Here is a 55,801-nt window from a genome sequence, read left to right as displayed (position 1 = left end):
AGGCAATTATCCGGCTGCTGGAGGAGCGCGGCGTGGAATACACCACCTGGGAAGGCTGGAAGCAGCTTGATGCCCACGAGAAGTCCATGGGTGCAGGTTATGTCCACGGTGATCCCGGAATCGGCGACCTGGTCCGCGAGCGGGTCAAGGTTGTGGACCGCGATGAGATGACCCGCATTTCCCGAGGCGGGGACAGCTAGGGCCAAAGCAGTACCCAACCGAAGCCAGGCACCGGACAGTGTGCCTGGCTTCGGTGCTTTTTTGGAGTTCTACGCATGTCACGGGCGCCCGCCCAAGAGTTTCCGGGCAGTCAGGGCAGTGCTCTGGAACTGCGGGGTGTGCCGTGTCACTATGGACGGGCAGCCGCTGGCTGCCCGGAACGGTGATGCGGATCCGCACCTGCTCCGGCCAGAACGGTCTCCTTATCAACGAGGATAGGTTGGACGGTGCAGCAGTCTTCCAGTGCTCTGCGGGGCAGGGTTGTCCGTACCCAGGACACACTCCAGCGTGACGCCTGGCGCGCACACGAGAACCTGCGCTCCCGGGGCGAAGTCCTTGACGTACTGCGCCCCGGGGTGCGCGAATCCTGGCAGCGTTCCCTGCGGCACCACCCCGATCCCGACGCCGCGAGGTCCGCGCTGGTCCTTGAAGGCGCGGAACTGGAAGCGTACCGCCGGTCCCATCCGCTGGCCTCGATCATGCCGGTTATCCAGCGCCTGCTCGTTGAACCGGGCAGGGACACCGGGCTGCTGGTGGCAGTAGGGGACCAGCTGGGGAGGCTGCTGTGGGTGGACGGCGACCCGGAGCTCCTTCGCCGGGCGGAGGACATGATGTTCATGCCCGGGGCGGACTGGTCTGAGCACACGGTGGGAACCAGTGCGCCCGGCACGGCACTGGCCACCGGCCGCAGCGTGCAGATAGCCGGCGCGGAGCACTTCAGTCCACAGGTCCATCCCTGGTCCTGCACGGCCGTGCCGGTGCAGGATCCCGAGTCCGGCAGCGTGCTGGGCGTCGTGGACATCACGGGCAAGGAAGAAGCCGTTGCGGTCCACACCCTGGCGCTGGTCCAGGCTGCCGTTGCCGCAGCCACCGCCCAGCTGCGGGTTGAACGCCTGCAGTCCGGCGGAACCCGCCGCGGTAACGGCGGGACTGCCCGGTCCACGCTGTACCAGGACAGTCTCCAGGTCCTGGGAACAGATACAGCAGGCCTCTGCGTGGACGGGAAGCGGGTGCAGCTCAGCCAGCGCCATTCGGAACTAATGACGCTCCTGGCCGTGCACCCGCGCGGGCTGAGCGCCGAGGAACTGGCCGTGCTGGCCTACCCTGAGGCAGCCTCGGTTGGCAGCGTCCGCGCGGAGATGCTCAGGCTGCGCAAGCTTCTCTCCCGCTCAGTCTCGGCGCGCATTGTTCCCGGCTCCCGGCCCTACCGCCTGCCGGCGGAGCTGGGACTGGATGCGGGCCAGGTCCGTGCCTGCCTCTCCCGCGGGGCGCACCGGCTGGCACTGAACATCTACAAGGGTCCTGTGCTGCCGCACTCCCAGGCCCCGGGGATCGTGGAGCTGCGCCGGGGCCTGAGTGCCGAGCTGCGCGAAGCTGTTCTGGCTGAGGCCGGAATCGAGACGGTGCTGCAGTACCTCAAGCTTCAGGAGGCAGCGAACGACGCCGAGGCGTGGCACCTTGCGCTTCAGCTGCTGCCCCCTCGGTCCCCGCGCCGGGCGGGGATAGTGGCAGGACTGCAGCGGATTGAACGGGATCTGGCCTAGGGACGGTTCTTCCCGTCCCGCTCAGGCGCCCGCACTCCGGCCGGCTCGCCGGCCTGCGGACCGATCACCGGTTTGATCCGCAGGCTGGTCAGAAAGCCAATGAGCAGCGCTCCCGCGGCGATCCAGCCTGCAAGGGAGGCGCCGCTGGTCATGGCGTCCTTGGCGGCGTCGGCTATGAACGCGGTCTGGGGATTCGCGGCCAGTGCGGTGATGCTGCCGCCGGAGGTGGCATTGACCGAGTCCACGGCACCTGAAAGCTGGGGTGCCGCAGCAACCGCGTCAGCAACCGCGTTCTCCGTTCCGGTGCGCAGGGTGGTGAAGAAGGCCGTTCCCAGGACGGCGATGCCCAGGGCGGAGCCGGTCTGCCGGGCGGTGCTCTGCGTTGCCGAACCCTGGCCGCTTTTCTCGAGGGGAACTTCGGCCAGGATCACGGAGGTCAGCTGGGCCGTGGCCAGCCCCACCCCGATGCCGTAGAAGAGCAGGATGGGAGAAGTGAGCAACGCGGTGCTGTCCGGGCGGATCAGCAGGGCAAGCGCGGAGATGCTGAGGATTTCAAGCACCAGGCCCATTCGCACCACCACCACGGGGCTGTACTTCCGCGCCAGTGAGGCAACACCGCCGGAGGCGAGGAAGGAGCCGACGGCCAGGGGCAGCAGGGCGAGTCCGGCTTCGAAAGCTGTGTAGCCCAGCACATTCTGGAACCACAGCGGCAGGGAGAGGATCAGGCCGAACTCGCCGAAGCTCACAATCAGGGCCGTCACGTTGCCGTTGGCGAAGGACGGGATGCGGAAAAGGGAGAGGTCAAGGATGACGCCCTTGCCCGCTGCGGTCCGCGAGCGCTCCAGCAGTACGAAGCCGAAGAGCGCCACGGCTGCCAGTCCGAAGGCCAGTGGAACGGGGGAAAGGGTTCCCACCTGGAACGGTGCGTTCTCGGTGGCATCCCACCAGCCGTAGCTCCGTCCTTCGATCAGGCCGAAGACGAGCGCGCCAAAGCCCAGGATGGACAGCCCGGCGCCGCCCAGGTCAAGACGCTGGACGGCACTGGTGACCGCTTCTGATGATTCGGCCACGAACAGCAGCAGCCCTGCAATGACCAGCACTCCTACCGGGATGTTGATGCCGAAGGCCCAGCGCCAGCTGGCATTCTCGGTCAGCCAGCCACCGAGCAGAGGACCGATGGCGGCCATGCCGCCGATCGTGGAACCCCAGACAGCGAACGCAATGCCGCGGTCCCGTCCCTGGAAGTTGGCGTTCAACAGCGCGAGGGTGGTGGGCAGGATCATTGAACCGCCCAGGCCCTGGACAGCGCGGCCCAGGATCAGGACGCCGCCTGATTCGGCCACGGCGCACAGCACCGAGGCCGCCATGAAGAGCGCGACGCCGATCAGCATGATCCGCCGCCGGCCAACCCGGTCCGCAATGCGGCCCCACGTCAGGAGCAGGGCGGCGAAGAGCAGCGTATAGATTTCCTGCACCCACTGGATCTCGGTGCTGGAGATTCCCAGGTCCCCGACGATCGAGGGAACGGACACGGACACGATGGTCGCGTCCATGATGATCATTGCCACGCCAAGGCTGATGGCCAGAAGGCCCCACCAGCGGTAGCGGATGTACCGGCTGGGCCGCGGTTCGGCGCCGGCGCCCGGAAGGTCGGAAGTCATTAGGGTTCCTTATATCTCGATCGCTAAGAAATTGCCCTAGGTAACCATAAACCCCGCCTGCTGCGGGCCGCCAGAAGGTGCGCGGAGTGTCCTGCTACCCGGATGCTACGTCCGGCTGCGTACCGTTCACCACACCGAAGGGCACGACACTGAGGTCGTGTGCCGACGCTCGATAATGAGGAGCAGACAAGTCATGACCGTTTACGCGCAGCCCGGACAGGGCGAGGCACTTGTTTCATTCAAGCCCCGCTATGAAAACTGGATCGGCGGAGAATGGGTCGCCCCCGTGAAGGGCGGCTACTTTGAGAACGTTTCACCGGTAACGGGCAAGGTCTTCTGCGAAGTGGCCCGGGGCACCTCCGAGGACATCGACCTGGCCCTGGACGCAGCACACAAGGCAGCGCCTTCCTGGGGAAAGACGTCCGTGGCGGAGCGGGCCAACATCCTGAACCGCATCGCGGACCGGATCGAGGACAACCTTGAGATGCTGGCCGTCGCAGAGACGTGGGACAACGGCAAGCCGGTCCGGGAGACCCTTGCCGCGGATCTGCCGCTGGCCGTGGACCACTTCCGGTACTTCGCGGGGGCCATCCGAGCGCAGGAAGGCACCCTCTCGCAGATCGATGACAACACCACGGCTTACCACTTCCACGAGCCATTGGGCGTGGTGGGCCAGATCATCCCCTGGAACTTCCCCATCCTGATGGCCACCTGGAAGCTGGCCCCCGCGCTCGCCGCCGGCAACGCCGTCGTGCTCAAGCCTGCTGAGCAGACCCCGGCCTCAATCCTGGTACTGGCAGAACTGATCGCGGACCTGCTCCCGGCAGGCGTGCTGAACATCGTCAACGGCTTTGGGGTGGAGGCAGGCAAGCCGCTGGCTTCCTCCAAGCGGATCCGCAAGATTGCCTTCACCGGTGAAACCACCACCGGCCGGCTGATCATGCAGTACGCCAGCCAGAACCTGATCCCGGTCACGCTGGAGCTGGGCGGCAAGAGCCCGAACATCTTCTTCGACGATGTTGCTGCAAGGGATGATGCGTTCTATGACAAGGCCCTTGAGGGCTTCAACATGTTCGCCCTGAACCAGGGCGAAGTCTGCACCTGTCCTTCACGTGCACTGATCCAGACCTCCATCTACGATTCCTTCATGTCCGATGCCCTGGCGCGCACGGCCGCCATGGTGCAGGGAAATCCGCTGGACACCAACACCATGGTGGGAGCGCAGGCTTCCAATGACCAGCTGGAGAAGGTCCTCTCCTACATGGACATTGCCGGGCAGGAAGGCGCCAGGGTCCTTGCCGGAGGCAAGCGCAACGTGCTCGGCGGCGATCTGGCCGGCGGCTTCTACGTCGAGCCCACCGTTTTTGAGGGCACGAACAACATGCGCATCTTCCAGGAGGAGATTTTCGGGCCGGTGGTTTCTGTGACGCGGTTCTCTGACTACGGTGAGGCCATGGCGATTGCCAATGACACCCTCTATGGCCTGGGTGCAGGCGTCTGGTCCCGGGACGGCAACACGGCATACCGTGCGGGCCGCGACATCCAGGCCGGCCGCGTCTGGGTGAACAACTACCACGCCTACCCCGCGCACGCGGCGTTCGGCGGGTACAAGTCCTCCGGCATTGGACGCGAAAACCACGCCATGATGCTGGACCACTACCAGCAGACCAAGAACCTGCTGGTCAGCTACGCCGAGTCCAAGCAGGGCTTCTTCTAGGACGCCGGTTCCGCCCTGCCAGTCCCCAAGCAGTCCCCAAGCAGTGCACCCCCTTACTCAGGAGATCGACATGGAACGCATGCAGGCCGCAGTCGTAAACACCCTTGCCGAACCGCTCACGGTAGGCGAGACAGATGTTCCGAGCCCGGGACCGGGCCAGGTCCTGGTGAAACTGATATCAACCGGGGTCTGCCACACGGACCTGCACGCGGCCCAGGGGGACTGGCCCGTGAAGCCCGCTCCGCCCTTCATTCCCGGGCATGAAGGGGTGGGGCGCGTGGTATCGCTCGGTGAAGGCGTCACTGAGCTGAAGGAGGGGGACATGGTGGGCAACGCCTGGCTGTGGTCCGCCTGCGGCGTCTGTGAATACTGCCGCACCGGCTGGGAGACGCTGTGCCTGCAGCAGAAGAACGGCGGTTACACCGTCGACGGGTCCTTCGGGGAATACATGCTGGTGGATGAGAAGTTCGCGGCGCACATCCCCGAGGGTGCGGACCCGGTGGAAGTGGCGCCGGTGCTGTGCGCCGGCGTCACCGTCTACAAGGGACTGAAGATGACCGAGGCGCGGCCTGGCCAGTGGGCCGTGATCTCGGGAATTGGAGGACTGGGGCACGTTGCCGTGCAGTATGCCAAAGCGATGGGCCTGCGGGTCGCAGCCGTGGACATCGCTGAGGACAAGCTGGCCCTGGCGCGTGAATTCGGCGCCGAGGTAACCGTCAACGCACTGAATGAGGACCCGGCCGAAGCCATCCAGACCCAGACCGGAGGGGCGCACGGCGTACTGGTCACCGCAGTGCACCCCTCGGCCTTCGGCCAGGCCATCGGGATGGCACGCCGCGGCGGAACGATCGTCTTCAACGGCCTGCCGCCCGGGGACTTCCCTGCGCCCATCTTCGACATCGTGCTCAAGGGCCTGACCATCCGGGGCTCCATCGTGGGCACCCGCCAGGACATGGTGGAGGCGCTCGACTTCTACGACCGGGGCCTGATCCACCCGAAGATCGCCACCCGCCCGCTGGAAGACATCAATGACATCTTTGATGAACTGTCCGCCGGGAGGGTGGACGGCCGGGTGGTGGTCAAGTACTGATGCACCAGAGAGCCGATGACATCCTGGATGCTGCGCCCTCCGTGCCCGGGGAAACTTTTTCCCGGGTGGGCCTGACGCCCGCAGCACAGGAGCTGCTCCGGAGCCTGAAGCAGCAGCACGGGCCGCTGATGTTCCACCAGTCGGGCGGCTGCTGTGACGGTTCCTCTCCCATGTGCTATCCGGAAGGGGACTTCATTACCTCCGAGGCGGACGTGCTGCTCGGCGTCTTTGACCTGGACGGCGGGGACATCGGGTTCTGGATGTCCGCCGAGCAGTTCGAGTACTGGAGGCACACACACCTGACGGTCGACGTCGTCACGGGCCGGGGGAGTGGATTCTCGCTTGAGGCTCCGGAAGGCAAGCGGTTCCTGATCCGCTCACGGCTGCTGGATGTGCCCCGCTAGGTGTCAGGTAGTAAGGTTGCTGTTTAATTCCTCCGTGGCCGCCGGCTGCGGAGGATTGGACCGTACATCATGATGCCTCGAGCGGGGCGGGAATGAGGAACACCATGGTTAAGAAGATGACTTTTCTGGCCGGGATCGGCGTCGGCTACCTGATCGGTTCCAAGGCCGGCCGGGAGAAAATCATGTCCCTGTGGAATGACCCGAAGGTTCAGGACACGGTCAGCCAGGGCACGGAGTGGGCCAAGCAGAAGGCACCGGGAGTCCAGGACAAGGTGGCCGGTGCGGCCAAGGACGCTGCTTCCTCCGCCAAGGATGCGGCGGCGCACGCCAAGGACAGTGTCTCCGGCAGCTCCAAGGATTCGTCCTCAGTGGCGGGAACCGCCAATCCGGCGGACAAGTCCCACACCTCCGGCGGGGGATCAACCATGGACCCGGCGCGCCCGCAGCCCGAAACCCGCTAGCCAAGGCGGGGGCTGCGGCCCCGAAGCTGCAGTACGATGCCCGTCCCGGGAAACCGGGGCGGGCATTTTCTGCGCCTCGCCGCACCCTCCCGGAAAGAGTTTGCCTCGCGTGCAAAGTTGCACCTAGTGTAGCGATGTGACTGAGCAGCAGATTTCCCGCCGGGAGCGGAACAAGACGGCGACCCGCCGGGCTATCGCCGATGCCACTCTGGGACTTGTCCGCAGCAAAGGCGCCGGTCAGTTCACCATTGACGACATTGCCGATGCCGCCGGCATCTCCCGCCGGACCTTCTTCAACTATTTCCCCAGTGCCACGGCAGCGCTCAACGTCGCCATGGAGGACTTCCTGGACGGAGTGCTGGGCCACTTCCAGGCACGCCCGCAGGACGAGGACATTGTTGACTCAATGCTCCATGCACTCTCCCAGCCTGCCGATCCGGCGAACCTTGCCGTGATGGCCGAGCTGCACGGCCTGGCAGAACAGCACCCGGACATGGTGCGGGTCCGCCTGGAAGCCTGGGACCACGCCGAGCACCGGATCGTGGACTCCCTGCGGACCCGCCTCGGACAGGAGACGGACCCGTTTTACACCAGCACCCTGGTTGCAGCAGTGCTGGCCTGCGGGCGCAGCGCTTTTACCCAGTGGCAGCAACGCACGCAGGGCGAGATCACTCCGCAGACCCTCACGCTGCTCGAAGAACTCTTCTCTGAAGCCATCGGGTTCCTCCGCGACGGCTTCAGCCGCTAGATCTCTCAACCCGGCCCGCCCACAGAAAGAAGTCAATGGCATCCCTGCTTTACCGGCTCGGTAAATTCAGTTTCCGGCACCGCTGGTGGTTCCTCAGCTCCTGGCTCGTGCTGCTCCTCGGAATCGGCGGGGCGTTCGCCGCCTTCAGCGCGCCTACGACCAACAACTTCACCATCCCCGGGTCCGAGAGCCAGCGGGTCCTCGATGAGCTGCGCGAACGGGTGCCGGATGTCTCCGGCGGATCAGGCCGGATCGTCTTTGAAACCGAATCCGGCGAGGCCTTCACCGAGGCGGAGCGCCGGGCCGTCGCGGACGCTGTGGAAGAGCTGAACAGCCTGGACTTCCTCAAGGCTGTCAGCGATCCCTTCGAGATGCAGGCCCAGCTCGACGGCAGCTCTGAGCAGCTCTCCGCCGGGCAGGCAGAGCTGGACACCGCGCGGGCCCAGCTGGAGGCCGGCAAGCCACAGCTCGACGCCGCCGCGGCGCAGCTCGCCGCCGGCCGGGACCAGCTCTCCATGGCACGAATGCAGGCCGACCAGCTCGAAGCTGCCGGGCAGGTGCAACAGGCAGAAGCCGTCCGCGCGCAGCTCCGGGCGCAGGAAGAACAGCTTGCCGCCGGCGAAGCCCAGCTGGCCGAGCAGCAGGAGGCTTACGACGACGGCGTGGCCCGGCTGGCGGGCGGAGAACAGGAGCTGCTGGACGCGCAGCGCATAGCCGAAGCCACGGACGGACTGCGCTTTGTCTCCGAGGACGGGGTCACCGCCTTCTCGGAGGTCCAGTTCCAGGAGCAGTCCTTCGCCGTTACTCCCGAGCAGCGCGAGCAAGTGCAGGACACGGCCAGCCGGATCACGGATTCCGGCGTCCAGGTGTTCTTCAGCAAGGAAATCGTGGAGGACGTTTCATCCCTCTTCGGACCCTCTGAAGGGATCGGCGTGGCCGTCGCCGCCGTCGTGCTCATCCTGATGCTGGGCACCCTGGTGGCTGCCGGACTGCCGCTGCTGATGGCGCTGGTGGGCGTCATTGCCGGAGTCGGCACCACCATGGCCCTCACCGGCGTCGTGGAAATGACCTCCATTTCTCCCATGCTGGCGTTGATGCTGGGCCTCGCCGTGGGCATCGACTACTCACTGTTCATCATCAACCGGCACCGCACGCAGCTGCTGCACGGCATGGAGCTGGAGGAATCAGCCGGCGTGGCCACCGGCACCAGCGGCAACGCCGTGCTGTTCGCCGGCCTGACCGTGGTGATTGCTCTGGCTGCGCTCGCCGTTCCCGGACTGCCGTTCCTCAGCGTGATGGGCCTGGCTGCAGCCGGCACCGTGGCCATGGCCATCCTGGTGGCACTGACCCTGACACCTGCCTTCCTGGGCTTCATCGGCAACCGCATCCTCTCCAGGAAAGCCTGGAGCCGGGCCGGCATCACGCCGCCTGCCCCGCACGCAGCCCTGGCCCCGGATGACCAGGCCGCAGCCGTCGAACACAAGGAAAACGGCAGCCCGCGCCGCTGGGGCCGGCTGGTCACCAGGCACCCGGTAATCACCGTGATCCTCAGCGTCCTGCTGCTGGGCACCATGGCCATTCCGGCCGGCTCGCTGCGCGTGGGACTGCCCGACGGCGGTTCGGAGCCGGTGGATTCCACCGCCTACCAGGCCTACCAGCGGCTGGGGGACAGCTTCGGTGAGGGGATCAACGGACCGGTGATCGTGGTGGGTTACCTGCCCGACGGACTTCCGGACGGCGAAGCATCCGACCTCACCTATGAGGTTGCCGGCAAGCTGCGCGCGCTGGAGCACGTCACCACTGTGGTCCCCACTTCCACCAGCGACGACGGAACCATGGTGGTCTTCCAGGTCATCCCCGAGGGCGGTCCCGCAGCGGAAGGTACCGAGGACCTGGTGCACACCATCCGCGATGATGCCGGCCAGATTCGGGACGAGACCGGCGTCGAAATTGCCATTACCGGACAGACCGGCATCAACATCGATGTTTCCGACAAGCTGATGGACGCCATGCCCGTCTACCTGCTGATCGTCGTCGGACTGTCCCTGGTCCTGCTCCTGCTGGTCTTCCGCTCCGTCCTGGTGCCGCTGATCGCCACCGGAGGTTTCCTGCTCTCCCTGGCCGCCAGCTTCGGCGCCGTCGTAGCGATCTACCAGTGGGGCTGGCTGGGCAGCATCTTTGACGTACACAACCCCGGCGCCGTGCTGAGTTTTCTGCCCATCATCCTGATCGGTGTGCTCTTCGGCCTCGCCATGGACTACCAGATGTTCCTGGTCTCGGGCATGCGCGAAGCGTACGTCCACGGCGAAGATCCGCGCCGGGCTGTCCGGACCGGCTTCGACCATGCCTCCCGGGTGGTGACCGCGGCGGCGATCATCATGGTCTCCGTGTTTGCCGGATTCATCTTCGCCCACCTGACGATGGTCCGTCCGATTGGTTTTGCGCTGGCCGTCGGCGTCCTGCTGGACGCCTTCGTGATCCGTATGACCCTGGTTCCGGCGGTGCTGCATCTGCTGGGCAAATCCGCCTGGTGGATCCCGAAGTGGCTGGACCGGATCCTTCCGGATGTTGACGTGGAAGGTGCCCGTCTTCTGACGGTAACGCAGGCCCCGGGCGGCGCCGGAGCGGAGCAGGAACTGGCTCCGGCCGGACGCTGAGCCGAAATATGTCACACTTGTTGCGCTTCTGACCTGCCCGGCAGACAGTACCGGTTACCATCGGGGTGCACTGCCCCGTCCCACAGCCCCCCACAGCATTGGAGAGTGAGCCTGAACATGGCTACTGATTACGACGCACCGCGCAAGGCCGAAGAGGATGCCGGAACCGCTTCCATCGAAGAGCTTCAGGCCCGGCGGAGCGACAAGCAGTCAGCCGTAGTGGATGTGGACGAGTCGGAGGCTGCGGAAGCATTCGAACTGCCGGGTGCGGACCTGTCAAGCGAGGAGCTGCTGGTCCGCGTGGTGCCGGCCCAGGAGGACGAATTCACCTGCGGTTCGTGCTTCCTGGTCCGCCACCGCTCACAGTTCGCCGTGGAGAGAGACGGCACCAAGTACTGCAGGGACTGCGAAGGATAAACGTCCTCCAAGGCCGGTTCAGGACCGGGCACAGCCGCCGCATCCGGATTCGGGTGCGGCGGTTGTGGTTCAGGCCGCCGGTGTGCTTGTGTACCTTGCATGGCCAGGCCGTGTCCGTCGCCCCCCGCAGCGCCAGGCAGAAGTGCGGATCATGTAGAGTTGACGGTTCGTAGGGGAGTATCCACCCACGCTGAACCTCGTCAACACGTAGGGCACCGACGCCCGGCCGGGGCCAGCGGGCAGCCTCAGGCTGCCGGAGAGACTTGCGGTCCTTCGGCGTACCCTACGAAAGCAGAGACTCAATGACTGTTTCCCCCCTGATCTGGGGCGTGACGATCGTCGTCATCCTCGGCCTGCTGGCCTTCGACTACTTCTTCCACATCCGCAAGGCCCACATTCCCACCCTGAAGGAAGCGGCCGTCTGGTCCTCCATCTACGTGGGCCTGGCCATTATCTTCGGCATCCTGGTCCTCGGCTTCGGCGGCGTGACCATGGGCGGCGAGTACTTCGCCGGATACATCACGGAGAAGGCGCTCTCGGTGGACAACCTGTTTGTCTTCCTGATCATCATGGCCTCCTTCCGGGTGCCCCGTGAGGACCAGCAGAAGGTGCTGCTCTTCGGCATTGTCTTCGCGCTGATTGCGCGCACCGGCTTTATCTTCCTGGGCGCGGCGCTGATCAACTCCTTCTCCTGGATCTTCTACCTCTTCGGCCTGATCCTGCTGGTCACCGCCGGCAACCTGCTCAAGCCCGAGGACAGCGAGAAGGACGAAGCGAACAACTTCATCATCCGGATCGCCAAGCGCGTGCTGCCCACCACGGACCACTACGACGGCGACAAGCTGATGACCGTGGAGAACGGCAAGAAGGTCCTTACCCCGATGCTGCTGGTCATGGTGGCAATCGGCGGAACCGACATCCTGTTTGCGCTGGATTCGATTCCCGCCATCTTCGGCCTGACGCAGAACACCTTTATCGTCTTCACCGCCACGGCGTTCTCCCTGATGGGCCTGCGCCAGCTCTACTTCCTGATTGACGGCCTGCTGGACCGACTGATCTACCTCTCCTACGGGCTGGCTGCCATCCTCGCCTTCATTGGCGTAAAGCTTGTGCTGCATGCCCTGCATGAGAACACCCTGCCGTTCATCAACAACGGTGAGCATGTGGAAGTCGTCGAGGTCAGCACCGGCCTGTCCCTGAGCGTGATCATCGGCGTCCTGCTCGTCACCGTTATCGCATCGCTGGTCAGCCCGGCAGGCAAGGCCCAGACCGCCGTAAACAATGCCCGCCGCCACGCCAACGATTACCTGGATCTCTCATACACCTCGGACGAGTCCGAGCGGGAGCGTATCTACCGGGCACTTTGTGCCGAAGAGAAGCAGATCCTGCAGATGGACAAGAAGTACCGGGACAAGGTCAAGGACATCGAGGACATCCGGGCCGAAGTGGCCCGTGCCCACGAGGAACACTCGCGCTACTCCAGCAGGTAGCGGATAAAGGAAGGGCCCCCGCGCAGCACCGCTGCTGCGGGGGCCCTTCCTTTCGTTGGGTGGGGTTCCTCCGTGCGTCAGCCCTGGACCCGCCGCTGGAACACGGCACCGGCTGCACCGTGCGGTGCCGGGGGCGGGTTCCGCCGCAGCAGGCGGGCCAGCAGAATGCCGGAGAGCAGCGAGCCGAGTCCGCCGGCAGCCAGGTCCCCGATCGTGTCCCGGTAGCCGACGTTAATGGTGGCATCCACGTAGTTGTGTCCCCACCACTCGCCGAATTCCCACAGCACACTCAGGGCAAGTCCCAGCGACGTCACGACGGCGGGAACCGCCACACCCGGCACCGGCTGGCCGGAGGCCTGCCAGGCGGTCACCGCACCATAGGCGACGAGCAGATACCAGGCCATGACAGCGATGGTGCCGGTGGCAGCGAAGTGGACTGCAAGGTCCCACCAGGAGATCTGTGCGTACAGATCCATCACGCTGCTCCAGGCAGCCAGCAGCAGGGTCAGCCCGTACAGCGAGGAGAACACCGGCGCTGCAGGCAGGCACCGGGACACCAGAAGCCCCAGCAGTACCAGGGCAAACAGCGCGGCCTCCACCGGGCCGTACCAGAGCAGCGCCAGCAGCAGGCTTGCTGCACCAAGTATGCGGACACCGTCCGAAGCCGCCTCGGCAGCAGAGGCCGGACGGCGCAGGAGGGCATCGATCATGCTCCAACGGTAGCGGAGCAGGAGTCGGGCCGCCCAGACTCCGCGGCGGGCGGGCACCGCCGCATTGCACGTAGGATCGCTGCATGCCTGCCCCCGTTTTGCCTACCGTCAGCGTAGTCGTTCCATGCCTCAACGACGCCGAAGCGCTCCGCTCCTGCCTGGCCTCGCTCGCGTCCCAGAGCGTGCGGCCGGCCGAAATCGTGGTGGTGGACAACAACAGCACGGATGAGAGCGCCGAGGTAGCCCGCCGGTTCGGTGCCCGTTTGGTCTTCGAACCCCGGCCGGGCATCCCTGCAGCCGCTGCTGCCGGGTATGACGCCGCCACCTCGGAAATCATCGCCAGGTGTGACGCCGACTGCATCCTGCCCTCTGGATGGGTTAAGCAGTTAGCTGAACATTTCGCGGCTGACCAGCAGCTGGCCGCGGTCAGCGGACCGGGCCGGTTCTACGGGTTCGCCCCGTGGACCGGACGGTTCCTCTCCGGGCTCTACCTGGGTTCCTACTACCGGGCGATGACGCTTGCGCTGGCCCACCGGCCCCTGTTCGGGTCCAACATGGCGCTGCGCGCGGACACCTGGCGCCGGGTGGGTCCGGCCGTCCACCGGGAGGATCCGGAACAGCACGACGACGTCTGCCTGAGTGCACACCTGGGCCAGGACTACCGCTGCGCCTGGGACCGGAGCCTGGTGGTCGGCATGGCGCCCCGGGCGGTTATCGGGTTGCCCAACCTGGTGCGCCGGTTCCGCAGGGCCTTCCACACCCTGGCGGTGCACTGGCAGGCGGCGCCGCCGTGGGAACGATGGATCAGGCGTTTGCGGGGTAGAGCAGGGGAAGCTGCAGCACCAGCCAGGGACTGAACGCCCAAGGTGTCAAGCGCACGGATTCAACCAGTCTTGCCGGGTCGGCCCAGGTCCAGTCCATGACTTCATCCGCAGCCGGCGCCGGGTCAGCCTCTGCCACGGCGGTGTAAACGGGGCAGATCTCGTTTTCCACAATGCCCGAGGCATCAACGGCACGGTAGCGGAACTCGGGAAGCGCGACGGCAATGCTGTGCAGCTTCAGGCCCAGCTCGCGCTTGGCGCGGCGCACCACGGCGTCCTCGGTGGCCTCACCGGGTCCGGGGTGGCCGCAAAACGAATTGGTCCAGACTCCCGGCCAGGTCAGCTTGGACAATGCCCGGCGCGTCACCAGGATGCGTCCGTCCGGATGGTAAACGTGCGTTGAAAAGGCCAAATGCAGCGGAGTCTCGCGGGTATGCACGGTCATTTTGTCCGCGGTACCTATCATTTGGCCCACTTGATCGACCAGAATGACTTCTTCCCGGCGTTGCGGCATTTCTTCCCCTTACGATGAACGTGTTTACTTTATGCATGGAGACAGAACACTTGCCTGACGAGAGAATTGGCCATCAGCAGGTGGACCGTGTCCTGGACGGGTTCTTCACCGCGGCCAAGGAACGCGCCGAGCGGATCAGTCCCAGCTACCTTAGCCTCTGGGAGACGCTCGAAAAATCCACGATCGGCGGCAAGCGGCTGCGCCCGCAGATCGTGATGACGGCCTACGCACACTTGGGCGGAACCGATCTGGAAGCCGCAGCCCGGGTGGGCGCGGCATTCGAACTGCTGCACACCGCCCTGATCGTCCACGATGACGTGATTGACCTCGACTTCGTCCGCCGCGGGCAGGACAACGTCTCCGGGGTCTACCGCAGGATGGCGGAGACCGCCGGTGAACCTGCCGAGGTGGCCCTGCACCGCGGCCTGTCAGTCGGCATTATCGCCGGCGACCTCGCCCTGACCGGCGCCTTCCGGATGCTGGACTCAGTCTCCACTGATCCGCTGACCCGGGAGATCCTTGCGGGGATCCTCGACGAAGCCGTGTTCGCCTCTGCCGGCGGAGAACTGATCGACGTCGATTTCTCCTTCGCGGCCGGCTCGCCGCCGCTGGCCGAGATCCTGGACATGGAACGCCTGAAGACTGCTGTCTACTCCTTCGAGGCCCCGCTTCGCGCCGGGGCCGTCCTTGCCGGAGCCGGCACCGAGGTGGCCTCCGCCCTTGGCCGGTTCGGCCGCGACATCGGCATCGCCTACCAGCTGGTGGATGACCTGCTGGGTGTTTTCGGCAACGAGAGCGCCACGGGCAAGTCCAGCATGGGCGACCTCCGCGAAGGCAAGCGCACGGTGTTGATCGCCTACGCCGCGCAGACCCGCGGCTGGGCGGAACTTTCCGGCATCATCGGCCGCCCCGACATGGGCCCTGAGGACGCGGACCGTGCCCGCAGCATCCTGGTGGACTGCGGTGCCCGGCAGTACGCCCAGGACCTTGCCGCAGACTATGCAGCCAGTGCCCGCAGCCACCTCGAATGCGCCGAGGTGCCGGCGGGGCTGGCAGCGGTGCTGGACGACGTCGTGTCTTCCTCCGTGAACCGGGGCCGGTAGCCGTGGGACAGGTCACGGGGCTTCCGCTCTACAACCGGGCTGCCGTTGACACGGCAGCCGTCATGATCCGCGCCTACTCGACGTCCTTCGGGCTGGCTTCACGGCTGCTGGCTCCCCGCACCCGGCGCCAGATCGAAACCATTTACGCCCTGGTCCGCTTGGCGGACGAGATCGTGGACGGTGTGGCTGCGGCAGCGGAGGTTCCTCCCGCAGAGATTCGGCGGATGCTTGATGGATTGGAGGCAGAGACAGCCAGCGCCCTGCGCACCGGCTACAGCGTGAACCTGGTGGTGCACGCCTTTGCGCTGACCGCGCGCCGGACAGGGATCGGCACGGACCTTACCGCTCCGTTCTTCCGCTCCATGCGGGCAGACCTGACCCGGGCCGAACACACCCAGGCGAGCTTCGAGGACTACGTCTACGGATCCGCCGAAGTGATCGGCCTGATGTGCCTCCAGTGTTTCCTTGACGGCCGCCCGGTTCCCGCTGACCAGGAAGTGCGGCTGCGCGAAGGTGCCCAGCGGCTTGGCTCCGCCTTCCAGAAAGTGAACTTCCTCCGGGACCTGGCGGAGGACTTTGAGGCCCTGGGCCGCAGCTACTTCCCGGGCGTCACTGTGGACGCCTTCACCGAGGAAGACAAGCACCGGCTGCTGGATGACATCGAAGCGGACCTCGTCGTCTCGGGCGCGGCCATCGCCGAGCTGCCCCGGGACTGCCGGCCCGCCGTCGCACTGGCCCAGGAACTGTTCGCGGAGCTTGCCCGAAGGCTCCGCCGGACCCCCGCATCCCGGCTGCGCACCACCCGGATTCGCGTGCCGAACCCCGTCAAGCTGCGGATCGCCGCGGACGTGGTCTACCGGCACCGGCTGCGCCGCAGCTCCATACCGGCTCTCTCCACCCCCGACGCCGAAAGGGCGCCATGACCTCCGGAATCTCCAGCCCCAGCCCGCGTACCGCCGTCGTTATCGGCGGAGGAATCACCGGCCTCGCCACTGCAGCCCTGCTGGCCCGGGAGGGCCTGGAAGTGACGGTGCTGGAAAAGAACAGCACTCCCGGCGGGCGCACCGGCAGCTGGGAAACGGACGGCTTCCGCTTCGACACCGGCCCGTCCTGGTACCTGATGCCGGAGGTATTCGACCATTTCTTCCGCATGCTGGGCACCAGCGCGGACGAACAGCTGGAACTGGTGCAGCTTGACCCCGGATACCGGGTGTACTTCGAGGATGACGCTGACCCGGTGGATGTGCAGGCCACCCGTGCGAAGAACGTTGCGTTATTCGAGTCGCTGGAGCCCGGAGCCGGTGCCCGGCTGGAGAGTTACCTGGATTCCGCGGCCGAGGTCTACGACATGGCCAAGAAGCGTTTCCTGTACAGCACCTTCGCCTCCTTCCTGCCGCTGCTGCGCCCGGATGTACTCTCCCGCGGGCCGCGGCTGGCAAAGCTGCTGCTGCAGCCGCTGAGCTCCTTCGTGGCGAAACGGTTCACCGACCCTCGGATCCGGCAGATCCTGGGGTACCCGGCGGTGTTCCTGGGCTCATCCCCGTTCACGACGCCGAGCATGTACCACCTGATGAGCCGGCTGGACCTGTCCGACGGCGTGCTCTATCCGCGCGGCGGGTTCCACCGGCTGATCACGGTGATCGCGTCCCTGGCCGAGTCCGAAGGCGTGAAAATCCAGCTGGACGCCAACGTCACCGCCATCCGTACCGAGCCGCAGCGCAAGGGCAAGGCCCGGGCTACCGGAGTCGAATACCGCGACGCCGCCGGCATGCCTGCAGTGCTCGACGCGGACCTGGTGGTTTCCGCCGCGGACCTGCACCACACTGAAACCCGGCTGCTGCCCGCGCAGCTGCAGACCTACCCGCCGAAGTACTGGGAATCCCGGATCCCCGGACCCGGAGGCATCCTCCTGCATCTGGGCGTCCGCGGCGAACTGCCGGAGCTGGCGCACCACACCCTGCTCTTCACCAGGGACTGGGAAGCGAACTTCGAGAAGATCTTTGGCAGGCACACTTCCGTGCCGGACCCGGCATCCCTGTACATCTGCAGGCCGTCGGCCACGGACGAGGACGCAGCCCCGGAGGGACACGAGAACCTGTTCGTGCTGGTTCCCGTCCCGTCGGACCCGGCGCTGGGCGTCGGAGGCGTGAACGGGGCCGGTGATTCGCGGCTTGAAACGATGGCGGACACCGTCATTGACCAGATTGCCGGCTGGGCCGGCATTCCGGACCTCGCCGAGCGGATCACCGTGCGCCGCACGGTGGGACCTGGAGACTTCAGCGCGGACTTCAACTCCTGGAAGGGAACGCTGCTGGGCCCGGCACACGTGCTGAAGCAGAGTGCTTTCCTGCGCGGGACCAACGCCAGCCGCAAGGTTGACGGCCTGCTGTACGCCGGCGGGTCAACACTGCCCGGAATTGGGCTGCCGATGTGCCTGATCAGCGCTGAACTCGTGCTCAAGCGGCTGCGCGGGGACACCAGCACCGGGGCGCTGCCCGAACCGCCCCGGACAGCCGGAAAAACCCGCTGATGGGGGCCTTGTACCTGCTGTTCCTGGTGGCGTCGATTGGCTGCATGGTGCTGCTGGACCACCGTTTTCAGCTGTTCTTCTTTTCCGGGGCACCCCGGCGTGCCGCCGTCGTCCTAGCCGCAGGCCTGGTGTTCTTCCTGGTCTGGGACCTGTTCGGCATTGGCCTGGACATCTTCTACCGCGGAGAAACCCAATTCATGCTCGGCGTCGAGCTGGCACCCCACCTGCCCCTGGAAGAAGCCTTCTTCCTGGCCTTCCTCTGCTACCTGACCATGGTGCTGTTCGGTTTGCTGAAAATAGCTGCGGCCCGCTTCGGCAGGCACCGCACTGAGGCGGAGGCGCAGCGGTGACGTACTGGGTGCTTAACCTCTGCTTCCTGGTTCCTGCCGCGGCGCTGCTCTCCGCGGCACTGCTGCGCCGCCGTCGCACGGGCCTGCGAAACCGCGCCTTTACCCTGCGGCTGGCCGGAACCGCCGGCGTGCTGCTGGGTCTTACCGCCGTCTTCGACAACCTGATGATCGCCGTCGACCTGTTCGGTTACAACCCGAGCCGTATCTCCGGTGCGTTCCTGGGTCTGGCACCGCTGGAGGACTTCGCTTATCCGCTGGCGGCCGTCCTGCTCCTTCCCGCACTGTGGGAACTGCTCTCGCCGCGCACCGCCGCCCCCTCCAAGGAGAACCAATGAGCGCCCCCGCCACCCGCACGTCCGGCACCCTGCGGATGCTGCTGCTCTCCTCCCGGCCGCTCTCCTGGGTGAACACTGCCTATCCGTTCGCCGCCGCGTACCTGCTGACGACAGGCGGCATCGACGCCGCCTGGGTAATCGGCACGCTGTACTTCCTGATCCCCTACAACCTGGCCATGTACGGCATCAATGATGTCTTCGACTACGAATCGGACCTGCGCAATCCGCGCAAGGGCGGCGTGGAAGGCGCCCTGCTGGACCGCCGGTTCCACCGCATCACACTGTGGGCTGCGGTGGCTGCCAATGTGCCGTTCCTGGCGGTGCTGGCGCTGCTGGGCTCCCCGCTGTCCTGGCTGGTGCTGGCGGTCAGCGTGTTCGCGGTGATCGCCTACAGTGCTCCCGGCCTGCGGTTCAAGGAACGGCCGTTCCTCGACTCCATTACTTCGAGTACGCACTTCGTCTCCCCGGCCGTGTACGCGCTGGTGCTGGCCGGCGCGCAGTTCACCCCGGGACTCTGGGCGGTGCTGGGCGCGTTCTTCCTGTGGGGCATGGCGAGCCAGGCCTTCGGCGCCGTGCAGGACATCATTCCCGACCGCGAGGGCGGGCTGTCCTCCATCGCCACCGTACTCGGCGGCAAGACCGTAGTGCGGCTGGCCTTCGCGGCCTACGCTGCGGCCGGAGCCCTGATGCTGCTCACCCCCTGGCCGGCGCTGCTGGGATCCTTGCTGGCGGTGCCGTACCTGCTCAACCTCGTGCCGTTCCTGGGCATCACCGACGAACGGTCCGAGGAAGCGAACACCGGCTGGAAGCGGTTCCTGAAGCTGAACTTCCTGACAGGTTTCCTGGTCACCATGCTGCTGATCTGGTATTGGCCCTCCCGCTAACCCCAGCAATCGAGATAACAGAAACTGCACGTTACAGCGCTGAGACGAGCCGTTTCTGTCATCTCGATGGGGAGGACATGAAAAAGCGGCCGGCCCCGAAGGGACCGGCCGCTTTTCAGGTAGCTGAAGGGCCGCAGGTTACTCTGCGACGCCGACGAACTCGGCCTTTTCGTTGGCCGTGGTCTCGCCCGAGGCGAGGTTGGCCCGCAGCTTGGCGCCGAGCTCGGCGTCAACGTTGGTCCAGTACTGGATCGCAGCTTCGCGGATGTGCGGGCGCTGCACACCGGAGACTGCACCGGTGATGGTCTCCAGGAAACGCTCCTTGGCGGCGTCGTCGAACACCTCGCGGTACAGCGTGCCGGCCTGGCCGAAATCGCTGTCCTCGGAGTGCAGTGTCGCAGCGGAACGCACCAGGGCGCCGTCATTCTCCCACGTGCCTTCGCCGGCGAGCGCCGGGTCGGCCACGGGGCCGCCCAGGGTGTTCGGGGCGTAGACCGGGGTCTCCGGGGAGTTGAAGGAGAAGCGGCCGTAGCCGTCCTGGGAGTAGTTGTTAATCGGGGCCTTCGGCGCGTTGACCGGCAGCTGGTTGTAGTTGGTGCCAACGCGGTAGCGCTGGGCATCCGGGTAGGAGAAGATGCGGGCCATCAGCATCTTGTCCGGGGAGGCTGCGATGCCCGGAACCAGGTTGGCGGGGGAGAGTGCCACCTGTTCGATCTGGGCGAAGAAGTTCTCCGGGTTGCGGTTCAGGGTGTGGGTACCCACCTTGATGAGGGGGTAGTCAGCGTGCGGCCAGACCTTGGTCAGGTCGAACGGGTTGAACCGGTAGTTCTTGGCATCTTCGTACGGCATGACCTGGACGTGCAGGTCCCAGGACGGGAAGTTGCCGGCAGCGATGTTCTCGTAGAGGTCGCGGCGGTAGTAATCGGCGTCGGCCCCGGCAATGCGCTCTGCTTCCGCACCGGTGATCTCGTGGTTGCCCTGGTTCGAGGTGAAGTGGTACTTCACCCAGAAGCGCTCACCGGCAGCGTTGATCCACTGGTAGGTGTGCGAGCCGAAGCCGGGCATTTCGCGCCAGGAGCGCGGGATGCCGCGGTCGCCCATCAGGTAGGTGACCTGGTGTGCGGACTCGGGAGACTGGGTCCAGAAGTCCCACTGCATGTCTGCGTCACGCAGGCCGGAACCCGGGAGGCGCTTCTGCGAGTGGATGAAGTCCGGGAACTTGATGCCGTCGCGGATGAAGAACACCGGGGTGTTGTTGCCCACGATGTCGTAGTTGCCCTCGGAGGTGTAGAAGCGCAGTGCGAAACCGCGGACATCGCGCCAGGTGTCGGGCGAGCCCATTTCACCGGCAACGGAAGAGAACCGCTGGATGGTTTCGGTGGTGGCGCCGGGCTGGAAAACAGCGGCACGGGTGTACTTGGACACGTCTTCGGTGACGGTGAATTCGCCGAACGCGCCGCCGCCCTTGGCGTGCACGATCCGCTCCGGGATGCGCTCCCGGTTGAACTGGGCAAGCTTCTCAACCAGGTAACGGTCGTGGAGGACAACCGCGCCGTCAGCTCCGTGGGACAGCGAGTGTGCGTCGCTGGCAACCGGAGTGCCGGTCTGGGTGGTGGTGAAGTTCGACATTCTCTCTCTTTCTTCTTTTGGGTCGAGTGGTAAAGCCAAGGGTCAGGGAGTCTTGCCGGCAGTGTCCGGCTTCGCTGCGCAGTCGGCGCAGAGGCCCTGATAGAGCACATCGGCAATCTGGATGGTCATGCCGTGAGTGTTGCTGGGGGTCAGGCACGGTGCGTGCCCGACGGCGCAGTCAACGTCCTCGATGCGCCCGCAGCCGGTGCACATCGCGTGGTGGTGGTTGTCGTCAACGCGCGTCTCGTAGAGGGCAGCGGAGTGCGGCGGTTCAATGCGCCGGAGCATCCCCGTTTCCGTGAGGTCGGTGAGGACTACGTAGACAGACTGGAGGCTGATGTCCGGAAGGGTGGCCCGCACAATGGCTGCGACTTCGTCCGCACCTGCGTGTGGCGAATGGTCGACGGCGTCCAGCACGGCCAGGCGCTGCTTGGTGACCCGGCGTCCGTGTGCACGCAGCTGCGCTGACCACTTGTCAGTGGCTGCCGCGGAGGCTGCTGTGGAAGTCATGCAACAACAGTAGCCCTTATTCTGAAGTATTCATAATAAGGTTCGCCTAACACTCCGGATTAGGCTGGTAACGCGGCGGTGAGCGCTGCCGCGAACCAGGAGGCGATGTGTCCGCTACAGCTGCCCGGCCCGAGGTGCGCCGCCTGCGCGCGGGCGACACGGAGGTGGGAATCCGTTCGTCCGGAACACCCGGGCCGGACGTAGTCCTGGTTCACGGAATCGGCGCGTCCTCCCGCTACTTCGAGCCGCTCGCACGTGAGCTTTCACATGACCACAACGTCCACCTGGTCGAGCTGCCCGGCCATGCCGGGATGGAACGGCCGCGGGAGGCGCTGACCATGGCAGGCTACGGCGCCTCCGTAGCCGGGGCCCTGCGCCAGGCGGGCATCGATGACGCGCTGCTGGCCGGCCACTCCATGGGCTGCCAGGTGGTGGTGGAAGCCGCGCTCGCGGATCCTCAACTTGTGGCGTCCCTGCTGCTTCTGGCTCCCACCGTGAACCGGGCTGAACGCAAGATTGCAGCCCAGGCATTCCGGCTGGCGCAGGACACCCTGCATGAGACTTTCGCCGTTAACCGCATCGTGTTCAGCGACTATCTGCGCACCGGCCCGCGCTGGTACCTCGGCACCCTGCGCCGGATGATGGACCACCGGATGGAAAAGCGGCTGGCACTCACAGACTGTCCCGCGGCGGTGATCAGCGGCAGCAGGGATCCGATCGTCCCGCGCTCCTGGCTGCTGCGGCTCGAAGAGGCCCGCGACGGCGTCGTGCTCGGTGAGGTGCCCGCTGCACCCCACGTGCTGATGTGGAACAGCCCCGAACCCACCGCCGAGTGGGTGCGCAGACTGCGAAAGGCCGTGCAGTGAGCGGCACGGGGTTCCGGCCGGACGCCGTGCGTACCGTGAAGCACCGGCTGCGGCTAGCCGCCGCGTGGGCGGCCGACTATGCCTATGTGGCCCGCTGGCAGGTCCAGGGTTTCCTGCGCCGCCAAGATCCATCCGGCTACGTGCATCCCGATCCCGGTGCCGGACGGCGGGGGGCGATCGTGCTGATTCCGGGGGTCTATGAGGACTGGCAGCTGCTGCGTCCGCTCGCCGAGGCGCTCGCTGCGCGCGGACATCCGGTCCATGCCGTGAAGACGCTGGGCTACAACCGAGGCAGGATCGACGAAATGGCGCGGCGGGTGGAACACTACCTGGCTGCGGAAGACCTTGACGGCGCAGTGATTGTTGCGCACAGCAAGGGAGGGCTGATCGGCAAGCACGTCCTCCTGGGAGCGGAAGGCCACCGCATCCGGCGCATGGTGGCCGTGAACGCACCCTTCTCCGGATCCCCCTATGCCCGCTACTTCCTTGTCCCGTCCATCCGCGCATTCTCCCCGCGCAACGAACTGCTGCGGGGACTGCAGGCCAGCCGGGAGGCAAATGCGCGGATCACGTCGATCTATGCGGCTTTCGATCCGCATATTCCCGGCGGCAGCCGGCTCGACGGCGCCCGCAATCTGCAGCTGGAATCAATGGGACACTTCCGGCCGCTGGGGGATGCGGAGCTGCATCAGCTGGTGGTGCACGAGGTGGAGGCAGGGGACGCCTGACCCGGCCGGAGGGGAGGGGGCACCTGCGCGAGCGCCTGCCCTAGCTTGCTCCCTGCGCGAGCGCCCGCTCGACCGCTGACTGGACCCCGGAAGTCCACGGCTCCCCATGCCCGGTGAGCACCGTGGGGGCACCGGTCTCCGCCAGTGCGTGCAGTGAGGCGAGCGCCGCGGCGCTGTCTGCCGTCGCAGCCCCGGAGACGATCTGCGGTCCGCGGCCCCCGGTGTAGGGGTTCAGGGTCACCAGGGCGTCTCCGGCAATCAGCGCCCCGCGGTCCTGGAAATACAGCGCCGTGTGTCCGGCGGTGTGTCCCGGGGTGGGGATCAGGAGCGGTGCGCCCGGCAGCGCCGCAGCAGCTGCCGCATCCAGATCCAGTACGTCGGCCACGCCGCGGACCAGCAGCGCGCCGGCCATCGTCATGGCACCGAGCTGGCGCAGGGACGCCGGGAACCGCAGCGGGTACTGGAACCGGGGCCGTTCATGGCCGTAGCGGTAGGGGTGGGCGGCAATGTAGTGGTCCGCGGGATGGGCCAGCACCGGTGCACGGAACTCAGTGCGCAGTTTCGCGGCCGTGCCCACATGGTCAAAGTGCCCGTGCGTCAGCACGATGGCGCTGACCGACTCCGGTCCGTAGCCCAGGGAGCGGACAGCGGAGGAAATTGCGTGCTGGGCGGCGGGAAGGCCGGTGTCCACGATCAGCACCTCGCCGTCGCCCTCCACCAGGTACGCGTTGGTGTAGGCGTGCTCAATCAAGTGGATGCCCTCGGCAACATTGCGGGTCAGCATGGATCCTCCTGGTGGACAACGGGGACGTCCCGGGCGAACGGCCCGGAGCAATATCGTAAGCATGCTTTGCTTCGGGAGGGGGTGTTTTGGCCGGATGCACAGTGCACGGGATCACGGAACATCCGCGGCGCTCGCCTAGACTGCTCTGGTGCCCAGACTGCTAGCCGATCTTTCCCCGCTGCGTGAAAGCCGGGATTTCCGCCGGCTCTGGACCGGAACTGCGCTCTCTGCCGTAGGCACGCAGCTGACACTTGTTGCCGTGAGCCTGGAGGTGTACGAGCTGACGCAGTCCAGCCTCTACGTCGGCATGCTAGGCGTGGTGGGGCTGGTGCCGCTGGTGCTGGCCGGACTCTACGGCGGTTCAGTGGTGGACGCATATGACCGCCGGAAAGTCGCACTGTTCTCCGCTGCCGTCCTTTGGCTGACCACTATCGGCATTGCAGTCCAGGCCTGGCTGGGCCTTGAAAGCGTGTGGCTGCTTTTTGCCCTGGTGGCTGTCAACGCCGGCGCCGGCGGACTGAACCACCCGGCCCGCAGCGCCATTATTCCGCGCCTGGTGCGCCCCGAAAAGCTCCCGGCGGCCAATGCGCTGAGCATGATCACCTTCGGCATCGCCATGGCGGCCGGTCCGCTGCTGGCCGGCGTGCTGGTGGGCCAGGTGGGCTACGGCTGGACGTACACGATCGACGTCGTCACCTTCACCGCAGCCATGTGGGCGCTGTACCGGCTGGACCCGATGCCACCCATAGGGCAGGTACACAAAGCGGGCCTGAAATCAGTCCTGGAGGGGTTCACTTTCCTGGGCACGCGGCCAAACATCCGCATGACGTTCATCGTGGACCTGGCCGCGATGGTGCTGGCGCAGCCGCGGGCACTGCTGCCCGCCGTCGGGGCGTTGATGCTCGGCGGCGGAGCCGAGACCGTGGGCATCCTGCTGGCGGCCACCGCCGCCGGTTCCTTCCTCGCCGGACTGTTCTCCGGCCCGCTGGGCCTGGTGCGCAGGCAGGGGCTGGCCGTGATGTGGTCGGTGGTTGCCTGGGGATTGTCAGTCTCTGCTTTCGGCGTAGTGGTGGTCCTGGCAGGGGAGCACGACGGCGGCGGCGTGTCACCGTGGCTCCTGCCAGCCGCGCTGGCCATGGGAGCAGCCGGCATCGCGGACTCAATCAGCGGCGTCTTCCGCTCCACGATCCTGCAGGCCGCCACGCCGGATGCGATGCGCGGCCGGCTCCAGGGTGTGTTCGTAGTGGTGGTCGCCGGCGGTCCGCGGCTCGGCGACCTGGTGGCCGGCGTCGACGCATCCTTCCTGGGCGAAGGCTGGGCCGCCGTGGCCGGGGGCCTGGCCTGCGTTCTCGCCGTCCTGGCCCTGTCCCGGCTGCAGCCGGCATTCGCCCGCTACGATGCCCGCCATCCGGCACCGTGATGCCCTGTACCGGCCCGGGACGGGCATGGAACAGCACAGCGGGCAGATACGTTAACGCTGAGGAAAGTACCGCGGAAGGTTTTGGACCTGCGCTCCTGTGGGGGCGCGGGGCCTTCCGCCCAGGAAGGATCGTGGACACGTGCACCGACATTTCAACGGTTTGAAGACGGCAGCCCTCTTCGGGGTGCTCTTCGCTGTGCTGCTGGGTATCGGCGGCCTGTTGGCCAGCGGCACCGGCAGTTCCTCGTTCATCTGGATTTTCCTGATCATCGGGCTTGCCACCACCGCGTACAGCTACTGGAACAGTGACAAGCTCGCCATCCGTGCCATGCACGCGGTACCCGTCACGGAGGCCCAGGCACCGGAAATGTACCGGATTGTCCGTGAGCTCTCTGCCAAGGCCAACCAGCCGATGCCGCGGCTGTACATTTCGCCGACCATGGCGCCCAACGCCTTCGCCACCGGCCGCAACCCGCAGAATGCGGCCGTGTGCTGCACCCAGGGAATCCTGCAGCTGCTCAACGAACGCGAGCTGCGCGGTGTGCTGGGCCATGAGCTGATGCACGTCTACAACCGGGACATCCTCACCTCATCGGTTGCGGCCGCGATCGCCGGAGTCATCACCTCGCTCGGCCAGTTCCTGCTGTTCTTCGGCGGCGGCGACCGCCGCAACCAGAACCCGCTGGCCATGATCGCCATGGCAATCCTCGCGCCGCTGGCCGCTTCCCTGATCCAGATGGCCATCGGGCGGACCCGGGAGTACGACGCCGATGAAGACGGTGCGACGCTGACTGACGACCCGCTGGCTCTGGCATCTGCGCTGCGGAAGCTGGAAACCGGCACCCAGCAGGCACCGCTGCCCAACACGGACCAGAAGCTGGTCAACACCTCCCACCTGATGATTGCCAACCCGTTCCGCAACGGCGTGCGCGGCCTGCTGGCCACCCACCCGCCGATGGCGGACCGGATCCGCCGCCTCGAAAACATGGCGGGCCGTCCCCTCGGTTCCTAACCGAACTGCCCAAGCGGAACCGGCAACGACACAGAGAGCGAGCACAGATGCGGCTGATCCTCGTCCGCCACGGCCAGACGCCGTCGAACATTGAACGGCTGCTGGACACCGGCGCACCCGGTCCCGGCCTGACCGACCTCGGGATGGCTCAGGCGGCGGCCCTGCCGCAGGCGCTGGGGCACGAACAGATCAGCGGGGTCTATGCATCCAACCTCGTGCGCACGCAGTTCACGGCAACACCGCTTGCCGACGCCCTGGCCCAGCCGATCGAGGTACGGGACGGGCTGCGGGAAATCTCCGCCGGCAGCCTGGAAATGCGCGGTGACAGCGAGTCCATCCAGGCTTACCTGCGCACCGTCTACGCCTGGGTGCAGGGTGACCTGTCCGTGCAGATGCCCGGCGGGCCGGACGGCGCCGAGACCCTGGGCCGCTTTGACGAGGTGGTGGCTGAGCTCCAGAGCGCCGGGGAGCAAACGCCGGTGCTCTTCAGCCACGGCGCAATCATCCGGGCCTGGGCCACCGCGCGTGCCCGCAACGTGGGGCCGGATTTCATCATCCACAACGCCCTGAGCAACACCGGAATCGTGGTGCTTGAAGCAAGGCCCCGTCCAGAGGCGCGCGGCTCCGCCTGGGAGCTGCTTACCTGGCAGGGAGAAGCCGTTGGCGGCTCGGCGCTGGAAGACCCGGAGACAGACGGTCCCGTTGCCGAAGATATCGAGCCCGTCTCCTAGGAAAAGAGAACGACGGCGGCGCTCCCCGGGACCGGGGTTGCGCCGCCGTCGTGGTGTCCGGCCGGACGGAACGCCTAGCGGAAGTTGATGAACTGCAGGTCAACATCCAGGTCCGCGCCCTTGAGCATGGCCATGGTGGCCTGCAGGTCGTCGCGGGACTTGGAACTGACGCGCAGCTCGTCGCCCTGAATCTGGGACTTGACGCCCTTGGGGCCTTCGTCGCGGATCATCTTGTTGATCTTCTTGGCCTGGTCCTGGGCGATGCCTTCCTTCATGGAGGCTTCAATCCGGTACTCCTTGCCGGAGGCGTACGGCTCGCCGTCATCGAGGGACTTCAGGGAGATGCCGCGCTTGACCAGCTTGGACTGGAAGACGTCCAGGACAGCCTTGACTCGCTCTTCCGAATTAGCCTTCATCAGGATCTTCTCGCCGCTGAAATCGACCTCGGCGCCGACGCCCTTGAAGTCATAGCGCTGGGCAATTTCCTTCTGCGCCTGGTTCAGGGCATTGGCAACTTCCTGCTTGTCGATCTTGCTGACGACGTCGAATGATGACTCGCTGGCCATAGTGCGCTCCTTGGGTAGTTCGGTTGTTCCTGCCCACCAGCCTAATAGGTGGGCAGGGCGAGCGGGCAGCGTCGCAGCTCACAGGAATCATCCAGCCGCAATGCACGGTCCTCCCATTTGGCTGGGTAAGGGTTGAGTTCATGAGCGCGCACCCCACTGCCCCGAAGGAACCTCCGCGGACAGCCCTGCCGGCTGCCGGCCAGGCACACGCCCCGGTGCCGCCCGGAACGCCGCTTCCGCCCGGTGCAGCGGCCCAGGTGTCCGCCGCGTCGCCGCGGCGCTCTGCAGGGATCCGGTTGCGCCAGGCAGCGGCCTCCTCGGTGCTGGCGGCTGTTTCAGTGACTGGAGTGGGCGCGGCAGCAGCCCAGGCCAGCGAACCCCGGGAAGCGGCAGTGTTCCTTCCCGCCGGAGACGACGCCGCGGCCAGTGCTGCCGCTGCCCGGGACGCCGACGCCAGGCGGGGCGCCGAACGCCTGGCCGGTGTCAGGGAGGATCTTGCCAATGCCGTGGCCTGGGGGAGCGTGACTGCTGAGCAGGCGGCACATTTCTACGCCCAGATCAGCGCCCGGATTGACCGCGGACTCTAGCCCGGGGGCCCGATTCGATTCTTGGCAGAATCTTCTGTAAAGTTGTCTTGCCCGCGGTTACCGCGGACAAAGTCTTCGCAAGAAGGCCTTCGGCAGATTACCCGAGCGGCCAAAGGGGGCTGACTGTAAATCAGCTGGCAATGCCTACGGGGGTTCGAATCCCTCATCTGCCACCGAAGAGAGAGCATCCCCGGTCTGAGGACCGGGGATGCTCTTTTGTGTTCGCACGTCCCGGGGCAGGGAAAGCTGCCCGCAGGCAAAATCTCGGAAATAAAGCACCCGTTATGGGCAGGCCCCCAAGAACTATAGTGGCTAGGCCGTCTAGTGTTTCTAAGCATGAAAGAGGACCTGGCTCTGGACCGGCTTGCCGAAGATTTCCGGGAAGCGCTGCGCGAGGCCGTCTACCTCGTGCGCCATATGGACACGGAGTTCGGAATCACGTCCAACCAGCTGGGTACGCTGCGGATGGTTGCCGGTGACGGCATGCGGGTTTCCGACATAGCCAGAAACCTGGGAGTCAAGGTGCCCAGCGCCACTGAACAGATCATCCGCCTGGAGCATGCCGGGCTGGTGCGCCGCAGCCCGGATCCGGAGGATTCACGCGGGGTCCGGGTCAGCCTAACTCCTGACGGGCACCGGAAGCTCACCGTAGAGACCCAGAGACGGGAATCGCTGCTCTCCGATCTGCTGGCACGGCTGGGCGAAGGCGAACGCGAAAAACTGCGCGAAGCGTTCCCCGTGATCGCCAAGGTGACCCAGATGGGATTCTCGGCCTTGACCTAGACGGGGTCTTCACCGCAGAGCGAACAATTGCAGACATCGCGCGGCTCGGCCTATAGCGTGGGCTGTATGGCAACTATCGACATCACCGAGGCAACGTTCCCCGAAACCATTGAGGAAAACGACATTGTGTTCGTTGACTTCTGGGCGGACTGGTGCGGCCCGTGCAAGCAGTTCGCACCGGTTTACGACGCCGTCTCGCAGCAGCACGAGGACATCACCTTCGCGAAGGTGGATACCGAGGCAGAGCAGGGCCTGGCTGCCGCGGCCGGCATCACCTCCATCCCTACGCTCATGGCGTTCCGCGAAAAGGTGCTGGTGTTCTCCCAGCCCGGCGCGCTCAACGCCAACCAGTTCAGCGAACTGGTTGAGGCCGTCAAGGGACTGGACATGAAGGCAGTCCACGAGCAGATTGCGGCCCAGGAGCAGGGCCAGCCTGCCGCAGGCCAGGACGGCCAGGTCAGCTAGCACCCCGGCGCCGCCGCGGCTTCCAAATCCCGGAAGGGAGCTTCTCCGGCAGCGGAGGAGCTCCCTTCTGCGCTGTGCGCTGTCCGGCGTTAGGCCCGGCGCGCCGGAGGAGATTTTCAGTGCCGAACCGCTCTAGCCGCACACGCCGCCGAGTTGTAGGCTCGGAGGCTCCGGGGGACCTGAGCGGCCCGCGGGCTGCCGTCCGCCGGGATACCCAGTCAACGTTGACCAAGGTTAGAAGGCGAGGAATACCAATGAGCGGTAACCGAGCAGTTGCTTATATTGAGCCTGGTGTCGTGGAAGTCCAGGACATCGACTACCCCACCTTCGAGCTGAAGGACGGCCCGGGTGTCAACCCGGCCAACGTGGGCCGGAAACTGCCCCACGCGGCTGTCCTGAAAGTTCTGACGACCAACATTTGCGGTTCTGACCAGCACATGGTCAGGGGGCGCACCACCGCGCCCGCGAACCTCATCCTCGGCCACGAGATCACCGGCGAGGTGGTGGAAACCGGGCCAGATGTTGAATTCATCAAGGTTGGTGACGTGGTCTCCGTCCCCTTCAACATCTCCTGCGGCCGCTGCCGGAACTGCAAGGAACGCAAAACCGGCATTTGCCTGAACGTGAACCCGGACCGTCCCGGAAGTGCCTACGGCTACGTGGACATGGGCGGCTGGGTGGGCGGCCAGGCGGAATACGCCCTGGTGCCCTATGCGGACTGGAACCTGCTGAAGTTCCCGGACTCTGACCAGGCGATGGAAAAGATCATGGACCTGACCATGCTCTCCGACATCTTCCCTACCGGCTACCACGGAGCCTTTACTGCCGGCGTGCGGACCGGCTCCACGGTGTACGTGGCCGGCGCAGGCCCGGTGGGGCTGGCAGCGGCCGCAAGCGCACAGCTCCTGGGCGCCGCCGTCGTCATAGTGGGTGACCTGAACGAGGACCGGCTGGCGCAGGCACGCAGTTTCGGCTGCGAGACAGTGGACGTGTCCAAGGGTGATCCCAGGGACCAGATTGAACAGATCCTGGGCGTGCCGGAGGTTGACTGCGGTGTTGATGCGGTGGGATTCGAGGCCCGCGGCCACGGACACGACGCAGGGCACGAAGCGCCGGCCACGGTTCTGAACTCCCTGATGAGCATCACCGCCGCCGGCGGGGCCCTGGGCATCCCGGGCCTCTACGTTACCGGCGACCCGGGCGGAATCGACGAGGCAGCGAAGGTCGGTTCGCTCTCGCTGAGCCTGGGCACCGGCTGGGCGAAGTCGCTGTCATTTACCACCGGCCAGTGTCCGGTGATGAAGTACAACCGGGACCTGATGATGGCCATCCTCAATGACAGGGTGCAGATTGCCAAGGCGGTGAACGCCACCGCGATCCGCCTCGACGATGCCCCCCAGGCTTATCGGGAGTTCGACTCCGGTGCGGCCAGGAAGTACGTCATCGACCCGCACGGTGTTACCGGAGCCAGCGCCAACTAGGCTTCGTCCCAAAGGGCCGCCGGGACGGCAAAAGCGTAATCTGCGTCCCCGGCGGCCCTTTGCGCGCCCGGATCTTCCGCCTTCCGGAGCCGCCTCGCTAGACTCGATCCGCCGGAGACACCCCTCCAGACTCATGGACCTCCGGAGTCACCACTCATGCGGGACACGAGTTGGAAGCGGGGATCAACATGCTCGAACTTCTCATCCGCCGGGGTGCGCCTAAAACCGCCCGCCGGGACGCGACCGTACCGGGCCGGACGGGGAGAGCCGCGAGGACCCTGTACGGCGAAGGCACGCCATGAACGGCGCAGATACCGCCTGGGTCCTGGTCTGTGCGGGGCTGGTGCTGTTCATGACGCCCGGCCTGGCCCTGTTCTACGGCGGCATGGTCCCGGTGCGGAATGTGCTGACCATGATGATGCAGAACATTATTCCGCTGGGCATCATCACCCTCACCTGGGTGCTGGTGGGGTACACCCTGGCCTTCAGCAACAAGGGCAATTCTGTCCTGGGAGAGTTTGATGCCTTCGCGCTGGTCAACGTGGATACGCCGCAGTTCCACACTGTTGCGGCCGGGGTGACAATTCCGGCCCTGGCCTTTGTCGCCTACCAGATGATGTTCGCCGTCATCACGCCGGCGCTGCTTACCGGTGCGACTGCCGGGCGGCTGAAGTTCGCCGGCTGGACCGTTTTCCTGGTGGTCTTCTCGATAGCGGTGTACCCGCAGGTTGCCCGCTGGCTCTGGCACCCCAGGGGATGGCTGTCGCAGCTGGGCGCGCAGGACTGGGCCGGCGGGCTGGTAGTTCATGCTTCCGCCGGCGCGGCCGCACTGGCTGTCCTCCTGGTTGTGGGACGCCGCCGGGGATGGCCCAGGCTCAGGACGTCCCCCAACAACCTCCCCCTGATGCTGGTTGGCGGGGGCATCCTGTGGTTCGGCTGGTTCGGGTTCAACGCAGGAGACGGGCTGCAGGCCAACGACATCGCCGCCCAGGCGCTGATTAACACCCATGTGGCCGGCAGCTCCGCCATGGTCACCTGGCTGATCGTCGAACGCCTGACCAGCGGGCACTCCACCCTTGTCGGAGCGGTGTCCGGAGCCGTCGCCGGCCTGGCCACAATCACCCCCTGTGCCGGATACGTCAGTACTGGATCGGCTCTGCTGATCGGGCTGATCGCCGGCTGCGCGTGCTGTTTTGCGGTCCGGCTCAAGCACCTTCTGCGTTACGACGACGCCCTGGACGTGATCGCTGTCCACTTCGTTGGAGGCCTCAGCGGGTCCTTGCTGCTGGGCTTTTTCGCGGACAGTGCGGTGAATCCGGTTAGCGCGGACGGCCTGTTCGCCGGCGGCGGCGGGATCCTGCTGTGGCACCAGGTAGTGGCGGTCGTCTGCGTCGTGGCGTTCTCGTTCGTGCTCAGCTGGCTGGCCGCCGCCTTGATCAGCAGGACCCTCGGCCTGCGCGAGCCGGGTCCGGAACAGGATTCCCTGGACATGGTGCAGCAGGGCCAGTCCGCCTATTCGCTCAGCGGGGTCACCGCCCGCCCGACAACCAGCGGACGCGCTGCTGAAGCTCCGCGGCCGAATGCGGCCCGGCCGGGCGCGCCGCGGCATCTGATCAGCGCGGCCGTCAACACGGAAAGGATCGACGGCCTGCGCGATGCCCTGCTGCTGGCCGGGGCCCGGTCCCTTGAACTCGCGGAGACCACGGTCTACACCGGCCAGGTCCGCACCGAGGTTTTTCGGTCCGACGTGCGGAAGCTGGACTTCGAGGACAGGACGCGGGTGAGTGCGGCGGTGGACGACGAGCATGAAGAGGCAGTAACTGCCGTCCTTCGGCGCTTCGGCGCTGAACCGGAGTCCATCCACCGGCTGGAAATCAGTCCGTAACCGCCGCGATTCCGCCCACAGAACAGGTCCCGGGCCGCGCTGGCGCCTCGGGACCTGCCGTGCGGGACTTAGCCGCGGTGCAGTGCGACGGGTTCTGCCAGCAGGGCGCTCAGGGATTCGTCCAGGTCCTGTTTGGCGGACCCGCGGGAGTGCCGGGCGAGGTCGTCTTCGGATGCCCACTGCTCGGTCAGGACCAGCCGTTCCCCGGACTCCTCGGTGATCTCATACCGGAGGCAGCCGGGTTCGGCCTGGACCTGCTCGATCGCGATCTCCAGGGCCAGTTTCACCCGGAAGAATTCTCCGGGGTTGGGAATGAATACGGCGGTCAGGTCTACGGGTGCGCTCATTCATCCCACTTTAGGCGAACCTGCGGCCGGAAGGCCTCTAGTGCCTTCGGTGGTCCTGCGGAGTAAGCCGGGGCCCGTAGGCCTGTTTGCGGAAACCGGTCAGGACAATCAGGCGCACCACCCGCTGGCGGTGTCCGCGCCACGGTTCCAGCAGCGCCAGCATGCCGGCGTCGTCAGTTCGCTTGCCGGTGAGGGCGGCGCCCACGTAGGCCGCGAGGTGGAAGTCGCCCACGGAAACGTGGTCCGGTGAACCATGGGTGCGCTGGAGGATCTCCGCCGCAGACCAGGGGCCGATGCCGGGCAGGGACTGGAGCTTGGCGCTTACTGCGTCTCCCAATGGTTCGGCTGCCAGGCGTTCAAGGCCCGACGCCGAGGCGCTGGCACGCAGGATGGTGCGGGAACGGTGCGAATCGACTCCGGCGCGGTGCCACTCCCAGCTGGGGATTCGCCGCCATCCGGCGGCATCGGGAGGGAGCATCAAACCGGGCGGAACCGGCCCGGGTGCAGGTTCGCCGAAGCCCCGCACCAGATAGCGCCAGGCATGGACTGCCTCCATCTGCGTCACCTTTTGGCCCAGCACAACCGGTATCAGGGTCTGCAGGATCCTCCCGGTGCTGGGCAGCCGCAGGCCGGGATGGTGCCGCCGGACCTCCCGGATGCCGGCAGGCAGGGTCGCGAGGAAACCGGGATCGTCGAAGGAGGACCAGTCGTCCTGCTCACCGAGCAGCGAAGGAACGGAAGCGAGCGCCTGCTCTGCGCCCGGCCCCCAGGCCCGGACCGAAACCCTGGCGGGGGAGTGCAGCGCGCCGGCGTGCTGCCGAAGGCAGAGAGTGGCCGGTCCGGCGGCAGTGCGGAAAGCCAGCCACGCTCCGGTTGGAGAGACCTGCACGGTGGGGTCGGAACCGCCGAGCGCCACGGTCCTCAGTGTTCCGGCGAGTTCCAGCGGGCGGGAAGACTCAAACTCGCCGCGCAGGCAGGCCGATCCGGAAGACATGCCACCATGCTCGCACGTTCGGAGTGAACTTCCGTCCCAAAACAAGGCCGTCACTACGCAAGTTTGCTACGCCGTGTTCAGCACAGCCTCTTCCTTCCCGGCCCAGCCAGTAACGTGGTGCCCATGAAGTATGCCAACACTGTCCTGGACCTGATCGGCAACACCCCGCTGGTGAAACTCCACCACGTCACCGAAGGCATCGAAGCCACGGTGCTGGTGAAGCTGGAGTACCTCAATCCCGGCGGATCCATCAAGGACCGCATCGCCGTGAAGATGATCGAAGCGGCCGAGTCCGAGGGCAAACTCCGCCCGGGCGGGACAGTTGTTGAACCGACCAGCGGCAATACCGGCGTCGGGCTGGCCCTGGTGGCCCAGCAGAAGGGCTACAGCTGCATCTTCGTCACACCGGACAAGGTTGGTGTGGAGAAACGGGACGTCCTGCGCGCCTACGGTGCCGAGGTAGTGGTGACGCCCACCGCCGTCGCTCCGGAAAGCCCCGAGTCCTACTACGGTGTCTCCGACCGCCTGGTTCGCGAAATCGACGGCGCCTACAAGCCGGACCAGTTCTCCAACCCGGCGGCCCCCGCCAGCCACTACGAGTCCACCGGGCCCGAAATCTGGAACGACACAGAGGGCAGGCTCACCCACTTCGTCGCGGGTGCAGGCACCGGCGGAACCATCACCGGCACCGGTCGCTACCTGAAGGAAGTCTCTGCGGACCGGACCTCCGGACCGGTGAAAATCATCGCCGCGGATCCGGAAGGGTCAGTGTACTCCGGCGGGACCGGGCGCCCGTACTTCGTTGAGGGCGTGGGCGAGGACATGTGGCCGGGCAACTACGATCCCTCGGTTCCTGACGAGGTCATTGCCGTCAACGACGCCGAGTCCTTTGCCATGACCCGCCGCCTGGCCCGCGAAGAAGGCCTGCTGGTGGGCGGCTCCTCCGGCATGGCCGTAGTCGCCGCGCTGCGCGCAGCCAAGGATCTGGGGCCGGAGGACGTCATGGTGGTCCTGCTGCCGGACAGCGGCCGCGGCTACATCGGCAAGATCTTCAACGACGGCTGGATGAAGTCCCACGGGTTCCTGGCTGAGACGGATCAGGGCGCCACCGTTGCGGACGTGCTTGCCTCCCGTGGCGGCGAAGAAGCCCCGTACGTGCCCAAGTCCGCCACCGTGCTGGAGGCAGTCGAACTGCTGGCCCGGCACGGCAGCGCACTTCCGGTGCTTGCCCACGAACCCCCCGCGGTGCTCGGCGAAGTCCACGGTTCGGTGGACGAGCGCTCGCTGACCGAAAAGCTCTTTCGGGGCGAAGCCAAGCCGGGAGATCCCGTCAGCGACCATCTCTCGGCCAAGCTGCCGCAGATCGGTGCGGCTGAATCCGTGTCCGCCGCCATGGAGCGCCTGGCGGATGCTGACACGCTGCTGGTCGCATCCGGCGGCGGCTGGCACGGCGTCCTGACCCGCCGTGACCTGCTCTCCTACCTCAGCGCCTAGGCCCGGCACACAGGCACAAACCCCGACCGCCGCTCAGCCGGCACAGGAGGAACAAACCATGACTGAAGGCTTCAACACCCGCGCTATCCACGCCGGGCAGGCACCGGACCCCACCACCGGGGCCGTCATTCCCCCGCTCTACCAAAGCACCACCTACGCGCAGGACGGTATTGGCGGACTGCGCAACGGCTACGAGTACGGCCGAGGCACCAACCCCACGCGTGATTCGCTGCAGGCCCAGCTGGCCGCCCTGGAAGGCGGACGCCACGCATTTTCCTTCAGCTCCGGCCTGGCGGCCGAGGATGCCCTGATCCGCGCCCTGCTGGAACCCGGGGACCACATTGTCCTGGGCAACGACGCGTACGGCGGAACCTACCGGCTGATTAACCGGGTGCTCTCGGCCTGGGGCGTCACGAACACTGCCGTGGATATGTCAGACGCCGCAGCCCTCGAAACGGCCATCGCAGCCGGGAACACCAGGATTGTCTGGCTGGAAACGCCGTCGAACCCCATGATGAAGATCTCCGACATCGCCGCAGTTGCGCAGGCAGCGCACAATGCCGGTGCCCTCCTGGTGGTGGACAACACCTTCGCCTCCCCGTACCTGCAGCAGCCGCTCGCATTCGGAGCGGACATCGTGGTTCATTCGACCACCAAGTACATTGGCGGCCACTCGGACGCGGTTGGCGGGGCTGTGATCCTGAACGACGACGCCGCCGCGGAGAAGATCGGTTTCATCCAGTACGCGGTCGGTGCCGTTTCGGCTCCGATGGAAGCGTGGCTCACCACCCGGGGCCTGAAGACCCTGGGAGTGCGCATTGACCGGCATTCCTCCAACGCCATGGCGGTGGCCCGGTGGCTGAAGGAACAGCCCGCCGTCGAGTCCGTGCTGTACCCGGGCCTGGAGGACCATCCCGGCCATGACCTCGCCAAGACCCAGATGAAGGACTTCGGCGGCATGGTCTCGGTCAGCTTCAAGGGCGGGGAAGCCGCAGCGCGCAGGGTTGCGGAGTCCACCAGGGTCTTCACCCTGGCCGAGTCACTGGGCGGGGTTGAGTCCTTGATGAACTATCCCTCGGAAATGACCCATGCGTCCGTCAAGGGCACTGAGCTGGCCGTTCCGGAGAACCTGCTGCGGCTTTCCGTGGGCATTGAGGACATCGAGGACCTCATCGCGGACCTGGACCAGGCGCTGAAGCAGCTCTGATCTGGCCGTTTGGGTGCTTAGCGGCGCCCCATCAGACGGCCCCGCCGGACCCTGGGATCCGTCGCGGCGTAGAAGCGGCTGCTTTGCGGCAGCCACAGCAGCACCGCGCAGGCCAGCAGCAGCGCGCCCAGCGCCATGAGTGACGGGCCGCGGAACAGCAGGGGAACACCGGCTATGAGACCCAGTGTGGTCAGTGTTTCCCGGCTGCTGCGCTTTCCCCGGCGTAGCCGAAGGGCATAGAAAGCGGTAAGGGCACCGAGGGCGATGCCCAGGATTCCCAGTGTCAGCAGGCCCTGGGAGTCCTGCCGCTGTGTCTGGGCGGTGAACAGGAAGGAGCCGCCGGCCAGGATCAGGACGACGGCGGCTACCAGCCACGCTGCCGTGGCCAGCCGCATGGCTGCGGGCATCGGGGGATGTGTCTTGCTCACGCTGGGTCTCCTTTATGGGATCCGTCCGACGCTGCAGGCTTCGCGGGTATCCCGTTCACTGACTACGGTAGCGGCAGCCGGGGCCGAGGCGCCTGAACATTACCGGGAGCGTGGAGGATCCGCATGCGGCTGTTTGCGGGTGATCAGTGTCAAAACTTCCGTCTTGACCAGTCTGCGCCGGGGCAGGCGGGTAGAGTGTGCCTCGCTCGCCTGCTCGCCAGACGGCGGCAGCACAGGAGGGAAGCAGATGGCGCAGGGACTGCGTTCTCAGGCCGCGGCTGCGGCGGTGGTGCTCGCCGCGGCTGCGGTCTGCGCCGGCCTGCTGGCCCTCGCCGTGGCCCTTGCGCCGCGGGACGGCATCGACTTCCGGGTTTACGTGGCCGGCGGCCAGACGGTCCTGAAGGCAAGCGGTGAGCTGTATTCCGTGGGAATCCCCAACCCGCCCAATCCTTCACTGATGTTCACCTACCCGCCTGCCGCTGCCCTGCTGTTCGCCGTCCTCGCGCCCTTCGGTGACGCCGTGGGCTTCAACATCTTCCTTTGCCTCTCCCTGGCGCTGACCGCGCTGACGGCCCTGTGGCTCGTAGCGCACTTCAGCGGTTCCGGAAGCGTCAGGGCCGTCCTGAAGGGGTTCTGGCTCCGGCCAGCGGCCATCGTGGCGTTCGGCCTCGTAGCCGCCCTCGGACCGTGGCGGGACACCCTTGCCCTCGGGCAGGTCAACATCATCCTGTTCGCGATGGTGATGATCGATCTCCTGAACCGCAGCGAGCAGTGGCCGCGGGGGCTGCTCACCGGAGTGGCCGCCGGGCTCAAACTGACTCCGCTGGCCTTCGCGTTCTACTACTTCATCCGCGGAGACTGGCGCGGGCTGCGGAACATGGCCTTCGGTTTCCTTGCCACCTTCGCGCTGGGATTCCTGATCCTGCCCCGGGAATCGAAGACCTACTGGGGCGAACTGCTCCCGGACACATCGCGGGTTGGCGGGGGAGCGTACGTGGACAACCTGTCCTTCCGCGGGGCGCTGCTGCACTTCACCGGCCCCGACGCGGACGTCACCGTTCCCTGGCTGGCGCTGTGCCTGGCCGCGGCGGCGGCCGCCGCCGTCGTCATCCGGCTGGCAACCCGTTCCGGAGCGGACCTGCTGGCGCTGGCCGCCGCGGCGCTGCTCATGCTGCTGGCGTCGCCGGTCTCCTGGTCCCACCACTGGGTGTGGGTGGCACTCTTCCTGCCGCTGATGGTGAAGGCAGTTCTGGAACTGCCCCGGCAGCGGCGGATGATGCGCGTCGCCGGCTGGATGCTGCTCGCGGCGACGGCCGCGGCCTTCTACCTCACGCCCAAGGGAATTGGCGGCCTGCTGGGCGCTGCGGATCTGGATTCCCAGGTCCCGGACCTGTGGCTCATGGCCTCGAGCGCGGGAGTCTTCTGCGGCGCAGCCATGCTCGCCTGGTTCCTTGCCCTGCTTTGGCCGGACCGGCCGCCGCGCTGGTGGCGCGCCGCACCGGTCTCCGGCGATATCCACGTGCCGCGCACCTAGACTGTTGCCCATGACTTCCGGATCCCTCCTGGCTATCTGCCGCGTGCATGCCCTGCGGCCCACCTCCGACGCCGTAGGTGTCAGCGCCATCGACAAGCGCGCCGTTGAGGGTCCGGTCAAGGTCTACGCCCTGGGGCTCACCGGTGACGTGCAGGCGGACCGCCGGCACCACGGCGGTGAATCCAAGGCCGTCTACGCTTACTCGCAGGAGGACGCGGACTGGTGGGCTGCGGAACTTGGTGAGCCCGTGCCGCCGGGCCGATTCGGCGAGAACCTCCGGGTGGCGGGGATTGACGCGTCCTCTGCCGTGGTGGGGGAACAGTGGCGCATCGGCACGGACGTGGTGCTGGAAGTGACCTGCCCGCGCACCCCCTGCCGCAATTTCGCCCAGTACATGGGACAGCCCCGGTGGGTGGCACGGTTCGCCGCGGCCGGACGGCCGGGAACCTACCTGCGGGTTGTTTCCCGAGGTTCGATCGAGGCCGGTGACACGGTGGAAACCATCTCCCGGCCGGAACACGGCGTCACCGTGGCGGACGTGTTTGAGGGCCTCTCGGCTGGGCAGCATTCCCGCCTGTCAGAGGCCGGTCTAGCGGGAATGTACCTGTCCCCGGAGATCCGCAAGGTGCTGCGCCGCCAGCCGGCGGCGGTCCCGGGCGTGCAGGACGCCGTTTAGCCCGTGTGCCGGACCTCACGGCCGTAAACGGCTGGCGTGCGCCTGTCATGCCGTACACTTGAGTAATCCCCCACTCCGGTATTCCCTGATTTTCCTGCGGACTCAGAGTCCATTGCAGGTACGTTGTGTTGGGGCCCGCATGAAACATGCGGGCAGATTCATCTCCTGGGAGCGCCGGCAAAGAAATCGTCACACCGAGCCGCGGTCGCAACCCAGTGATACTGGCCCACAGCTGTGACGGAGAGTCCTGCCTGGGATTGCAACAGTGCCCGGACTTATGTACTTGCAGCCGCTTAGCCGGCTGCCCGGCCCCATTGATGAGGAATACCCCTTGCCTGAGAACACCCAAGAAACTGTCGAAGAAAACACTGCCGCCGAAGCTGTTGAAGCTGAGGTGCTGTTCTCCGATTTCAATCTGGATGCCCGCATCCTCGCCGCGCTGACCGACGTCGGCTACAAGGCCCCCTCGCCCATCCAGGCAGCCACCATCCCCGTGCTGCTCGAAGGCCGCGACGTCGTGGGCCTGGCCCAGACCGGCACCGGCAAGACCGCCGCCTTCGCCGTTCCCGCCCTGTCCCGCATGGCCGAGCTGGCCGAGGTCAACGGACCCACCAAGGACACCCAGATCCTGGTGCTGGCCCCGACCCGTGAACTGGCCCTGCAGGTGGCCGAAGCCTTCACCTCCTACGCCGTCCACATGGACGACTTCACCGTACTGCCAGTTTACGGCGGTTCCCCCTACGGCCCCCAGCTCGCCGGCCTGCGCCGCGGTGCGCAGGTTGTTGTTGGCACTCCGGGCCGCGTGATCGACCACATTTCCAAGGGTTCCCTGGACCTGTCCAACCTGCAGTACCTCGTCCTGGACGAGGCCGACGAAATGCTGCGGATGGGCTTCGCGGAAGACGTTGAGCAGATCCTCTCCAGCACCCCGGATGAGAAGCAGGTTGCCCTCTTCTCCGCCACCATGCCCGGTGCCATCCGCAAGATCGCCAAGAAGTACCTGAACGATCCGGCAGAAATCACGGTCAAGTCCAAGACCACCACCGGCGCCAACACCCGCCAGCGCTACGTGCAGGTCATGGGCCCGCACAAGCTCGACGCAATGTCCCGCATCCTCGAGACCGAGGACTTCGACGGCGTCATCGCCTTCGTGCGCACCAAGATGGCCACGGAGGACCTGGCGGACAAGCTGAAGTCCCGCGGCTACAAGGCAGCAGCGATCAACGGCGACATTCCGCAGCAGCAGCGTGAGCGCACCGTCGAGGCACTGCGCGAAGGCAAGATCGACATCCTGGTTGCCACCGACGTCGCCGCACGCGGCCTGGACGTTGAGCGCATCAGCCACGTCTTCAACTACGACATCCCGCATGACACCGAGTCCTACGTGCACCGCATCGGCCGTACCGGCCGCGCAGGCCGCACGGGCGACGCGATCCTGTTTATGACGCCGCGCGAGAAGTACCTGCTGCGCGCCATCGAGAAGGCCACCCGCCAGCCCGTTGAGCACATGCAGCTGCCCGGTGTTGACGTTGTCAACGCCAAGCGCCTGGCCAAGTTCTCCGAGCGCATCACCGAGACCCGGAACACCGAGGACCTCTCCGTCTTCCGTGACCTGGTCACCAAATACATCGCCGAGAACGACGTTCCCGCCGAGGAAATCGCCGCCGCACTGGCCGTCATGGCCCAGGGCGGACGCCCGTTGCTGATGGAAGAAATCCCGCAGGCTCCGGCCCGCCAGCGCGAGCGTTCCGAAGGCCGCAACGACGGCTTCGGCTCCCGCGGCCCGACGCGCCCGCTGACCGAAGGCAACGCGACCTACCGCATCGCCGTCGGACGCCGCCAGCGCGTGATGCCGGGTTCGATCGTCGGCGCCATCGCCAACGAGGGCGGCCTGTCCTCGGCGCAGATTGGCGGGATCGACATCCGCTCGGACCACACCCTCGTGGAACTGCCCGCGGATCTGTCCAAGGACCAGCTGCGTGCCCTGTCCCGCACCCGGATCGGCGGAGAACTGATCCACCTGGAACTGGACAAGGGACGCCGTCCGGCCCGCGAAGGCGGCTCGTACGACCGCGCTGACCGCGGCTTCAAGAAGGATTTCAAGAAGCGCGACGGCGAGCGGTCCTTCGGTGACCGCGGCTCCGACCGTCCGTACAAGAAGAAGTTCGACGGCGACCGCAGCTTCGGCAAGCCGGCCGGCGCCGGTGCCCGCAAGCCGCGTTTCCGCGACTAGGAGTTACTAGGCAGGCAGGGCGTCCTTCGGGGCGCCCTTCCTGTGTTTAACGGCGGTTGGCTGCGTGGCCTGTCGCGATGGCGGGCGATTCGTGCGGATCCAGTGGGCGCCGGCGCCGGACACGGAACAGATGAAAGAACCAGACGGCGGGCCCCAGGACGGGGAAGCCCAGGATGCCCAGCAGGCACAGGAGCTTCAAGCCACCGGACAGGTCCTTCTGCCGGGCAAGGGAGACCACGGCGGTGACGGCCAGCGCCAGCATCAGGACGCCCACGGCTGGAACCATGAATTCCCAATACGCCGGGACAACGGGGTTGGGGCCTTGGTCGATGGGGTGCCTCCTATGGCAGCCGGGTCCCTTCCGGGATTTCGCCTGTCAGTCTGCCACAGCAGGATCCCTGCTCAGTGCGTCCTGCGCTTCCCGGGCCTCCTGCCGGAGCTGCAGCACGTCCGAGGCGAGGGCCGCCAGGTCCCGCAGAGTGCTTTCCTGTTCCCCCGTGAGGCTGCGGGCTTCCCGGTCCATCACACAGAGGGTGCCCAGCGCCAGGCCCTCCTCGTTGCGCAGCGGTATGCCGGCATAGAAGCCGAAGCCGGGGGAAGCAGCGACCAGCGGGACGTCGGAGGTACGGGGGTCTCCCTGGACGTCGTCGACAATGAAGGGGGCGTCCTGGCTCACAGTGACGGGGCAGAGGGAACGGCTTGCATCAGCCGATCCGCGGCTGGTCCCGCTGCCGGACATGGTCCATACCCGTTCGGCTCCCACGATGGAGATGGCTGCGACGGGAACATCCAGCACCCGGGCGGTGATGGCGGTGATGCGGTCCAGCACCGGATCCGGCCCGTCTTCGGACTCCGCGGCGAGTTCCTCCGCCGCCCGGACACGGTCAGGGTCTGCCACAACGCTGCGCCGTCCGCGGCCGGCTGTGGCCAGTTCCATCATGGCTTCGGACACTTCGTGGGCCGAGGGCCTCTCATCGGTGTCCGGCGCGGTCATGGCTTTCAAAATGGCTGTCCATGCCGGACCCAGCGAGTCGGGAATCGCCGGACCGCGGAACAGACGGGCCAGGGCACTTTCAACGGCCATCCCGGGAAAAGCCCGCTCGCCGGTCAGGCAGCGCAGCAGCACCAGTCCCAGCGAATACACATCGCTGTGCGGTCCGGCAGGCTCGGAGCGCACCTGTTCCGGACTCATGAAGCCGGCGGTGCCCGTGAACCCGTCACTCTGGGGCGTGGGATCTCCGGCCATCTGGGCCACACCGAAGTCGGTCAGTTTGGCGCGCAGCCGGGATTCGTCTTCCCGGTAGTCGAAAAGAAGGATGTTGGCAGGTTTAACGTCCCGGTGGACGATGCCGGCCCGGTGCATGTAGTCCAGGCCGATCGACACGTCGTAACCGAGGTGGGAGACCTGCCTGGCCGGCAGCTTGCCTTTGGCCAGGCGGCGGCTGAGGTCCGGTCCCTGGACAAGTTCCATCGCCAGCCACACAATCGAAGTGCCCGACGGCGATACCTCCGTGCCGGCGTCGAACAGGGTGATGAGGCTGTGGTGGTTCAGCTGGGAAAGGACCTTCGCCTCGGCTTCATCCCGCTGCCGTTCTTCGGCCGTGCGGGCGCGGGAAGCGATGAGCTTCACGGCGACGTCGCGGCCCAAGAGTTCGTCGACCGCCCGGTGCACCGCGCCCATGGAACCCGAGCCGATTCTTTCCGCCAGGCGGTACCTTCCGCCGACTACCGTTCCTGGACCCATGTGCCTTGGCATCCGCACGCTCCTGTAAGAATCTGTTCCGGCCGGCGTGGGGCTGCGGCGGTGCGGAAACCCTGTTGTTTCCCGTCATTTATTCTACGGCCCAGGTGCCTTGCATTTGCTGCATGACGTGCCCCTGACCTGCGGCGGAAGTGTCTTCGATCACAGATGCGGAGTTTGGTTCGAATCGATTTCGTGATGCGGAGAAAGTACTGGTAGAGTCTTATGTCGTTGCCCCGGTAAGGGGCGATGCCCCGATAGCTCAGTGGTAGAGCGCCATCTTGGTAAGATGGAGGTCCCGGGATCGATTCCCGGTCGGGGCTCTCAATGGGAGGGTCCGCGTTTGTAAGCCTGTTGTCCAACAGCAGGCGAAACACGCGGGCTTGACTCATTTATGGCGGTGTAGCTCAGTTGGTTAGAGCGCACGACTCATAATCGTGAGGTCGGGAGATCGAGCCTCCCCACCGCTACAGGGAAAAACCCCCGGGATCCGCGTGATTCCGGGGGTTTTCTGCTGTCCCGGCACTGCGGTGCCCGGAATCGGGGAACATGTCTTCGCCGAGCCGGCGGAAGTGGCGGCCGGAAACCGGCTGTGACACGCAGTGCCCCGCCGGGGCGGAGCGTGGGCGGCTTGTAGGATCACAGGGAGAGCGCCGTCCTAAGTCAATCGCCCGAGCACGGAACGAAAGATGCAGACCCCATGACAGAGAACAACCCTGCCGCCAACGAGCAGGCCCTGCCGACCCGGCGCGCCCGGCGGGCAGCGCAGAACACTGACATGCCCGGGACTGCGAGCGGTGCCGGGCAGCGCGCCGCGCAGGGCAGCGGGGTCCAGGATTCGGCCAGTGCCGGCCAGGCAGCGGGAGAGGGCGCCGAAACGCTTCCATCCCGGCGCCGTGCCCGTGCTGAACTGCGGTCCCGGGGCAGCGACCAGCCATCAGGGCTGACTGGAGCCGGGGATGGCCGCTCACCCGCCGCCGCTGCAGGCGTGCTGCTTGGGGATCCCTCCTCAGCCACCCCTGACGACGACGGGCAGCCGGATTCCACTCATACGGCTGATGAAACGGCAGCGCTGCCGGAGGCCGCGCCTGAGTCCGAACCTGAGACAGCGGCCGAGCCGGAGTTCGACGCCGAGCCTGAGACTGAGACTGCGGCCGAGCCGGAGGCCGACGCCGAGCCTGCGGCCGAGCCGGAGTTCGACGCCGAGCCTGAGACTGATCCTGCTTCCGATACCAGTACCCAGCCTGAGCCCCCGGTTGAAGCCGTGCCCATGGCCGCGAACGCGGCCCCTGAGGCCCCGCGCGCCCCGGAATTCCCGCCGGTGCGTGAGGCGGCGCCCGAGTCCACACCCGACCCGGTGCAGGAACCCGGCCTGAGTACTGACGGGCAGCCGCTGGCCGTCGCGCTTCCCGAGCTGCCGGCTGCCCCGCCCGCCGGCGCACAGCAGGAGATGGAAATGAAGGTCCGCGACCCCGCTGAAGACCCGGCGGGTCCTCCCGCCGGGCTCCCGCCGGAGCCGGCACAGATGCCGGTCGATCTTCGCGAACGCACCCGGGCAGCGGTGCGGGGGGAGCCCAACGACGTTCGCCGTGCGACGTTCCTCGACACCCAGACCGCCAAGATCCCGGCAGCCCGCGGCTTTCGCGGTTTCCTTGCATTCCTCGGCATCCGGATAGCGCCGTCTGCGCGGGAACTTGAGGAGCGCAGGGACACCCGGATCGTCAGCCAGCACTGGCCCGGTCCGCGGACCATCTCCGTGGTGAATGGCAAGGGCGGCGCGAACAAGACGCCCACCACGGTGATGCTGGCTGCCATTTTTGCCCGCAACGGCGGGGGCCCGGTCCTTGCCTGGGACAACAACGAGACCCGGGGAACCCTTGGCTGGCGGACCGAGCAGGCGCAGCACGATGCCACGGTTATGGACCTGCTTCCTGAAACCGGGCTGCTGCAGTCCCCGGCAGCCCAGTCGGCCATGCTGGCCAAGTTCGTCCATCACCAGACGGATGACAAATACGACGTACTGCGTTCCAATCCGAATGTCCTGGCCTCGGAGCAGAAGGTCACCAAGGCTGACTTCGACGCGCTGCACTCCGTGGCATCCAAATACTTCCGCCTCAACGTGGTGGACTCCGGCAACGACGAAAGCGCCGAGCGGTGGCTGCGCATGATCGACCACACCGACCAGCTGGTCATTGCCACCACCACGGTCGAGGAACATGCCGAGGCAGGTGCGCTGCTGCTTGAAGCGCTGCAGGAACGCGGCGGAAAGTATGCGGAGCTGGCGCGCGGCGCCGTCGTCATTGTTTCCCAGGCCGACCGCAACGGCACCGAAGCGCAGGCAAGGAGAGTCGCCGAGGCGTTCAAGGTGCTCGCGCGGGCCGCGGTAACGATTCCGTATGACCCCGAGCTGGTAAAGGGACAGATCCGCTACGCCTCCCTCCGCCCCGCCACCCAGCGCGCCTGGCTGAGGGCAGCGGCAGCCGTAGCCGGAGGACTGTAGAAAGATCAGCTTGCTTATCTTTGCCACTTTTTCCTAGGGTAGAGGGCAGAGGCGGTTCAGGCCGGACCGCCAGACCACGAACGGAGGCAAAATGTCAGCACATGATATTTCCGGCAAGAAGGTCGCTTTCCTGCTCACGGACGGCGTAGAGCAGGTTGAACTCACCAGCCCGTGGGAAGCCGTGAAGGAAGCCGGCGGATCGCCGGTCCTGGTTTCACCGTCAAGCGACAGCATCCAGGGCTTCAACGGTTTGGATAAGGGGGACACCTTCTCCGTGGACCTGGACGTGGCGGACGCCAACGCTTCGGACTTCGATGCGCTGGTCCTGCCCGGCGGCGTCGTCAACGCCGATTTCCTGCGGGTGAACAAGGATGCCCAGCGGTTTGCGCGGGACTTCTTCGAAGCAGGCAAGCCGGTCGCAGCGATCTGCCACGGACCGTGGCTGCTGATCGACGCCGAGGTAGTCCAGGGCCGTGACCTGACGTCCTTCCACACCCTCGCCACCGACCTGCGCAACGCGGGGGCGAACTGGAGCGATGAAGAGGTTGTCGTGGACCAGGGCCTGGTTACCAGCCGCACCCCTGACGACCTAGAAGCCTTCAACGCCAAGGTGGTCGAAGAGATCTCCGAAGGGGAGCACGCCGGGCAGCACGCCTGACGTTTCCCCTTTCCCGCACCGCCCCGGAAGCCGCCAGGCTCCCGGGGCGGTGTGCTGCCAGCGTGCTGCCGCCCTTGTGCGTGTTGACCCGGCAGTTTGGATGGGATGACCAGGTTCCTCCGGTCTTGACTGCCTAGGGTGGGAGGAATCGTGGAGCCTAGCCAAAAGGGGGACTGCGTCCGTGAGCAGCAGAGACACGACGCCGGAGGGCCAGCGGCCGCTTGAGGGAATCCTGGTGGCTGACTTCTCCCGCATTCTGGCCGGTCCCCTGTGCACCATGACCCTGGCGGACCTGGGTGCGCGGGTCATCAAGGTTGAACGACCGGAGACGGGGGATGACACCCGCAGCTGGGGGCCGCCGTTCTCCGGCACCGGGGCCACCTACTTTGAAGCAGCGAACCGGAACAAGGAATCGGTCTGCCTTGACCTGGCAGACGAGCGCGGGCTCCGGCTTGCGAGGGAACTGGCGCTGCGGGCGGACGTCCTGGTGGAGAACTTCAAGCCCGGCGGGCTCGACAAACTGGGGCTGGGCTACGCGGAGCTGAGCGAGGCGAATCCGGGCCTCGTCTACGCGTCCATCTCCGGTTTTGGCGACGGCGGCGGCCGGAACCTGCCGGGCTACGATTTTGTGGTCCAGGCCCTTGGCGGGTTGATGAGCATCACAGGGGAGTCCGGCGGAACACCGATGAAAGCCGGGGTGGCCCTGGTAGACGTGCTCACCGCCAAGGACGCCGCGACGGCGGTGCTGGCAGCACTGCTTTCCCGCCGGGCTACCGGTCGGGGAACCCACGTGCGGCTCAACCTGCTCTCCAGCCTGCAGGGGGCCCTGGCCAACCAGGCGCAGGCTTTCCTTGGCGCCGGAGTGGTGCCGGGCCGCATGGGTAACGCCCACCCCTCCATTGTTCCGTACCAGCTGCTGGCCTGCGCGGACGTTCCACTGGCTGTGGCGTGCGGCAACGACTCGCAGTTCGCCGGGCTGGCCCGCGAACTGGATGTTCCCTGGCTGGCCGTGGATGAACGGTTCGCTACTAACAGTGCCCGGGTACGGCACCGGGAGGAGCTGATTCCGCTCTTGGAGGAGTGCCTCGCCGCTGCCCCCGCGGCCCACTGGCAGGAACGCCTGAGCCGGGCAGGAGTGCCCGCGGGAAAAGTTGCCGGCATCGACGAGGGAATTGCCTACGCCGCGTCGCTCGGCCTTGAACCGGTGCTTGAACTGACGGATGCCGACGGCGCTCCGGCCGGACGGCAGATCCGCCACCCAGCCCAGTGGGAACCTGCGCTGGCCCCGCGGGCGGACGCTCCGCCCAGGCTCGGACAGCACACGGAAGACGTCCTGCAGTGGCTGCAGGAACCGGCGGGAAACCCGGCGGTGGAACGCTACAGCTCCCGCTGACGCAGCTCCAGCCACAGCGGGGCGAAGACATCCGGGTCATCCAGGTTCACGCCGAGCAGGGACGAGGCGAGTGCCATCCGGTGCCGGAGGGAATTGCGGTGGATGCCCAGGGCGCGCGAGGCGTTTTCCCAGTGCCCCCGGTGCCGCAGGTATTCGGTGACCGTGCCCACCAGGTCGGCACGGGAATACGCCGCCAGCGACTGGACCCACCCCTGTGCCGCAGCATGGGCAGGTGCAGCAATGCCTGCGAGAGCACCCGCCGGGGCCTGGCTCAGTGCCCGCCGCAGCCCGGCCAGGACCCCCGGCACCTCAGCCAGGCTGACCGGATCGCTGACGGCGCCGGCACATTCCGGGACCGGTGCCCCGGCGGGAACCTTCCCGCGTGCATGCCCGCTACCGCCTTCGGGCAGGAGTACGTACAGCACCCCGTCCCGCTCGTGGCGGAGCATGCAGTTTAGGACTGCCTCGGGGACCGGCAGCACCCCGGGCGCCGGTGCAAGGGCCGGGGCGGCCGCCACCAGCTGCTCGGGAACCGCTGCGTCTCCCGCGCTGAGCGCGAGGACCCGCACGCTGTGCGGCAGCTCAGGATGCCCCGCATCCTCCGCGAGGATCCGTGCCGCCTCCGTGTGCCCGTGCAGCACCAGCTTGGCGACGGCGGATTCCAGGACGGAAGCAGCACTGGACGCTGCTTCCCGCTGGCGGGCCTTCAGCGCCAGCAGCGTGCAGACGGTCATGATGACCTGCCGGTCCGGCGCAGCGAGCTTCCGTCCGGGCCCCACGGCCAGGAAACCGTGGATCCGTCCGCCGGCAGCAATCGGATACTCCACCACCGGCTGGCCGTGCAGCTCGAAGGTCGCGGCCGAATGGGTGCCGGCCCGGTTGAGCCGGATGGTCTCTTCACGCAACAGGGGAAGCAGTGCGCCCGTGCTCTCCGGCCAGTACCGCGCCGGTTCCGTGCCGGCGGGCAGGAAAGCGGCCCATCCGCCCAGGGCCTGGGCGAGGCCGCGAATGACGGCGGCGGCGCCGCCGGGGCGCGTGGCCGCCTGCGCAAGGGACGTCTGGGTTCCCAGGCTGCCCAGCAGCTCCGCCTGGCCGCTGCGGGCCGAGAGCCTCCAGAAGGAGCGGGACACGTCCTGGAACGGTACGCCGTCGGGCACTGCCAGCAGGTGGATCTGAGCCTCGTCGCAGGCTTCGGACAGGTAGTGCGGCACATCGGTGAGCCAGGGACCCAGCCCGATGCCAAGAGCGTGGACTCCCCTGGCACGAAGCCGGTCCACGTAGCGCGCGGTGGCCGCGGGGCTTCCGCCCAGCGGCATTCCCGTGGTGAGCAGCAGCTCTCCGCCGTCCAGGTAAGGCGTGGGGTCCTCCAGCTCCGACACATGGACGCCGGTCAGTTCCCGGGCCGGAAGGGAGCGGCTGTTGACCGGCACGAGGTGCGTTCCGAGGACGGCACAAAGCTCAGAAAGGAAAACCATGGGATAAATCATCCGGTATCTACCCCACAATTGGGCCAAATGCTCAATGACGCATGCCGCAGGCCTCCGTAGCGTGTGCCCATGACCAAAACCACAGCAGTCCCGCCCACGGACACCCTGGAACCGGCAGACCTCATCAGCTTCGATTCACTGCTCAGCAGCGACGAGCTGGCGCTGCGGGCCAAGGTTCGCTCCTTCGTGGACGAGGCGATCCGCCCCAATATCGCCGGCTGGTTCGAAGCCGCCCATTTCCCGCTGGAGATCGTGCCGGAGATGGGAAAGCTCGGTCTGTTGGGAATGCACCTGCACGGCTACGGCTGCGCAGGGCGTTCCGCCGTCGAATACGGGCTCGCCGGGGCCGAGCTTGAGGCCGGCGACTCCGGACTGCGGACCTTTGTCTCCGTGCAGGGCTCGCTGGCCATGAGTGCCATCTCCAAATGGGGGTCCGAGGAACAGAAGGAGCGCTGGCTGCCGGGGATGGCCAGGGGGGAGGAGATCGGCTGCTTCGGACTCACCGAACCCACCGCCGGGTCCGATCCGTCTGCCATGAAGACCTTCGCCCGCCGCGACGGCGAGGACTGGGTCCTCAACGGCACCAAGCGGTGGATTGGACTCGCCAACATCGCCTCGGTGGCCGTGATCTGGGCGCAGACCGACGACGGTATCCGCGGATTCGTGGTTCCCGCCGGGACCGCCGGATTCACCGCCACCCCCATCGGGCCGAAACTGTCCATGCGCGCAAGCATCCAGTGCGAGATCGAACTCAGTGACTTGCGGCTGCCGGCTGATGCCGTGCTTCCCGGCGCCCGCGGCCTGCGCGGACCATTCTCCTGCCTCAACGAAGCGCGCTACGGCATCATCTGGGGGTCCATGGGCGCCGCCCGGGATTCATTCGAAGCCGCCCTGGCCTACGCCAGGGAACGCCTGCAGTTCGACAAGCCGCTCGCCGGATACCAGCTGACCCAGCAGAAGCTGGTGGACATGGCCCTGGAGATCAACAAGGGATTCCTGCTCGCACTCCACCTGGGCAGGCTCAAGGACGCCGGAACGCTGCAGAACCACCAGATCTCGGTGGGCAAGCTGAACAACGTCCGGGAAGCCATCGCCGTTGCCCGTGAGGCCAGGACCATCCTCGGCGGCAACGGCATCACCCTTGAGCACTCGCCGTTGCGCCACGCGAACAACCTTGAATCCGTACGTACGTATGAGGGCACGGACGAGGTGCACACGCTCATTCTCGGCCAGCAGCTCACCGGCGTCCCCGCCTTCCGCTAACCGGGGACCGGACCGGTCTACCCAACACAGGAGATGTCCTTGCTCGACGCCGTCGAGGGCATCGGCGTCGGAATCCTGTATGTGAACTCCGAATCCGCAGGAACCGATCCCCATGTTCCGTTCGGCGGGGCAAAGAAATCCGGTACGGACCGAAGGAACAGGGGCAGTCCGCCAAGGAGTTCTTCACCCACACCGCCACGGTCTACCTGCGCGGAGGCAGCCCGGGCTGGCCGTGCCGGGGGCCCCGGACCGGTGCGGTACCGTGAAAAGGCACCCTAGCTCCGGAGGCTCCGCCAAATGACTAACGCCCTGTATCTCTGCGGCGGCACGGCATGGGACGGCGACGGCGCTTTCCTCCGCCTGTTTCAGCCCGGCGGACGGTCGACGCTGCGGCTCGCCTCCGGGACCCAGCTGCGGTTCCGGATCCGCTCAGAGGCTCCGCGCTACTGCCTGGGCTACGAGCTCCTCGGCGAAGAGGGACGCACTGCCCGGCCCTGTCCGGGAAATGCACCCGCAGAGCGGGGCAACCAGTGCCGGCGGTGCTTCTTCCAGGACGAGGGACGGCTGGTCCACAACAGCCACCGCGGCGGTGACCTTCCGGCGGGGCTGAAGAATTACCTCGCCCGGCCGCAGTGGCTGTACATTGCCACCTTCGCGGACGGGACCACCAAGGTAGGCACCGCGGCAGACCGGCGGAAGGTCCTGCGCCTCACTGAACAGGGAGCGCTCGCAGCCCAGTACGTGGCACGCGCTGCCAACGGCCAGCAGGTCCGGGTGCTCGAAGACGGGATTTCCGGCACCCTCGGACTGCCGCAGGCCGTGCGGGCCGGACACAAGTGCGCCGCCCTGGCGGCCCCGCTGCCGTGTGAGGAGCTGGAGGCGATCAACGCGAACCACGCCGATGCCGCCCGTGCGGTCCTGATCGACCGGAACCCGGAGGGGTTCGACGTGGTGAAGGAGACCTGGCAGCGCCCCGAGGCGTTCGACGCGGTCCTGGAAGAGAAAGCCCCGGCGCCATACCCGCTTGCCCTGGCCACCGGTGAGCACGGTCTGGTGCTCCGCGGCATGCTGGGCAGCACCGCGCTCGCAGCCACGGACGACGCCGGCCTGTGCTTCCTGGCGGACCTCACCGCCCTGAAGGGGCAGCGCATCGAATTCGGGGACTTCCGCACCGAGCTGCCCGCTCTCCAGCAGCCCCTGTTCTGACGCTCTGCCGTGCTTCGCCGTTTCGGTGCCTGCGGCGCCGCGACTGTATTCTGAAGCCATGCTTAACACCCCCTGGGAAACCGGTTCGCCGCTCTACCGCCGCCTCGTGGTCATCGCCCTCTCGGTGACCGGAGCAGGAATCCTCATGGTCATCCTGGGCGCCGTGACCAACCAGCAAATCATCATGTACCTCGCCCTGCCGGTCATTGTGGTGGGCATGAGCATGCACCTGAGCGGTATGGTGGTGCGAGCCCGCGACGCCCGCCGCCGGATGAAGGGAAACAAATGAGCATCAACCCCGAGCTGGCCGGCCGGAGCTATCCGGCCGGAGAGTCCTACCAGGTGGGACGCGAGAAGATCCGGGAGTTCGCCCGGGCGGTGAAGGCGACCAGCCCGGCCCACTTCGACGTCGCTGCAGCGCAGGAGCTTGGATACGCAGACCTGGTAGCCCCGCCCACCTTCGCCATCATCGTGGCCCAGCTGGCCGACGCGCAGCTGATCCGCGATCCTGAAGCCGGAATCGACTTTTCCCGGGTGGTCCATGCCGACCAGCGCTTCACCCACCACCGTCCGATCGTTGCGGGGGATGAGCTGCTGGCCGAACTGCACGTGGACAACGTGCGGGCAATGGGCGACGGCGCCCTGATCACCACACGCGCGGAAATCTCCACAGTGGACGGCGAGAAGGTCGCCACCACACTCTCATCCATCCTCGTCCGGGGAGAGGGCCAGTAGCCATGTCCATTGCACTCAGCGAACTGGAGGCCGGACAGGAAATCGGCCGGACCACCCTTGAAATCAGCCGCGCGGACCTGGTCCGTTACGCCGGTGCCTCGGGAGACTTCAATCCGATCCACTGGAACGAACGGTTTGCGCGTTCCGTGGACCTGCCCGGAGTCATCGCGCACGGCATGTTCACCATGGGTGCGGCCGTGCAGCTGGTAACCGACTGGATCGGCGATCCGGGAGCTGTCCTGGATTACCAGACCCGTTTCACCCGTCCCGTCACCGTTGAAGACGTTGCCGGTGCCCCGGGCGCCGTCGTCGACGTCACCGGTACCGTCGGTGCGGTAGACGCTGACAACTCAACGGCACGGATCGACCTGACAGTTGCCTTCAACGGCCAAAAAGTGCTGGTCAAGGCGCAGGCGGTTGTACGGGTCTGGTGAGTGCTCTGACCTCGATGCAGCTTGCATCCCTGACGACCTCCCGTGTGGGCGGGCCGGCCTACCGCTACCTGAATGCGGAAACACCCGATGAACTCATCTCAATGGTTCGTGCAGCAGACGAGGCATCGGAGTCCCTGCTGATCGTGGGCGGCGGTTCAAACCTGCTCATTTCCGACGCCGGCTTCGACGGCGCAGTGGTGCACGTCGGCAACCGCGGCATCGAATTCAGGGAAGGCGACGGCGGTACGGCCGTCGTAGACGTGCAGGCGGGCCACCCATGGGATGACCTGGTGGCAACGACCGTGGCCGAAGGCTATTCCGGCCTTGAAGCACTCTCCGGAATTCCCGGACTGACGGGCGCGACGCCGGTGCAAAACGTGGGCGCCTACGGTTCGGATGTTTCGCACAGTATTGTCTCGGTGCTCACCTGGGACCGCAGGGAACGCGCGCGGCGCCGCTTCGGCGCTCCGGACCTGGAGTTCGGTTACCGGGATTCGCTGCTCAAGCGCACCACGGTGAACGGTTCTCCGCGGTACGTCGTCCTCAGCGTTGAATTCGCCGTGACCAAGACAACCGCCAGCGCTCCCGTGCGCTACGCCGAGCTTGCCCGCGCGCTGAACGTTGAAGTGGGCGAGAGCGCGGACACCGCCGATGTACGCCGGGAAGTCCTGCGGCTGCGTGCCGGCAAAGGCATGGTCCTCGACTCGTCGGATCCGGACACCTACAGCACCGGGTCCTTCTTCACGAATCCCATCCTGCACGCACCGGATGCTGACCGGCTGCCGGCGGAAGCGCCGCGCTACCCTGTTGCGGAACCGGGAAAGGTCAAGCTCAGTGCTGCCTGGTTGATTGAACATGCCGGTTTCGGCAAGGGTTTCGGCCTGGCGGGCACCGACGGGGAGGGCATCGCCGGCGGGCGGGCATCGCTGTCCGCCAAACACACCCTGGCCGTGACGAACCGCGGCAGCGCTTCTGCGGAAGACCTGCTGGCCGTGGCCCGCGCGGTAGCGGACGGCGTCGAGCAGCGCTTTGGAATCCGGCTGCATCCGGAACCGCTGCTGATCAACTGCACGCTGTAGCCGCCCCCGCAGAGACTGGGAAGAAACCGCCCGTTCGGACATCCGAACGGGCGGTTTCGTTGTTCCGGGCTGTCCTCCGGATTGCCGCGATTGTACTTAGAGCCTCTAATACTTAGAATCTTTAACTATGAGTTTCGACGAGTCCCTTCGGCTGTCCCGCGAACTGCGCCCCACGCTGCCCCGGCTCTACCATCTGAGCCGCCGCCGCATCCCGGGCTGGGACCTGACCACATCCCAGTCCTCGGTCATGAGCACGCTGGTAGACCGCGGACCGCTCCGGATGAGTGAACTCGCTGCGTTGGAAGGCGTCCAGCTGCCCTCGGCCACGTCCGTGGTCAACGGGCTGGTCAGGCTGGGCCTGGTGGAACGCCGGGCGGATCCAGCCGACCGGCGCGCCGTCGTCATCGACCTCACCGCGAAGGGCCGCAGCCAGGTGGAGGAGCTCGTGGACCGCCGAAACCACTCGTTCGCCCTCCTGCTCGAGCGTCTTCCCGAGCAGGACCGCAGGCTTCTGCAGGACGCCGTCCCGGCAATAGTGCGGCTTCTGTCCCTGGGGCCGGAGACGCCGGACCCGGTCCCTCCAGGCCCCCGTCCCTCCGCGGACAACTAAAGGACCTCTTTTCGAAAGGCACCACAGACATGAGTAAAGCTGCAGCCGTGCGGGAAGCTTCCGCACATCCACGGCTCGCGGACGCGTTGCACGGTCAGCCAAAAACTGTGTGGGTCACGGCGTTCGCCGCTGTGATCGCGTTTATGGGCATCGGCCTGGTAGACCCGATCCTGAACACCATCACCGAGGAGCTCGGTGCTTCCCCCACGGAGACCACCCTGCTTTTCGGTTCCTACCTGGGCGTCCAGGTTCTGGCCATGCTGCTGACCGGAGTGATGTCCTACCGCTTTGGCCCCAAACGCACCCTGGTTGCCGGACTGGTACTTATTGTCCTGGCGGCTGGCGCATGTTCACTGGCGAACAGCATCGAGACGCTCGTGTGGCTGCGTGCCGTCTGGGGGCTGGGAAATGCGTTCTTCATCGCGACGGCGCTCTCCGTCATCGTTGGAGCCGCTGCGGGCGGGCAGGCCGGGGCGATTCTGCTGTATGAGGCAGCGCTGGGCGTGGGGCTCGCCGTCGGGCCGCTGCTGGGCGCCGTGCTGGGCGCCATCTCGTGGCGCGGGCCGTTTGCCGGCACCGCAGTGCTGATGGCCATCGGCGTCATCCTCTGCACGGCAATGCTGGCCAGGGACAAGGACAAATCTGCGCGGCAGAAGATTCGGCTCATCGATCCCATCCTG

At 66.4% G+C, this 55,801-nt stretch carries 57 protein-coding genes and 3 tRNA genes (2 of these 60 running past the window's edge); 47 read left to right on the top strand and 13 right to left on the bottom strand.

Annotated features, from left to right (window positions below; all coding sequences use genetic code 11):
• Nucleotides 1-200, top strand: the 3' end of a protein-coding gene (locus tag ITX31_RS07735) for an FAD-dependent oxidoreductase (RefSeq protein WP_194782848.1). Its footprint begins 1,228 nt before the window's first position; 200 of the gene's 1,428 nt are visible here — the last part of the coding sequence; its start codon lies off the left edge, out of view; its stop codon occupies nt 198-200.
• Nucleotides 201-446: 246 nt separating this feature from the next.
• Nucleotides 447-1,763 (top strand): GAF domain-containing protein, encoded by a 1,317-nt coding sequence (locus tag ITX31_RS07730; protein WP_323745612.1) that lies wholly within the window; start codon nt 447-449, stop codon nt 1,761-1,763.
• On the opposite strand, the gene ITX31_RS07725 is transcribed toward ITX31_RS07730, so the two are convergent.
• A complete protein-coding gene (locus tag ITX31_RS07725; RefSeq protein WP_194782847.1) occupies nt 1,760-3,424 on the bottom strand; it encodes a DHA2 family efflux MFS transporter permease subunit in 1,665 nt (554 codons plus the stop codon). The genes ITX31_RS07730 and ITX31_RS07725 overlap by 4 nt on opposite strands.
• Nucleotides 3,425-3,617: 193 nt before the next feature.
• Between ITX31_RS07725 and ITX31_RS07720 the strand changes: the two genes are divergently transcribed.
• From ITX31_RS07720 to ITX31_RS07685, 8 genes are all read left to right on the top strand, one after another.
• Nucleotides 3,618-5,141: an aldehyde dehydrogenase family protein gene (locus tag ITX31_RS07720; protein WP_194782846.1), complete on the top strand. Its 1,524-nt coding sequence runs from the start codon at nt 3,618-3,620 to the stop codon at nt 5,139-5,141.
• A gap of 70 nt (nt 5,142-5,211) precedes the next feature.
• Nucleotides 5,212-6,231, top strand: a complete 1,020-nt coding sequence (gene adhP, locus ITX31_RS07715; RefSeq protein ID WP_416354798.1) for an alcohol dehydrogenase AdhP — start codon at nt 5,212-5,214, stop codon at nt 6,229-6,231.
• Complete coding sequence (locus ITX31_RS07710; protein WP_194782845.1) at nt 6,231-6,635, top strand: DUF779 domain-containing protein; 405 nt, start codon at nt 6,231-6,233, stop codon at nt 6,633-6,635. Before adhP ends, ITX31_RS07710 begins: the two co-directional genes overlap by 1 nt.
• Before the next feature lie 104 nt (nt 6,636-6,739).
• A complete protein-coding gene (locus tag ITX31_RS07705) occupies nt 6,740-7,096 on the top strand; it encodes a YtxH domain-containing protein (RefSeq protein WP_194782844.1) in 357 nt (118 codons plus the stop codon).
• Between the two features lie 136 nt (nt 7,097-7,232).
• Nucleotides 7,233-7,844 (top strand): TetR family transcriptional regulator, encoded by a 612-nt coding sequence (locus ITX31_RS07700; RefSeq protein WP_194782843.1) that lies wholly within the window; start codon nt 7,233-7,235, stop codon nt 7,842-7,844.
• A 35-nt stretch (nt 7,845-7,879) separates the two neighbouring features.
• Nucleotides 7,880-10,501, top strand: coding sequence for an MMPL family transporter (locus ITX31_RS07695; RefSeq protein WP_194782842.1), 2,622 nt, complete (start codon nt 7,880-7,882; stop codon nt 10,499-10,501).
• 117 nt (nt 10,502-10,618) lie between these two features.
• Entirely contained in the window at nt 10,619-10,918 is a 300-nt protein-coding gene (locus ITX31_RS07690; RefSeq protein WP_194782841.1) for a DUF4193 domain-containing protein, read from the top strand.
• A 302-nt stretch (nt 10,919-11,220) separates the two neighbouring features.
• Nucleotides 11,221-12,408: a TerC family protein gene (locus ITX31_RS07685; RefSeq protein WP_194782840.1), complete on the top strand. Its 1,188-nt coding sequence runs from the start codon at nt 11,221-11,223 to the stop codon at nt 12,406-12,408.
• 77 nt (nt 12,409-12,485) lie between these two features.
• Here ITX31_RS07685 and ITX31_RS07680 read toward each other — a convergent pair whose 3' ends face one another.
• Nucleotides 12,486-13,118 (bottom strand): hypothetical protein, encoded by a 633-nt coding sequence (locus ITX31_RS07680; RefSeq protein WP_194782839.1) that lies wholly within the window; start codon nt 13,116-13,118, stop codon nt 12,486-12,488.
• A gap of 83 nt (nt 13,119-13,201) precedes the next feature.
• Here ITX31_RS07680 and ITX31_RS07675 point away from each other — a divergent pair, with 83 nt between their 5' ends.
• Entirely contained in the window at nt 13,202-13,975 is a 774-nt protein-coding gene (locus ITX31_RS07675; RefSeq protein WP_194782838.1) for a glycosyltransferase family 2 protein, read from the top strand.
• On the opposite strand, the gene idi is transcribed toward ITX31_RS07675, so the two are convergent.
• Nucleotides 13,923-14,453 (bottom strand): isopentenyl-diphosphate Delta-isomerase, encoded by a 531-nt coding sequence (gene idi, locus ITX31_RS07670; protein ID WP_194782837.1) that lies wholly within the window; start codon nt 14,451-14,453, stop codon nt 13,923-13,925. The two genes, ITX31_RS07675 and idi, sit on opposite strands and share 53 nt — an antisense overlap.
• A gap of 50 nt (nt 14,454-14,503) precedes the next feature.
• On the opposite strand from idi, the gene ITX31_RS07665 reads away from it, so the two are divergent.
• From ITX31_RS07665 to ITX31_RS07640, 6 genes are read left to right on the top strand one after another with little or no spacing between them, the layout of a single operon-like run.
• Nucleotides 14,504-15,556: a polyprenyl synthetase family protein gene (locus tag ITX31_RS07665; RefSeq protein ID WP_228529101.1), complete on the top strand. Its 1,053-nt coding sequence runs from the start codon at nt 14,504-14,506 to the stop codon at nt 15,554-15,556.
• 2 nt (nt 15,557-15,558) lie between these two features.
• Nucleotides 15,559-16,479, top strand: coding sequence for a phytoene/squalene synthase family protein (locus ITX31_RS07660; protein ID WP_323745611.1), 921 nt, complete (start codon nt 15,559-15,561; stop codon nt 16,477-16,479).
• Complete coding sequence (gene crtI, locus ITX31_RS07655; protein ID WP_194782835.1) at nt 16,476-18,086, top strand: phytoene desaturase family protein; 1,611 nt, start codon at nt 16,476-16,478, stop codon at nt 18,084-18,086. Before ITX31_RS07660 ends, crtI begins: the two co-directional genes overlap by 4 nt.
• A complete protein-coding gene (locus tag ITX31_RS07650) occupies nt 18,086-18,436 on the top strand; it encodes a lycopene cyclase domain-containing protein (protein WP_194782834.1) in 351 nt (116 codons plus the stop codon). Before crtI ends, ITX31_RS07650 begins: the two co-directional genes overlap by 1 nt.
• The gene (locus ITX31_RS07645; RefSeq protein WP_194782833.1) at nt 18,433-18,771 is read left to right on the top strand and encodes a lycopene cyclase domain-containing protein; all 339 of its coding nucleotides are present in this window, start codon (nt 18,433-18,435) and stop codon (nt 18,769-18,771) included. The genes ITX31_RS07650 and ITX31_RS07645 overlap by 4 nt, the downstream gene beginning before the upstream one ends.
• On the top strand, nt 18,768-19,655 hold the full coding sequence (locus tag ITX31_RS07640) for a prenyltransferase (RefSeq protein WP_194782832.1): 888 nt from the start codon (nt 18,768-18,770) through the stop codon (nt 19,653-19,655). Before ITX31_RS07645 ends, ITX31_RS07640 begins: the two co-directional genes overlap by 4 nt.
• Nucleotides 19,656-19,793: 138 nt before the next feature.
• Here ITX31_RS07640 and ITX31_RS07635 read toward each other — a convergent pair whose 3' ends face one another.
• On the bottom strand, nt 19,794-21,284 hold the full coding sequence (locus ITX31_RS07635; RefSeq protein WP_194782831.1) for a catalase: 1,491 nt from the start codon (nt 21,282-21,284) through the stop codon (nt 19,794-19,796).
• 42 nt (nt 21,285-21,326) lie between these two features.
• On the bottom strand, nt 21,327-21,794 hold the full coding sequence (locus tag ITX31_RS07630; protein WP_194782830.1) for a Fur family transcriptional regulator: 468 nt from the start codon (nt 21,792-21,794) through the stop codon (nt 21,327-21,329).
• A gap of 107 nt (nt 21,795-21,901) precedes the next feature.
• Here ITX31_RS07630 and ITX31_RS07625 point away from each other — a divergent pair, with 107 nt between their 5' ends.
• Nucleotides 21,902-22,660 carry an alpha/beta fold hydrolase gene (locus ITX31_RS07625; protein WP_194782829.1) on the top strand — a complete coding sequence of 253 codons (759 nt, stop codon included), beginning with the start codon at nt 21,902-21,904 and terminating at the stop codon, nt 22,658-22,660.
• Nucleotides 22,657-23,388 (top strand): esterase/lipase family protein, encoded by a 732-nt coding sequence (locus ITX31_RS07620; RefSeq protein ID WP_323745610.1) that lies wholly within the window; start codon nt 22,657-22,659, stop codon nt 23,386-23,388. Before ITX31_RS07625 ends, ITX31_RS07620 begins: the two co-directional genes overlap by 4 nt.
• Before the next feature lie 40 nt (nt 23,389-23,428).
• On the opposite strand, the gene ITX31_RS07615 is transcribed toward ITX31_RS07620, so the two are convergent.
• Entirely contained in the window at nt 23,429-24,172 is a 744-nt protein-coding gene (locus ITX31_RS07615) for an MBL fold metallo-hydrolase (RefSeq protein ID WP_194782828.1), read from the bottom strand.
• A 148-nt stretch (nt 24,173-24,320) separates the two neighbouring features.
• On the opposite strand from ITX31_RS07615, the gene ITX31_RS07610 reads away from it, so the two are divergent.
• The 3 genes from ITX31_RS07610 to ITX31_RS07600 all read left to right on the top strand — a co-directional run bounded on the left by ITX31_RS07610 (nt 24,321) and on the right by ITX31_RS07600 (nt 27,335).
• On the top strand, nt 24,321-25,592 hold the full coding sequence (locus ITX31_RS07610; protein WP_194782827.1) for an MFS transporter: 1,272 nt from the start codon (nt 24,321-24,323) through the stop codon (nt 25,590-25,592).
• A gap of 139 nt (nt 25,593-25,731) precedes the next feature.
• On the top strand, nt 25,732-26,604 hold the full coding sequence (htpX, locus tag ITX31_RS07605; protein WP_194782826.1) for a zinc metalloprotease HtpX: 873 nt from the start codon (nt 25,732-25,734) through the stop codon (nt 26,602-26,604).
• A gap of 47 nt (nt 26,605-26,651) precedes the next feature.
• Nucleotides 26,652-27,335, top strand: coding sequence for a histidine phosphatase family protein (locus ITX31_RS07600; RefSeq protein ID WP_194782825.1), 684 nt, complete (start codon nt 26,652-26,654; stop codon nt 27,333-27,335).
• Nucleotides 27,336-27,409: 74 nt separating this feature from the next.
• On the opposite strand, the gene ITX31_RS07595 is transcribed toward ITX31_RS07600, so the two are convergent.
• Complete coding sequence (locus ITX31_RS07595; RefSeq protein WP_055239270.1) at nt 27,410-27,901, bottom strand: YajQ family cyclic di-GMP-binding protein; 492 nt, start codon at nt 27,899-27,901, stop codon at nt 27,410-27,412.
• Between the two features lie 140 nt (nt 27,902-28,041).
• Between ITX31_RS07595 and ITX31_RS07590 the strand changes: the two genes are divergently transcribed.
• The 6 genes from ITX31_RS07590 to ITX31_RS07565 all read left to right on the top strand — a co-directional run bounded on the left by ITX31_RS07590 (nt 28,042) and on the right by ITX31_RS07565 (nt 33,102).
• Nucleotides 28,042-28,488, top strand: a complete 447-nt coding sequence (locus ITX31_RS07590; RefSeq protein ID WP_194782824.1) for a hypothetical protein — start codon at nt 28,042-28,044, stop codon at nt 28,486-28,488.
• A gap of 91 nt (nt 28,489-28,579) precedes the next feature.
• Nucleotides 28,580-28,661: transfer RNA gene (locus ITX31_RS07585), tRNA-Tyr, on the top strand.
• Nucleotides 28,662-28,824: 163 nt separating this feature from the next.
• Nucleotides 28,825-29,271 carry a MarR family winged helix-turn-helix transcriptional regulator gene (locus ITX31_RS07580; protein WP_194782823.1) on the top strand — a complete coding sequence of 149 codons (447 nt, stop codon included), beginning with the start codon at nt 28,825-28,827 and terminating at the stop codon, nt 29,269-29,271.
• 66 nt (nt 29,272-29,337) lie between these two features.
• On the top strand, nt 29,338-29,736 hold the full coding sequence (gene trxA, locus ITX31_RS07575; protein ID WP_194782822.1) for a thioredoxin: 399 nt from the start codon (nt 29,338-29,340) through the stop codon (nt 29,734-29,736).
• Between the two features lie 254 nt (nt 29,737-29,990).
• Entirely contained in the window at nt 29,991-31,217 is a 1,227-nt protein-coding gene (fdhA, locus tag ITX31_RS07570) for a formaldehyde dehydrogenase, glutathione-independent (RefSeq protein WP_194782821.1), read from the top strand.
• 298 nt (nt 31,218-31,515) lie between these two features.
• A complete protein-coding gene (locus ITX31_RS07565) occupies nt 31,516-33,102 on the top strand; it encodes an ammonium transporter (protein ID WP_194782820.1) in 1,587 nt (528 codons plus the stop codon).
• A 68-nt stretch (nt 33,103-33,170) separates the two neighbouring features.
• Here the strand turns inward: ITX31_RS07565 and ITX31_RS07560 are convergent, their stop codons facing one another.
• Together ITX31_RS07560 and ITX31_RS07555 are read right to left on the bottom strand one after the other, a co-directional pair.
• Nucleotides 33,171-33,449 carry a putative quinol monooxygenase gene (locus ITX31_RS07560; RefSeq protein ID WP_194782819.1) on the bottom strand — a complete coding sequence of 93 codons (279 nt, stop codon included), beginning with the start codon at nt 33,447-33,449 and terminating at the stop codon, nt 33,171-33,173.
• Nucleotides 33,450-33,486: 37 nt separating this feature from the next.
• Entirely contained in the window at nt 33,487-34,443 is a 957-nt protein-coding gene (locus ITX31_RS07555) for a DNA-3-methyladenine glycosylase family protein (RefSeq protein WP_228529100.1), read from the bottom strand.
• A gap of 123 nt (nt 34,444-34,566) precedes the next feature.
• Here ITX31_RS07555 and ITX31_RS07550 point away from each other — a divergent pair, with 123 nt between their 5' ends.
• On the top strand, nt 34,567-35,937 hold the full coding sequence (locus ITX31_RS07550; RefSeq protein ID WP_194782818.1) for a cystathionine beta-synthase: 1,371 nt from the start codon (nt 34,567-34,569) through the stop codon (nt 35,935-35,937).
• 58 nt (nt 35,938-35,995) lie between these two features.
• Nucleotides 35,996-37,144, top strand: a complete 1,149-nt coding sequence (locus ITX31_RS07545) for a cystathionine gamma-synthase (protein ID WP_194782817.1) — start codon at nt 35,996-35,998, stop codon at nt 37,142-37,144.
• 17 nt (nt 37,145-37,161) lie between these two features.
• Here ITX31_RS07545 and ITX31_RS07540 read toward each other — a convergent pair whose 3' ends face one another.
• On the bottom strand, nt 37,162-37,572 hold the full coding sequence (locus ITX31_RS07540) for a hypothetical protein (protein ID WP_194782816.1): 411 nt from the start codon (nt 37,570-37,572) through the stop codon (nt 37,162-37,164).
• 247 nt (nt 37,573-37,819) lie between these two features.
• Here ITX31_RS07540 and ITX31_RS07535 point away from each other — a divergent pair, with 247 nt between their 5' ends.
• From ITX31_RS07535 to ITX31_RS07525, 3 genes are all read left to right on the top strand, one after another.
• A complete protein-coding gene (locus ITX31_RS07535) occupies nt 37,820-39,106 on the top strand; it encodes a glycosyltransferase 87 family protein (protein ID WP_194782815.1) in 1,287 nt (428 codons plus the stop codon).
• A 10-nt stretch (nt 39,107-39,116) separates the two neighbouring features.
• On the top strand, nt 39,117-39,782 hold the full coding sequence (locus ITX31_RS07530; protein WP_194782814.1) for an MOSC domain-containing protein: 666 nt from the start codon (nt 39,117-39,119) through the stop codon (nt 39,780-39,782).
• A 331-nt stretch (nt 39,783-40,113) separates the two neighbouring features.
• Nucleotides 40,114-42,015: a DEAD/DEAH box helicase gene (locus ITX31_RS07525; protein WP_323745609.1), complete on the top strand. Its 1,902-nt coding sequence runs from the start codon at nt 40,114-40,116 to the stop codon at nt 42,013-42,015.
• Between the two features lie 46 nt (nt 42,016-42,061).
• Here the strand turns inward: ITX31_RS07525 and ITX31_RS07520 are convergent, their stop codons facing one another.
• Together ITX31_RS07520 and ITX31_RS07515 are read right to left on the bottom strand one after the other, a co-directional pair.
• Entirely contained in the window at nt 42,062-42,301 is a 240-nt protein-coding gene (locus ITX31_RS07520) for a PLDc N-terminal domain-containing protein (RefSeq protein ID WP_194782812.1), read from the bottom strand.
• Between the two features lie 90 nt (nt 42,302-42,391).
• Entirely contained in the window at nt 42,392-43,759 is a 1,368-nt protein-coding gene (locus ITX31_RS07515; protein ID WP_228529099.1) for a protein kinase domain-containing protein, read from the bottom strand.
• 248 nt (nt 43,760-44,007) lie between these two features.
• On the opposite strand from ITX31_RS07515, the gene ITX31_RS07510 reads away from it, so the two are divergent.
• The 5 genes from ITX31_RS07510 to ITX31_RS07490 all read left to right on the top strand — a co-directional run bounded on the left by ITX31_RS07510 (nt 44,008) and on the right by ITX31_RS07490 (nt 48,307).
• Nucleotides 44,008-44,079: transfer RNA gene (locus tag ITX31_RS07510), tRNA-Thr, on the top strand.
• A gap of 73 nt (nt 44,080-44,152) precedes the next feature.
• Nucleotides 44,153-44,226, top strand: a tRNA-Met gene (locus tag ITX31_RS07505).
• A 230-nt stretch (nt 44,227-44,456) separates the two neighbouring features.
• Complete coding sequence (locus ITX31_RS07500; protein WP_194782810.1) at nt 44,457-46,256, top strand: AAA family ATPase; 1,800 nt, start codon at nt 44,457-44,459, stop codon at nt 46,254-46,256.
• Nucleotides 46,257-46,347: 91 nt separating this feature from the next.
• Nucleotides 46,348-46,914 (top strand): type 1 glutamine amidotransferase domain-containing protein, encoded by a 567-nt coding sequence (locus ITX31_RS07495; protein ID WP_194782809.1) that lies wholly within the window; start codon nt 46,348-46,350, stop codon nt 46,912-46,914.
• A gap of 181 nt (nt 46,915-47,095) precedes the next feature.
• Entirely contained in the window at nt 47,096-48,307 is a 1,212-nt protein-coding gene (locus tag ITX31_RS07490; protein ID WP_323745608.1) for a CoA transferase, read from the top strand.
• Here the strand turns inward: ITX31_RS07490 and ITX31_RS15990 are convergent.
• On the bottom strand, nt 48,292-49,782 hold the full coding sequence (locus tag ITX31_RS15990) for a PucR family transcriptional regulator (RefSeq protein ID WP_194782808.1): 1,491 nt from the start codon (nt 49,780-49,782) through the stop codon (nt 48,292-48,294). The two genes, ITX31_RS07490 and ITX31_RS15990, sit on opposite strands and share 16 nt — an antisense overlap.
• A gap of 81 nt (nt 49,783-49,863) precedes the next feature.
• Here ITX31_RS15990 and ITX31_RS07480 point away from each other — a divergent pair, with 81 nt between their 5' ends.
• The 9 genes from ITX31_RS07480 to ITX31_RS07440 all read left to right on the top strand — a co-directional run.
• Nucleotides 49,864-51,057, top strand: coding sequence for an acyl-CoA dehydrogenase family protein (locus ITX31_RS07480; protein ID WP_194782807.1), 1,194 nt, complete (start codon nt 49,864-49,866; stop codon nt 51,055-51,057).
• A gap of 33 nt (nt 51,058-51,090) precedes the next feature.
• The gene (locus ITX31_RS07475) at nt 51,091-51,336 is read left to right on the top strand and encodes a hypothetical protein (protein ID WP_228529098.1); all 246 of its coding nucleotides are present in this window, start codon (nt 51,091-51,093) and stop codon (nt 51,334-51,336) included.
• An 18-nt stretch (nt 51,337-51,354) separates the two neighbouring features.
• Entirely contained in the window at nt 51,355-52,263 is a 909-nt protein-coding gene (locus ITX31_RS07470; protein ID WP_194782806.1) for a DUF2797 domain-containing protein, read from the top strand.
• A 58-nt stretch (nt 52,264-52,321) separates the two neighbouring features.
• Nucleotides 52,322-52,552: a hypothetical protein gene (locus tag ITX31_RS07465; RefSeq protein WP_194782805.1), complete on the top strand. Its 231-nt coding sequence runs from the start codon at nt 52,322-52,324 to the stop codon at nt 52,550-52,552.
• Entirely contained in the window at nt 52,549-52,998 is a 450-nt protein-coding gene (locus ITX31_RS07460; RefSeq protein ID WP_194782804.1) for a MaoC family dehydratase N-terminal domain-containing protein, read from the top strand. Before ITX31_RS07465 ends, ITX31_RS07460 begins: the two co-directional genes overlap by 4 nt.
• 2 nt (nt 52,999-53,000) lie before the next feature.
• Nucleotides 53,001-53,432: a MaoC family dehydratase gene (locus tag ITX31_RS07455; protein WP_194782803.1), complete on the top strand. Its 432-nt coding sequence runs from the start codon at nt 53,001-53,003 to the stop codon at nt 53,430-53,432.
• Nucleotides 53,433-53,437: 5 nt separating this feature from the next.
• Entirely contained in the window at nt 53,438-54,511 is a 1,074-nt protein-coding gene (locus ITX31_RS07450) for a UDP-N-acetylmuramate dehydrogenase (RefSeq protein ID WP_194783555.1), read from the top strand.
• Nucleotides 54,512-54,638: 127 nt separating this feature from the next.
• On the top strand, nt 54,639-55,121 hold the full coding sequence (locus ITX31_RS07445; protein WP_194782802.1) for a MarR family winged helix-turn-helix transcriptional regulator: 483 nt from the start codon (nt 54,639-54,641) through the stop codon (nt 55,119-55,121).
• A 29-nt stretch (nt 55,122-55,150) separates the two neighbouring features.
• Nucleotides 55,151-55,801, top strand: partial view of an MFS transporter gene (locus ITX31_RS07440; RefSeq protein ID WP_194782801.1) — the 5' portion only. Its footprint extends 591 nt past the window's final position; the window shows 651 of its 1,242 coding nt (coding positions 1-651); it begins with the start codon at nt 55,151-55,153; its stop codon lies off the right edge, out of view.

Source organism: Arthrobacter gandavensis, assembly GCF_015355785.1.
GTDB lineage: Bacteria > Actinomycetota > Actinomycetes > Actinomycetales > Micrococcaceae > Arthrobacter_B > Arthrobacter_B gandavensis_A.
This window is presented reverse-complemented; position numbering and strand designations above follow the sequence as displayed.

Coding starts and splice junctions, on each gene's coding strand:
- fdhA (WP_194782821.1), top strand. CDS start 29,991: ATGAGCGGTAACCGAGCAGTTGCTTATATTGAGCCTGGTGTCGTGGAA.
- ITX31_RS07615 (WP_194782828.1), bottom strand. CDS start 24,172: ATGCTGACCCGCAATGTTGCCGAGGGCATCCACTTGATTGAGCACGCC.
- ITX31_RS07565 (WP_194782820.1), top strand. CDS start 31,516: ATGAACGGCGCAGATACCGCCTGGGTCCTGGTCTGTGCGGGGCTGGTG.
- ITX31_RS07595 (WP_055239270.1), bottom strand. CDS start 27,901: ATGGCCAGCGAGTCATCATTCGACGTCGTCAGCAAGATCGACAAGCAG.
- ITX31_RS07500 (WP_194782810.1), top strand. CDS start 44,457: ATGACAGAGAACAACCCTGCCGCCAACGAGCAGGCCCTGCCGACCCGG.
- ITX31_RS07515 (WP_228529099.1), bottom strand. CDS start 43,759: ATGGGTCCAGGAACGGTAGTCGGCGGAAGGTACCGCCTGGCGGAAAGA.
- ITX31_RS07460 (WP_194782804.1), top strand. CDS start 52,549: ATGAGCATCAACCCCGAGCTGGCCGGCCGGAGCTATCCGGCCGGAGAG.
- ITX31_RS07705 (WP_194782844.1), top strand. CDS start 6,740: ATGGTTAAGAAGATGACTTTTCTGGCCGGGATCGGCGTCGGCTACCTG.
- ITX31_RS07580 (WP_194782823.1), top strand. CDS start 28,825: ATGAAAGAGGACCTGGCTCTGGACCGGCTTGCCGAAGATTTCCGGGAA.
- ITX31_RS07650 (WP_194782834.1), top strand. CDS start 18,086: ATGGGGGCCTTGTACCTGCTGTTCCTGGTGGCGTCGATTGGCTGCATG.
- ITX31_RS07640 (WP_194782832.1), top strand. CDS start 18,768: ATGAGCGCCCCCGCCACCCGCACGTCCGGCACCCTGCGGATGCTGCTG.
- ITX31_RS07590 (WP_194782824.1), top strand. CDS start 28,042: ATGAGCGCGCACCCCACTGCCCCGAAGGAACCTCCGCGGACAGCCCTG.
- ITX31_RS07690 (WP_194782841.1), top strand. CDS start 10,619: ATGGCTACTGATTACGACGCACCGCGCAAGGCCGAAGAGGATGCCGGA.
- ITX31_RS07475 (WP_228529098.1), top strand. CDS start 51,091: ATGTCCTTGCTCGACGCCGTCGAGGGCATCGGCGTCGGAATCCTGTAT.
- ITX31_RS07685 (WP_194782840.1), top strand. CDS start 11,221: ATGACTGTTTCCCCCCTGATCTGGGGCGTGACGATCGTCGTCATCCTC.
- ITX31_RS07480 (WP_194782807.1), top strand. CDS start 49,864: ATGACCAAAACCACAGCAGTCCCGCCCACGGACACCCTGGAACCGGCA.
- ITX31_RS07545 (WP_194782817.1), top strand. CDS start 35,996: ATGACTGAAGGCTTCAACACCCGCGCTATCCACGCCGGGCAGGCACCG.
- ITX31_RS07530 (WP_194782814.1), top strand. CDS start 39,117: ATGACTTCCGGATCCCTCCTGGCTATCTGCCGCGTGCATGCCCTGCGG.
- crtI (WP_194782835.1), top strand. CDS start 16,476: ATGACCTCCGGAATCTCCAGCCCCAGCCCGCGTACCGCCGTCGTTATC.
- trxA (WP_194782822.1), top strand. CDS start 29,338: ATGGCAACTATCGACATCACCGAGGCAACGTTCCCCGAAACCATTGAG.
- ITX31_RS07635 (WP_194782831.1), bottom strand. CDS start 21,284: ATGTCGAACTTCACCACCACCCAGACCGGCACTCCGGTTGCCAGCGAC.
- ITX31_RS07465 (WP_194782805.1), top strand. CDS start 52,322: ATGCTTAACACCCCCTGGGAAACCGGTTCGCCGCTCTACCGCCGCCTC.
- ITX31_RS07445 (WP_194782802.1), top strand. CDS start 54,639: ATGAGTTTCGACGAGTCCCTTCGGCTGTCCCGCGAACTGCGCCCCACG.
- ITX31_RS07520 (WP_194782812.1), bottom strand. CDS start 42,301: ATGGTTCCAGCCGTGGGCGTCCTGATGCTGGCGCTGGCCGTCACCGCC.
- ITX31_RS07535 (WP_194782815.1), top strand. CDS start 37,820: ATGGCGCAGGGACTGCGTTCTCAGGCCGCGGCTGCGGCGGTGGTGCTC.
- ITX31_RS07600 (WP_194782825.1), top strand. CDS start 26,652: ATGCGGCTGATCCTCGTCCGCCACGGCCAGACGCCGTCGAACATTGAA.
- ITX31_RS07720 (WP_194782846.1), top strand. CDS start 3,618: ATGACCGTTTACGCGCAGCCCGGACAGGGCGAGGCACTTGTTTCATTC.
- ITX31_RS15990 (WP_194782808.1), bottom strand. CDS start 49,782: ATGGTTTTCCTTTCTGAGCTTTGTGCCGTCCTCGGAACGCACCTCGTG.
- ITX31_RS07710 (WP_194782845.1), top strand. CDS start 6,231: ATGCACCAGAGAGCCGATGACATCCTGGATGCTGCGCCCTCCGTGCCC.
- ITX31_RS07680 (WP_194782839.1), bottom strand. CDS start 13,118: ATGATCGATGCCCTCCTGCGCCGTCCGGCCTCTGCTGCCGAGGCGGCT.
- adhP (WP_416354798.1), top strand. CDS start 5,212: ATGGAACGCATGCAGGCCGCAGTCGTAAACACCCTTGCCGAACCGCTC.
- ITX31_RS07555 (WP_228529100.1), bottom strand. CDS start 34,443: ATGTCTTCCGGATCGGCCTGCCTGCGCGGCGAGTTTGAGTCTTCCCGC.
- ITX31_RS07630 (WP_194782830.1), bottom strand. CDS start 21,794: ATGACTTCCACAGCAGCCTCCGCGGCAGCCACTGACAAGTGGTCAGCG.
- ITX31_RS07675 (WP_194782838.1), top strand. CDS start 13,202: ATGCCTGCCCCCGTTTTGCCTACCGTCAGCGTAGTCGTTCCATGCCTC.
- ITX31_RS07560 (WP_194782819.1), bottom strand. CDS start 33,449: ATGAGCGCACCCGTAGACCTGACCGCCGTATTCATTCCCAACCCCGGA.
- ITX31_RS07495 (WP_194782809.1), top strand. CDS start 46,348: ATGTCAGCACATGATATTTCCGGCAAGAAGGTCGCTTTCCTGCTCACG.
- ITX31_RS07695 (WP_194782842.1), top strand. CDS start 7,880: ATGGCATCCCTGCTTTACCGGCTCGGTAAATTCAGTTTCCGGCACCGC.
- idi (WP_194782837.1), bottom strand. CDS start 14,453: ATGCCGCAACGCCGGGAAGAAGTCATTCTGGTCGATCAAGTGGGCCAA.
- ITX31_RS07470 (WP_194782806.1), top strand. CDS start 51,355: ATGACTAACGCCCTGTATCTCTGCGGCGGCACGGCATGGGACGGCGAC.
- ITX31_RS07725 (WP_194782847.1), bottom strand. CDS start 3,424: ATGACTTCCGACCTTCCGGGCGCCGGCGCCGAACCGCGGCCCAGCCGG.
- ITX31_RS07550 (WP_194782818.1), top strand. CDS start 34,567: ATGAAGTATGCCAACACTGTCCTGGACCTGATCGGCAACACCCCGCTG.
- ITX31_RS07455 (WP_194782803.1), top strand. CDS start 53,001: ATGTCCATTGCACTCAGCGAACTGGAGGCCGGACAGGAAATCGGCCGG.